Consider the following 55,010-nt stretch of genomic DNA (forward strand, 5'->3'; position numbering starts at 1 on the left):
CGCCCGTCCCCCTCAGAACCGTCTCGGGGCGGTGATGTGCTCGCCCCGCTCGTAGACCTCGCCCGCCGGGCCCACGATCAGCGGGTCCGGACCGTGAGCGCCGACGACCTCGTCGTCGCGGCCGTCGTACTCGTACAGGCTCAGCACGTGGCGCATCGCCTCGAGACGGGCGCGCTTCTTGTCGTTGCTCTTCACGACCGTCCAGGGAGCGTCGTCGGTGTCGGTCGCGGCGAGCATCGCCTCCTTCGCCGCGGTGTAGTCGTCCCACTTGTCGAGCGAGGCGAGGTCCATCGGCGAGAGCTTCCACTGGCGCACCGGATCGATCATGCGGATCGTGAAGCGCGTGCGCTGCTCCTCCGCCGACACCGAGAACCAGAGCTTGACCAGGTCGATGCCGTCGCCGGTGAGCATGCTCTCGAAGAGCGGCGTCTGGCGGATGAACTCGTCGTACTGGCCCGGGGTGCAGAACCCCATCACGCGCTCGACTCCCGCGCGGTTGTACCAGGACCGGTCGAACAGCACGATCTCGCCCGCGGCCGGCAGGTGCGAGACGTAGCGCTGGAAGTACCACTGCGACGCCTCGCGCTCGGTGGGCTTCTCCAGCGCGACCACGCGCGCGCCCCGGGGGTTCAGGTGCTCCGTGAAGCGCTTGATCGTGCCGCCCTTGCCTGCGGCGTCGCGTCCCTCGAAGACGACGACCAGGCGGCGCCCGTGCTTCTTGATCCAGTTCTGCAGCTTCAGCAGCTCGATCTGCAGGAGGCGCTTGCCCGCCTCGTACTCCTCGCGCGACATCCGCTCGTCGTAGGGGTAGCCCTCGCGCCAGGTGTCGATGCGCGTGCCGTCGCGGTGCAGGAGCACCGGGTCGTCGTCGTCCTCGTCGAGCACCACGAGATCGCGGGCGTCGTCGGGGGTCAGGGTGCGGAGGAGCTCGGGGTCGACGCGAGCGGTCTCGGAGGCGGCGGTCACGCGCCGACGGTAGACGGCTCGGGCGACGCGGGAGTGAACAGCCGGTGTCCTGGCGCGGGGCCCGTGCCGGACGTACCCTCGTCGCATGTGCCGGAACATCCACACGCTCCACAACTTCGAGCCCGCCGCCACCGACGACGAGGTCCAGGCCGCCGCGCTCCAGTACGTCCGCAAGATCAGCGGGACCACGAAGCCCTCGAAGGCCAATCAGGAGGCGTTCGACCACGCCGTCGCCGAGATCGCCCACATCACGGGGCACCTCCTCGAGGACCTCGTGTCGACCGCTCCGCCGAAGGACCGCGAGGTCGAGGCGGCGAAGGCGCGCGAGCGCTCGGCGAAGCGGTTCGCGACGGCCTGAGCGTCAGGCGCCGAACGCGGCGGGCGGCAGGTCCGTCTCTCCGGCGTCGAGCGCGTCCACGATCCGCTCCGCGACGGCGTGCGGAGCGAGTCCCGCGCCGAAGCGGGGCGCCTCGCCCGCCAGCGGATGCTGCGACAGCTCCGTCTCGGTGTGGCCGGGACGCGCATCGAGCAGCAGGACTCCCGCCTTCTTGTACTCGCGCGCGGAGGCCTTCACGAAGGAGTGCAGGGCGGCCTTGGAGGCCGAGTACGCGGCGAGACCGGCCGTCGGCGCCTCTGCGACGACTCCGCTGATCGTGACGGCGAACGGCTCGCGCCCCTCGGAGGCGGAGGCCGCCAGAGGGCCGAAGGCGGCGGTCAGCACGCGGATCGGCGCCAGTGCGTTCACCTCGACGAGCTCCTCCAGCACGGTCTCGTCCAGCTCGGCCGACGGCCCGAAGGCGACGACGCCCGCCGCGATCACGACGCCGTCGAGTCGCCCGTGGCGCTCGATCGCCTCGGCGATCAGCCGAGCGGGCGCGTCCTCCCCGCGGAGGTCGGCGACCAGCGGTCGCCCGCCCAGTGCGGCGGCGTCACGGCCGGACCGGACGGTGCGGGCTCCCCGGCTCTCGAGCTCGTCGGCGATCAGCCGGCCGAGCCCTCCGGAGGCGCCGAGGACGAGGACGACAGCGTCGTCGAATCTGCTCATGGCCGGAGCCTATCCGGGCACTCTGGCGCGGATCGCTACTTCCGCGTCGGCTCCCCCGCCCCTACCCTGGGCGCCATGCCGCGACCTGAGACACGTACCGTGCTGCGGAGCCTCGTCGACGTCCTCGAGGATCCCGCCCCGATCAACGCCGGCCACGCCCGTCACGTCGCGGAGCTGATCGAGGACGTCCTCGAGGAGTCCGTGCACACCGGCAGCACCCCCGTGGCTCTCGCCGCGATCGTCCTCGAGGACGAGTCCGCGGAGGACCCGGCGCTCTGAGCGCGGCGGTGCACCTGCACAGCTGAGGCTGCGAGCCGCGACCCACGGGCGAACTCCGCATTCTTGCCGCTGAGCCTTACTTCCCCGGGCCTCGCTCCACAGACCCGTGCCGGCGGGCCTCTCCATGCCCGGGCCCTCCTCACCCCGCCGGTAGACTCGTCGGGCTGAGACGAGGGGGGCTCCGGTGCAGCAGGACTCGACGGCTGCGGCCGGCTGGTATCCCGACGGTGTCGGCGCGGTGCGCTGGTGGGACGGCGAGCGCTGGACCGGGGACCGGAAGTCGGCGAGCGACCGCTCCCCCGCCCGGAGCGTCGACGGAGTGGCGCCCCACTACCGGCTCCCGAACGCCGACGGCACTCCCACTGTCGACGTCGTCGGCGAGTCGGACCGCCTGGAGGAGATCGCCGCGGTGCTCGGACGCGCCCTGAAGAAGGACGAGCGGCACGAGCAGCGGATCGACGTGCAGCTGGTGCCGGAGCCGGACCGCCCCGGAGACCCCACCGCCGTCTCCGTCCGCGCGCAGGGCCGTGTGATCGGCTACCTCCCCGACTCCGCGGCGTACCAGCCCGCTCTGGCCCGGATCACGGCGAGCGGCGTCGTGCCGACGACCGGCGCGCACCTCCGCGCGACGCGGACGACTCGCGGACTGCGCGCCTCCGTCCGCCTCACGCTGGTCGATCCGGAGCTGCTGACCCCCGTCAACGCCCTGCCGACCGGCCCGTACTCGCTCATCCCCTGGGGCCGCGGCCTGCAGGTGCTCCGCGAGGACGAGCACTTCGCCCGGCTCGTCGACGTCCTGCCCGGCGGTGGCCGCGGTCTCGTCGTCGTGACGCTGCATCCTCTCGACGACCGCATCGAGCTACGGCTCGACGGAGCCCGCGTCGGCGAGCTCTCCCCCGCCGTCTCGCAGCACTTCGCACCGACCGTGCGGCACCTGACGAGTCTGGGCCTGACCACGGCCGCGTACGCCGCGCTGCGCAGCTCCCCGCTGCAGGCAGAGCTGACCCTCCAGGCGGCTCGGGCCTCCGAGCTGCCGGAGCGCTGGGTCGACGGGCCTCCCGTGACCCTTCCACCGCTGCTGCCGCGCACCTCCGCCTACGACCTGCCCGCCGCGTACGTGAAGCCGCTGCGCCCGACCGCGCTGACCTCGGAGGAGGCCGCACGCGGGACCCGGAGGCTGGTCGCGTGGATCGTCGTCGGCACCTCGCTGCTGGTGGGCTTCTCGAGCTGGATCCTCGGCGATGTCCTGAACTGAGGCGATCTTCGGCCGCGCTCATCGACCCAGCAGGAAGCCGCTCCCCCGCCGTCATGTGGATGACCGGTAGGCCTCGCGGTTGTGGAGGGAGGACTGAGGTCGATGCGCTGCCGAGTCGAGCAGCCCGAGGTCCCGCACGAGTGAAACACCCAGGTCTTCCCGCGTCACCGCCGGGCCTTCGAGCCCGAGGCAGCGCGCTACTGCGCGAGCCGGTCGAGGAGCGCCGAATACTGCTTTCGCCCACGGGCTGATAGCTCGGCGATCTCCGTGCGCTGCACCAGCCGGTCGGCCGCTCCGACGCTCACCCGCACTGCCGCCTCCTGCTCGCCGATCCCTTGCGAATCGGCGAAGGCTGCACGAGCGCGCTCCTGCTCGTCAGTGAGACGGCGTCTCGTCATCATGTCCCGATGATGCCGAAGTGAGGGAGCACCGGCAGTATCCGGGCGCGAACAGTCGTCGCCCTGCGCCGCCGCTCCCGCTCGAGTCCGACGGTTCACCTCGAACCGTATGAGCCGACCTCGGCTCGTGAAAAAGGTCAGGCTCACCGGCATCCGGGGATCCTGCGAGCCGAAGTCGTTCTACACGTTGAAGCGGAACTCCACAATGCTGCAGTGCCATGCAATGCTTGACGCATGTCAGTGCGCGCCGCCATCTACCTCCGCATCTCCCTCGACGCTACGGGGGAAGGACTCGGGATCGAGCGCCACCGGGAGGACTGCCTAGCCATCGCCGCACAGCGCGGGTGGCAGGTCTCAGAGGTCTACATCGACAACTCGAAGTCAGCGTTCAAGCGCAACGTCAAGCGACCGGCGTACGACCGGATGACGGAGGACTTCGCCGCGGCTCGGTTCGACGCCATCGTTTGCTGGGACCTCGACAGGCTCACCCGCCAGCCGCGCCAGCTCGAAGACTGGATCGAGGCCGCAGAGGATCGGGGACTCCTCATCGTGACCGCCAACGGCGAGGCCGACCTCAGCACCGACAGCGGCCGGATGTTCGCTCGGATGAAGGCGGCAGTGGCTCGCCAGGAGATTGAGCGCACCAGCGCCCGCCAGACCCGCGCATCCCGCCAGCGCTCCGAGATGGGCAAGCTCCCCCGAGGCGTCCGGCTGACCGGCTACACCACGAAGGGTGAGGTGGTCGAGGATGAGGCCGCCGTCGTCCGCTCGATCTTCGAGAGCTTCGGAGCCGGGGACAGCCTGACCGGGATCCGGGACCGCCTCCAGGCCGAGGGCATCGCCCCGCGCCGCGGCTCCGCCTGGCACTCCTCCTCAGTCCGGACGATCTTGACCAACCCGGCGTACGCCGGACTCGTGGTCTACCGAGGAGAGCGCACCGGCCAGCGCGGGGCATGGACTCCACTGGTCACCGAGAGCGCATGGGAGGCCGTACAGCGCCGCCTGGAGGACCCTCGTCGGAAGTTGAATCGAGAGGGCACCGCGCGCAAGCATCTCGGCTCAGGCCTCTTCGAGTGCGGGGAGTGCGGCCGTCCCCTCCAGACCAACGGGCCCCGCTACTGGTGCAGGCTCGGAGGCCACCTCACGCGCTCCATGGTCCCCATCGATGCCCTCGTGCTCGACACCATCGCCGCCCGCCTCCGGGAGCCGGACGCTCGCGCCCTCTTCGCCTCGACGGACGACGACGCGGCGCGAGCCGCCGATGTCGAGGTGACCGCCCTCCGCGCCCGGCTGGCCTCCATCGAGGACGACTACGACTCCGGGGTCATCGACGGCCGACGCTTCGCCACCGCCACCGCGAAGGTGAGTGCACAGCTCCAGGACGCCGAGCGCCGACGCTCCTCCCTCATGGCGGACGCATCCCTCGTCGGCGTCATGGGATCCGCCGATCCGGCCGCGGCCTTCCTCTCGGCTCCCCTCGCGATCCAGCGGGCCGTGGTCGCCGCTCTCGTCATGGTTCGACTGCTCCCGGTCCCTCAGGGTCGGAGAGGCTTCGATCCCGCCTCCGTGCTGGTCCTGTGGCGTCACACCCTCTTCACCGACACCGAGGCCGGGACCCCCGTCGTGACCGTCGAGGCACAGGCCGCGCTCCGCGGGCGTATCGCTCAGCATGATTAGGAACGCACAGATCACCCCAGCCCACCGAGCCATCGCCGCCGCCTTCCGAGCCGCGTGCGAGGAGGACTTCGACTTCTGCCTCGACATCCTCGCTCCGCCCAAGCGGATCATGCCGAAGACGCGGTTGGTAGCGCCGCTACCTGCTGCACGTTAGCGGTGCTACACTAGACACGCTTCCCAGCACTGCACTCCCGGCTCGCACCGGTAGAGGGCACGGCCCCGGATCAGGAATTCAGGCACCTGATCGGGGGCCTTCTCTATTGTGAGCATTGCGATACTCACTAATGCCATGACAAGCGTCAAGCCATTCTGATTGAAAGCCTAGAGAATCGGGCCAATCTCTTGACTTCCCTCTTGACGCCGCTATGGTGGTACCAGTCCCGTGAAGATTCCTGAATCTGAGTGGGTAGTCGGTCCACAAGGATTCCGCACGGCGGGATCATTGTTAGCACCAGCGCTTCGCGCCGGGCTGGGACCGACTACCCACTACAGTCTTCGACTTTCGTCCGGGACTACACCGCACTTCGTGCGGATGCCTGATCAAGACCTGCCTGGGTCGTCTGCTGGGGAGCAGAGGGACGCCCGCTCACCTGAATGAGCGCGTGGGATCGGTGCCCTATCTAGGAGCATCATCATGCTGAAGAACTCAAATCTCGATCTGAATCGTCCGTCCTCTCAGGGCCAGTGGAATCTGATCGAGAAGCTGGCAGTGGAGTCGGGTCATCTCACTCCTCAGGAGGCCGCACAGAACCGCTCAGAGCTGGCAGGGCTGACCTTCGGGAAGGCCAATGAGCTGATCGGGAAGCTCAAAGCGATGAAGGCGGGACGAGGGAATCAGACCCCCGCATCGGAAGACCAGCTCGCCTATCTCAACCGACTGATCCTGATCACCAAGACGGAGGTCGGGACCGAGGGGCTCACGCATGCTGAGGCTGATCAGAAGATCAAGCGCCTCGCGACCATCCGAAAGAACCTCGATGCCGAGGTCCGAGCCAAGACCGACGCACACCTCGCACGAGTGGAGAAGCGGGAGGAGGAGCTGGCTCAGTACCCCGAGGCTCCCACTCCTGCCATCGTGATGGGAGCAATGGATCTGATCGAGGCAGATGAGGAGCTGGCTCGACTGCTCGCCTAATCTCCATTCTCGAATTGATAGGGCCTCGATTGCCGTTAGGCGTCGGGGCCCTATTCGTATACCATGGAGAGCGTACGGACAAAGACCATCAGGTCTGCTGGCACTCAGCCAGGGGCACTCTGCCAAGAGTGGTTCACAAGCTGGGGAGTGACCATGCGTAACCCGTTCCGATCCCGTGTGAAGACTCCCGCGGTAGATCCCGACATCATGATCACCGCTGAGCTGATCGCCTACTTCCATGACGAGATGGAGACCGAGCGGGATGCGGACCGTCATGGGTCCGAGGTCTACCAGGTGGCGCAGTCCTTCCGTGACGATGCCCTCGACTCCCTGAGCCTGCTGGTCGACCACAAGATCAAGAGCGGGGTCTACGCATGAGCGAGCCGACCCTCGTGCACCGACGCCACTACCACCCCCGGGCTGTCGACTACCCGGTGTCCTTCCTCAACTGGGAGCCAGAGGGAACGCCGTGCTCCACGTGTGAGCCCGGGACGATCCGCCCCTCTGCTCCTACCTGGCACGACACGACTCCGCGGTCCTTCGACCTGATCATCGACAGTCGGACCGACCTGATGCCCGAAGACCTGGCGAACCTCTGGCGAGAGGTGGTCCGCCTGCGCAACGACCGAACGCGTGGCTCACTCCTCACTCCGCCCGGTGTGCGCCTGGGATCGCACGAGCCCACCCGTGAGTAGCGCGCATCGGGCGGCAGGGTGGCACAACGTCAACCGGGACATCCGGAAGCTACTGGCTCCGTTGCTTCCGATGCCCTGCCGTCGGTGCGGCCGCATGATCACGAAGGACATGGCCTGGGATGCAGGCCACGGACCGGGTGGGATCAAGGCACAGCAGGGGAAGCGGGACCTCACTGGCCTCGCACCCGAGCACGCCTCGTGCAACCGATCAGCCGGTGCCAAGTCACAGCATGCGCTCAAGCAGCGCGACACCCGTCAAGCCAAACGCTTGCCTCCACTCAACTGGATATGACAAGCGACAAGCCAATCGGGCCCGCCGTCACCCTCTGACTTGACATTCGACAAGCATCGACTCTCGCTTCTTTGAGAGTCGTCGTCTCTACTCCAGCCTTGGCCTCGGCAGAAGTCCCCCCCGAGCCAGCCCCACCCCGACAGGACGCCATGACCGACGTAGACACGACACTGCTGGACCGGTGGGATTCCGTCCGATCCGAGGGGATCGAGCCCACATTCGCGACAGAGCTGTCCGATGATCCCGACCTTCGAACCGAATTCCTCCGAGGCGCTCAGATCATGGGCCTGGACTCCGAGCGCAAGCCTCTCCACCCGCAACAGCTCTACGTCGCCGACTGCCTGAATGGCGGTCGCACCTTCTATGGAGTCCTGCTCCCTCGACGCTCCAGCAAGACGACCACGATCTTCGCCTTCGCCCTGGGACGGTGCCTCTCACGGGATGACTACCTGGTCGGCTTCACCTGTGCGACCACGGGAATCAAGACGCGCACGCGCTTCATGGACGACATCGTGAAGCCACTCCAGCGGCTCTACCCCGATCCGAGCACGCGGCCGTTCAAGATCGCCCTCTCCAAGGGTGAGGAGCGCATCGAGTTCCCCAACGGCTCCCGCTTCGTCTGCCTGCCTCCCGATGGCGAGAAGTTCCGCGGTGACGCCTTCTCGATGATCATCGTGGACGAGTCGGGAGAGGCGGATCCCGAGACTACCGACGACCTGACCGAGGGCTTCCTCCCGACGACGGACACCGTGCCGGACGCGCTGGTCGTGATCACCGGGACCGCCGCTGAGTACCGCACCGGCAACCTCCTCTGGCAGGCGCTGGAGGACGGCATGAGCGAGGACGAGCCGGACTCCGGAGCCATCGCCTACATGGCCCCTCAGGACCTCATCGAGCAAGACCTGATCGGTCCCGAGGGTGAGCCGTCATGGGAGCTGGCCGAGCCCTACTTCCGCGCCTCGCACCCGGGTGTCGGGACCCTGACGACCATCGAGAAAATGCAGGTCAACTTCAGGAAGCTGAAGCTGGCACAGGTCCTCCGGGAGTACCTCTCCGTCTTCCCGAACCTGGGCGCGACCGCGGGCGCGATCCCCGCCGACGCCTGGGCGAAGATGGAGAACACGGACCCCGACCTGCCGACGCCGCCCGCCCGGTTCGCCCTCGCCTTCGGGATCACGCCCAACAGCTCGCACGCCGCCATCGTCGCCGCCTGGCGAGAGGGTGACCGAGCCCGCATCCTCGTGCTCGACCACCGGCCTGGGGTCAACTGGCTGGTCCCCACGGTGGCCGCCATCGGCAAGCGCGCCGGGGTCCCTATCGTCTTCGACCCGAAGCTCTCGGCAGTGAAGGTCCAGGCGGAGCGCCTGGCCCGCAAGCGGCCCAAGCCGAAGATGGCCGAGCAGACCTATCCGCAGGTCGCGGCGGCTCACGAGCTGTTCGCCAAGGAGATCTCGGAAGGCGTGATCGAGCACTTCAATCAGCCGCCGCTGTCCGAGGCTGCCCGGCTCGCTGGATGGCGGAAGGGCAAGGGCGACAATCGCATGTACGGCCGCGCGGAAGACGGCGACGACATCTGCGCACTGGAGGCCGGGATCCTCGCTCTCCGCGCCTATGACGACCTGCCCGCGGCCCGTCCCGACTATGCCTCTCTGACGGCGGTGGCATGATGCTTCTCTTCGCTATCGACTCGACTTCCCATTCCGCCGTCATCGTCTGCCGAGCTTGTGCGGGATGGGGTGAAGTCAGATCTACTTCTGAGGCTGCCTGGCATGCTGCAGTGGCTCACGAGGAAGATGTCCACCCGACATCGAAACAGGCTCGCACCGCACTTCGTGCAAGGAATCGAAGGGCCGCGGCCTAATGCGTACTCCCTGCATGCGGTAATAGATACGTGGGACTTTTCAGTGGACTTCGGGCGGCTCGCCCTGACTACCTGAGCGGCGCTATCGCCAGTCCCTGGAGCGACGGCCAGCTCTCCGAGATTGTCTTCTCCGACATCCTCACCGATGGTGTCGAGTTCCCGATGACTCGTGCCGAGGCGGAGGCTATTCCCGCCGTGGCCAAGGCGCTCAACCACATCACCGCCGCGCTCATCCAGTGCCCTCTCCGCGTGCACAACAGGGACGGAGAGATGCCGACTCAGCCCTCCTGGATCACTCGCACGGATGGCCTCTACGGGACCGCCTGGCGCGTGGCCAAGACTTTCGAGGACCTCGCTCTCGAAGGCGCTTCCCTCTGGCTTGTCACCCGCGGGACTGAGCGTCAGATCCTCACCGCCGAGCGGTGCGCTCCCGACCGCTGGAAGATCACCGAGGGCAACATCCTCGTGGACGAGAAGCCGATCCGCCCGGAGGAGTACCTCTACATCCCGAGCCTTCGCCCCTCTCTCCTGTCCAGCGCCGGACGCACTCTCCGTGGCGCGCGGGACATCGAGCAGTCCTGGGTGAACCGAGCGCGCATGCCCATCGCCGCGATGGAAATCAGCATCGAGGACAAGGACAACGCGCCGTCCCTCGAAGAGGCGAAGACGGTGGTCGACAGCTACAAGAAGCAACGCCGCTCCCCGGACGGTGCAGTCGTCGTCACCCCTCCCGGCGTCACGCTGAAGCCGCACGGCGACCTCCAGACAGACCTGTACGTCGAGGGCCGCAACGGCATCCGTACCGACATCGGCTCATTCTTCGGGATCCCCGCAGGCGAGATGGACGCTTCCCTCGCCACCTCCTCGCTGACCTACCAGACCGAGCAGGGCAACCGTTCGAAGTTCCTGACCTTCTGCCTCCCGCTCTGGATGGCCGCTATCCAGGACCGCCTGTCGCAGGACGACGTGGTTCCGGCCGGTCAGCGGGTCCGCTTCGACATGTCCGAGCTGCTCGCACTCACGCCGATTCCCACCGGCCGAACCGTAGAGGACTGACCACATGACGACGATCCAGCTCGACGCCGGGACGCTCACCGCGTCCGCCGACGACCGCACTCTCTCCGGCCTCCTGGTCCCGTACTCGGAGGAGGCGCGCTCGAACCTGGGCAAGTTCTCCGTCGACGCGGGTGTCTTCGAGATCCCGACCGACCTGAGCGGCATGAGCCTCAATGAAGAGCACGCCCGGGAGCAGGTGCTGGGCGGCTTCATCCGCGCCGAGGAGACGCCTCAGGGCATCACGGCCACCTTCTCCGTGGCACGCACCGCGGCCGGGGACCAGGCCCTCGCAGACGTGGCCAGCGGCAAGCGGAAGCACCTGTCGGCCGAGGTCGCGGGTGTCGTCATCAAGGCGGGCAAGGCCGTCGCCGGCCGTCTGTTCGCCGCCGCCCTCGTCGCCACTCCGGCCTTCCCGAGCGCGACCCTCCTGGCCGCCGCCGAGGACACCACGACCTCCGAGTACACCTCCACCTCGAAGGACCCCGATGGCTCCGAGTACGACTCGAAGACCACCGAGACCGTCGAGGAGACGGAGGAGGACGGCGTGAAGACCGTCACCCGCACCTCGATCACCACCACCACGATCAAGCCAGCTACCCCAGAAGAGGAGGCCCCCGTGGCCGAGTCCATCCCCGCCGACCTGCTCGCCGCGAAGGCGGGCTCCACCTCCACCGCCGCTCCCAAGGGCCTCAGCCTCCGCGAGGTCGGGGACCTGCTCTTCGCCTCAAAGAACGGCACCATCTCCGACGAGGACCTCGCGTCGGCGCTGAAGGGCCACAACGGCGAGACGCTGTTCGGCGCGCTCTCCGACATCAAGTTCGACGGGACCGGTGGCGTCGCCCCGGCCATGGGCCAGCCCGCCTGGATCGGTGAGGTGTGGAACGCGACCAACTACACCCAGCAGGTCCTCCCGCTGTTCTCGCACGAGAACCTCACGTCGCTCACCTTCAACGGCTTCAAGTGGGTGACCAAGCCCTCCGGTGGCGACTGGGCGGGCAACAAGGCCAACGTCCCGAGCAACACCATCTCGGTCGCGCCGGTCACCGGGAGCGCCTCGCGGTACGCCGTGGGCCACGACATCGCGCGCGAGTTCGTGGACTTCCCGGTCCCCGGATTCTTCGAGAGCTACGCCAAGTTCATCGGGGAGGACTACCAGAAGTGGGCCGACGCGAAGGTCCTCGCGGCCATCCTCGCCGGTGCCACCGCCCTCGCCGGGGATCCCCTCTCGACCCTCCCGGGTGGCACGAACAACATCGGTGCCGCGGCCTCCGCGATCATCGATGGCGCGGTCGCCGTCGCCCAGACCGGGACCCTCCCGAGCTTCGCGCTCGTCGCCCCGGGCCTCTACAAGAGCTTCGTGAAGAACCCGAGCACCAACGTGCTGGGCTACCTGAACGCGGCTCTGGGCCTCACGGAGGGCTCGCTCGGTGGCTTCACCATCCGCCCCTCCGCGTCGGTCCCCGCGGGCAAGGTCCTCGTCGGCGCGACGCAGGCCGTCACGGTCTACGAGCTTCCCGGCGTCCCGGTCCGCATCGACGCGCTCGACCTCGCGCGCGGTGGCGTGGACAAGGCGGCCTTCGGCTACCTGGCCACCAACGTCAACGACGCGACCGCGCTCCAGCTCGTCACGGCGGCCAGCGCCTCCTAAGCCATCGGGGCCGGGGTGACTCACCTCCTCCGGCCCCGTGGTCCACCTCATCCCGAAGGGAGGCGTCATGCGTCCGTACACCTGGCACACCATCGAGAGCGCACGCTCCGACTGGCTCGACGCTCCCGACGAGGACGACCAGCTTCAGGAACTCCTCGACGTTGCCCGGGAAGCGGTGGAGGCCTACGGCGGCTACGTCGCCCACGACATCCCCGCGGGGTGGCGCACGGCTCAGCTCATGCAGGCGCGCAACGTCTGGCTGGCCTCGACCGTCGACAGCAACGGCTCCATGGGAGAGGGCGAATTCGTGCTCTCTCCTCGACCTCTCGACTGGATGGTCAAGCAACTCATCCGTCCTCAGTCCGGAAAGGTCTGGATCCTGTGAGCCTCCGCACCTCCATTCTCGATCAGCTCGTGCCTATCGCTCCCGAGGGAGTGGAGGTTCACCGTGGCCTCACGCTGCCCGGGCGCATTCAGAAGATGACGCTAGCTGTCTCTCAGAACGGGATCAGTCGCAATGCGCAGTCTCCCGCAGTCGGTCTCGACTGTGAATTCGAGCTGTTCCTTCTCGCTCCGCATGAGGACCTCCTGAAGGCGGAGGACCTGCTGGACGACCATCTCACGGCTGTCCTCGACGCTCTCGATTCGACCTCCAATCTCAACTGGTCCTCGATCAATAGGGCCACCGTGGACGACCGATTCCCGGGATACGCCATCACCGTCTCCACCCTCGTCATTCGCTCTCAGAAGTAAGGACACTCCTCATGGCTCAGATCGCCGCCAACCCCTACGTCCTCCGCGATGTCTCGCTGAAGATCGCCGCCGACAACTACGAGAAGGCCGTCTCCGCCGTCGCCTTCACCCCGACCACCGCCTCGGTCTCGTGGCAGGGCGGCACCCCCGATGCATCGTTCACGATGGCGGGCGCGACGACCTGGGTGTGCACGATCACCTTCGCGCAGGACTGGGACACCGCGGGCTCCCTCTCGAACCTGCTCTTCGACTCGGACGGCCAGACCAAGGCCATCGAGTTCCGCCCCGTCGCAGGCGGTGTCGGGATGAAGGCCGACGTGATCCTCGTGCCCGGCGCGATGGGCGGGACCATCGGCGCGACCGGTGAGGCCTCCGTGACGCTGGGCGTCCGTGGCAAGCCGGTCCGCCTCACGAAGGTCACGGCGTAGCCACATGATCCGGATCGACGCGTTCGCGAGCAGAGAGATTCAGGCCATCATCCTGGGCCTCAACCGCGCGGACGCGACGATCCGGAAGCAGGTGCGCCAGGGACTGAAGCCGCTCGCTCAGACCGAGTGGCAGAAGTCAGTCCGGGAGCATTCGGAGACAAGGCTCGATCACCGAGTCCTGGGCGATACCGCTCGCGCATTCCCGTCCGACCGGAATGTCCGTCTCAGTGCAGCGGGAGTCGGCCGAAAGCTCCGCGGCGGGATCAAGCCTTCCGAGATCTATCCGGGCGTCGAGTTCGGAGCCGAAGATCGACAGACCACCTATGACGCGACAAGCGTCAAGGGAAAGCGATTCTCGGTCACGAGGAACACCACTGCTCAGCTCCCGCGCCGCATCGGCCGGGGACGAGTCTTCTATCCCGCGGCCAATCAGATGATCCCGCGCATTGCCTCTCTCTGGGCACAGACCGTTGTCCGCACATTCGCTGAAGCTCTCGAACGAAAGGGGTAGCTCATGGCTAAGGGTCTCAATCTCGATATCGCGATGAACACTCGCGAGGTGCTTCGCGGTGCCAAGGATTCCGCCGACGCATTCGAGAAGGTCGCGGACTCGCTGGATGACCTTGTCCGGTCGACTGACGGCAAGGGCGACGACATCGGGGAGTCCCTCGCTGACGGCGTGAAGTACGGCACCCGGGATGCCGAGAAGTCAGTGCACAAGCTGACGGATGCCATCGATGACAGCGCGAAGGACGCAGACCGCTCCGGCAAGAAGATCGGCGACGGCCTCTCCGATGGGGTGGAGCGCGGCTCCCGGGACGCCATCAAGGCCAACGACAAGACGGACCGGTCGTTCAAGGACCTCGCGGACAGCGTGAAGCGCGAGAGCAAGTCGGCCGGGGACGACCTGGGCGACAACCTGAAGCGGGGTGCGGACAAGGGATCCGACGCCGCGAGCGAGGCCACGGCTGAGTTCAAGGACGAGGCGAAGGCCAACCTCTCGGAGGTCGTGTCGAGCTTCGACGGATCCTTCGAGTCCATCGGTGACCTGGTGCAGGGAACCCTGGGTGGCATCGTCGGCTCGCTCGGTCCCCTGGGACTCGCCGCGGGCGCGGCCGGTGCGGTCGCTACCGGCCTCATCATCGCGGGCCTGGAGGCCGGTGGCGTCGAGTCCGAGAAGTTCCGCGAGAAGGTCTCCGAGCTGACGGCCGAGCTGATCGAGACCGGCACGGTCGGCGGTCCCTCCATCGACTACCTGGTGGACAAGCTGAAGGAGATGGCGACCACCACGGAGGAGGGGACGCAGACTCTCTCCGACCTCTACGACCTCCAGGACGCCGCCGCCTCCAGCTTCGACAAGATCGCCCAGGCCCACGCCGGGAACATCGAGGGCCTGGACGACCTGATCGAGAAGGAGAAGGCCCACCAGAAGAGCCTGGAGGACGAGGCCGAGGCCATCGATGTCACGAAGGACTCCTCCTACGGCGCGGCCATCTCCCGCGCTGAGGACTCCGCCAAGATCGTGGACGGCCTCGAGAAGGCTCGCACGGCCGCTCAGGAAGCTCAGCTCGCGGAGGACGCCTACATCGCCTCAGGAGCCGCTGAGCTGGAGGAGAAGGCAGAGCGCACCGCCGCCTACGCCGACTCGATCCAGGGGGAGCTGTCGGAGGTCGGGGAGTCCTGGGAGACCTACCAGGACGCCGAGACCGGGGCCATCGACCTCGCCGCGTACACGACCGCGCTCGAAGAGCGGGTCGCCGCCATGGCCAACTACCGCACCAACATGTCTTCCCTCCACGGCGAAATCTCGGACGACGCCTACAACTACCTGGTGCAGATGGGAGCCGACGCGGCCCCGCTCATCGCGGCCTACGTCGCCGCCCCGCTCGACCAGAAGCAGAAGACGGCCGAGGTCTGGGGAACGCTCGGTCGGACCGGTGGTCAGAACTACAACTCCGAGCTTCAGAAGGAGATCCCAGACACCGTGCCGGGACCCTCCGTCATCGTCACGCCGGACTCCTCGAAGGTGGACGACTACATCGCCGGGCTCCCGCGGAAGACGCTCCCGGGACCGACCATCCTCCTCAATCCAAAGATGAAAGAGAACTACTGATGCCCACCCTGACTCACTCAGGCGGGATGTCCTCAGTCGTCGCCCTGGTCGAGGTGTCCTCCGTCACCTTCAACACCAACACGCGCACCATCGTGCACGAGCTGATCGGGGACACCACCCCGTACGTGACCGTGCGCCCCGCCGCCGCGCGCACCGGCCGACTCACCCTGATCTTCGACTCCAAGACGGCGGCTGACTCAGCGGTCGCGATTCACACCTACCCCGGCCGGATCACGCTGGACGACGAGGCGATGACCCTCAACTACGTGGCGACCGGGACCATCGCGCTCACCCTCGATCCCGTGACTCGCAAGGCGTGGCTCCTCGTCGTGGATTTCCTGGAGACCTCGTGAACATCTCATCGCACAGCGCCTCCGTCGTCGTCCTCGATGACAGGGGTGTCTCCCGCGCCATCCTGCCGATCAAGTCGGGCGGCATCTCGCTGGACGAGAGGACCTCTCCGTTCGTCGGCGCGACGGTCGTGGTCCCGCTCCCGTCCCCGGTCGTCCGAGCGCGCCTCGACCCGCGCACCCTGACCCGCGTCATGATCACCCTCACCACGACCTTCCAGGGCCCGCTCCCCATCGCCGCCCTGTCCGGCCGGTACGCGGACAAGGCACTGCGCAAGGTCTCCGGGGACTACGCGGGACAGTACGTCGAGAGCATCTCCGACTCGCTGATCCAGGACTGGAACGGTCAGCCGATCCCGGACCGCTACCTCTCCATGGAGCTGTACCTCCAGGAGGCCGAGGCCGACTACGCCGCCGACGAGCTGACCCTGACGCTGACCAACGCGGAGCGACTCCTGGAGCAGGACGCCGCGAGCGGTGAGGCTCCCTACTACCCGGGAGCGGTCAGCCTCCGATCCATCGTCCAGCACGTGCTCCGGTCCATGGTCGCTCCGGACGCCATCCTCGCGCTGGGACCGGACGCCATAGTCGAGGCCGAGGCCTCCGAGTGGAAGCCCGGCGTGACGGGATGGGACTACCTCCAGCCCATGGTGGAGGCCGCAGGCCTTCGCCTCTGGTGCGACCTCGACAACCTCTGGAACCTGGAGGAGGCGACCCCGAGCAACTCCACCTTCTCCTTCAGCACCGCCAACACCATCGAGCTGAAGGAGACGGTCAGCCGGATGGAGCTGTGGGCGGACGCGGTGCTCGTGATCTACGAGTGGGACGACGCATCCGGCACCCGGCAGACGCGGACCGACTACGCGAAGGCCGTCCCCAATCCGACGAAGCTGAAGACGTACCGCAGGAACGCCCCGCTGAGCATCTCCGGGGCCGCGAAGACGCTCCTGAAGTACGTGAACACCCGGGGCCAGGAGATCGACCTCAGCGCCGTCTCCGACATCCGGGTGGCCCCAGGGGCGAAGGCCTCGATCACACTTCCGGGCGGGACGACGTTCGACAAGATCGTCGCCGCCGTCCGATTCGACCTGGCCACCGACCGGATGGCCGTCACCTGCCGAGACCGGCTCGCACGAGGAGAGGACTCCTGACATGCCGTACGGCCCCGATGGCGTATACGTCTACACCGAAAGCGACCTCGCCGCCCCGCAAGGCGCGTTCTCCGCACTCCTCAACCGCGGGATCCGCTCCGTGGCCGACCGCCAGAACGTCGGCGGCGGCGCGGCCGTCACGAAGGTCTACCTGACCCGCGCCGCCTATGACGCGCTCCCCGAGAAGGACCCCGCGGTCGAGTACAACATCGTCCGCAACGTGGCTCGGAGCAACGCCACGAAGGTCTTCTACCTCGACTACGGCTCCTACCTCTCGCTCCCGCAGAAGGACCCCGACGCCGAGTACAACATCCGATCGAGGAGCATCTGACATGGCCATCTACCAGCGCATCGCGCAGAGCCTCCCGACCAACGCCTCGGACCGAGTGTCCGTGGCCTTCGATCAGCCCAACCCGGTCGACAACACGCACACGCTCGTGGCGGTGCTGCAGTACGCGGGAACGGTCGCGCCCACGCAGACCTCCTGGCCGGTTTCGCACACCAGCACGACCAGCTCGAACACCCTCGCGATCTTCGTCACCCGAGGCGACGGCGCGAAGAACGGCTTCACCGCCATCTTCGGCGCATCCCAGGCTCAGGTGGCTGTCACCCTGTTCGCCTTCGAGGGCTTCTCGCTCCCGGCAATGGGACAGCCGACGACCGGCCTGGACAGCTTCGCGATCAGCACCACCTCCAGCGGCACCACCGCGACCGCGGGCCCTCTCGCGAGCCCGGGAACCATCGCGACCAACACCATCGCCATCGCGGCCGTGGCCCTCACGGGCGGCGGTGGAGGTACCGCGGTCGACGCCTGGGGTCAGTGGTCGGACGGCTTCGAGACCGTGCCGCTCTCGCAGTCCCGACTGCACATCGGACTGAAGGCGCTCACGAGCCCGGGGCAGACTCCTCAGAGCACGATCACGTGGACCAGCTCCCGCGTCTCGAAGGACGCCATGTACGTCATCCGTGGCGTCAAGGCGAAGGTGAACATCCCGCCGACTCTGACCCTGGACTCGGACCTCACCGTCCCGGCCGGGGAGGAGTTCCTGGTCGGCGCGCACGCGGAGGACCCGGACGGGACCATCTCCTCCTACCGCTGGACGGTCGAGTCGGCCGACACTGCGCCGATCCTCACCAACGCCGATCAGCGGGTGGTCACGGTCCAGACGACCGCGCCCTCGACCGTGATCCTCCGGTGCACCGTGACCGACTCCGGGAGCGCGCTGGCCTCCGCCACGATGACCGCCCACGTGACGGCCGTCGAGGACCTGAACGTCCGGAAGGGTGAGCAGGTCATCGGGCGGCGCTTCATCGGCTCCCAGGAGGTCCAGCAACGGATCTACCAGGGAGAGGTGCTCTTCGACCGATCCCTCGTGGCCGAGTGGAACTTCGAGGAGTCCGACACTGGCCCGTTCCGCGCGACCAACGGCGGGCTTCCCCTGGAGCAGGGGAGCATCTCCGGCGACGTGACGACCACCGCCAGCCCGTGGGGCCGAGCCGCCGTCTTCGATGGCCGGTACAGCTTCCTCCGGCTCCGCGCCGAGCACCAGGGCGTCCTCAACCTGGGCGCGACGAGCGATCAGGTGACTATCGCCGCGTGGGTGTGGCGCGAGGACGCCAACACGGGGTACGTGGCCGGGGCCTGGCAGGAGGACAACAACGATCCGCGCCGGTCCTACGGCCTGTTCTACGACCTGGGCATGTACGGCGGCGGCAACCGCTCGTGCTTCCACGTGAGCCTCACGGGTGGGCCGACGCCGGGCTACACCTACAGCCGCGACTACTCCGCCAGCGGCCAGCTCGTGCCGATCGGATCGTGGCACCTGCACGTGGGCACCTTCGATGGTGTCGAGGCGCGCTCCTACCTCGACGGGGCCTTCGAGGCGATCCCGAGCTTCAAGGACAACCAGGGCCAGACCTACTCGAAGAACCCGTACAGCTTCCCCTACGAGCTGAACTCGACCCCGTGCGAGTTCACGGTCGGCGCTGTCCGACTCACGACCGGACCGGGCAACTACATGCAGGGCCGACTGGCCAAGCTCCGCGTCTGGGACCGGGCGCTCAGCGCGACCGAGATCGCCGCAATCTACGCCGAGGAGGCGCTCTCCCTATGAACAAGACTGTGATGTTCGTCACCTTCGCCGCGCTCGCCGGGCTCGGTCTGGTCGGCGCGCTCGTGCTCTCGATCCACCGTCCCGACGCGACCGCCACCTTCACCGGCCTGATCGTCACGGTCCTGGGACTCGTCGCCACCGCGGCCGGTACCTTCTACGGCCTGGGCAAGGTGAACGAGAAGCTCGATGAGGTCAAGACGCAGACGAACGGCAACCTCTCTCGCCGGGACGACAAGATCGCCGAGCAGGAGGCCGAGCTGATCGAGCTTCGCGCCGCCGCGGCACGAGCCACAGGAGCGCACCGAGCATGACCCTCGTCACCTTCGACTTCCGGATCGGCGACTTCTCGACCGGCGCGGACGGCTCTGTCCTCCTCTCGCCCATCCGTCGAGTCATGACCGATTCGGCCATCGTGCTCCCCGAGCCCTTCGCCATCCCGATCAAGGGAGGCGTCGGCTCGGTGGAGCTGACCCCGAACGATCCCGCCGTCTGGGCGTGGGTCGCGAAGGAGCGGGTACCGCACGGAATCGAGCGCGTCTTCTCGGTCCCCGACTCCGGCCCCGTCGCGTACGGCGTCCTGCCCGACATCGACCCCGCGACGTTCGTCCCCAACGCGACCCCGCCTGCGGGCTGGTGGACCGAGCTGGCCACTGTCGACGCCATCGTGCGAGGAGCGCTCCAGCGGGAGACCGCGGACGGCGCTGACCAGACCGTCGCGACCCGCGTCAACTTCGCTGGAGGGCTCACCTCAGGCGGCTCGACCGTCGTGACCACGGGAGCCACTCAGACCCTCAGTGCGAAGACACTGACCCTGGGGACCCTGAGCGGGTGGCGTCAGACGACCGGCGTCATCAACGTCTCGACCACGCTCAGCAACACGGTCAGCGTCTTCCTCATCACGACGACGGCTCCCATCGTGCTGACCCTGCCCCCGGTCTCCGCGGGCCTCACGATCACCATCAAGGTGGCGGTCAGCGGGACCCCGAACGTCACCATCCAGCGCCAGGGAAGCTCAGCCATCGATGGCCAGCCGACCCTCTCGCTGACGACCGGCTACGCCCGGGTCCAGCTCACGGCGACCTCATCGAACTGGTTCATCACGGGCTAAGTCAGGTCCCCGGGGCGAGGGACTGTTGGTGTGAACGTCCAAGAGATGGCCCCGGGGAGCCACCATCATGGCACACCCCGAACAGGGGTCAGATCTACTTCTGACCAGAGGTTGCTTGGAAGCGGAACTCCACCACGTCGCCGTCCTGCATGACGTAGTCCTTGCCCTCGATGCGGGCCTTGCCCTTCGAGCGGGCCTCGGCGATCGAGCCGGTCTCGACCAGGTCGTCGAACGAGATGATCTCGGCCTTGATGAAGCCCTTCTGGAAGTCGGTGTGGATCACGCCGGCCGCCTGCGGAGCGGTCCAGCCCTTCCCGATCGTCCAGGCGCGGGTCTCCTTCGGGCCGGCCGTGAGGTAGGTCTGCAGGCCCAGCGTGTCGAAGCCGATGCGCGCGAGTTGGTTGAGGCCCGACTCCGTCTGGCCGGTCGACTCGAGCATCTCGGCGGCGTCGGCCTCGTCGAGGTCGATCAGCTCGGACTCGATCTTGGCGTCGAGGAAGATCGCCTGAGCGGGAGCGACGAGTGCCGAGAGCTCGGCCTTGCGGGCGTCGTCGGTCAGCACGGCCTCGTCGACGTTGAAGACGTAGATGAAGGGCTTGGCGGTCAGGAGCCCGAGCTCGCGGATCGGCTCGAGGTCGATCGTGGTCGCCGAGAGCGGCTTGCCGGAGTCGAGGAACTCGCGCGCCTTCTTCGCGGTCTCGAGCACGATCGGCTCGATCTTGCGGCCCTTGAGCTCCTTCTCGTACCGCGCCTCGGCCTTCTCGAGGGTCTGCAGGTCGGCGAGGATCAGCTCGGTGTTGATCGTCTCCATGTCGCTCGCGGCGTCGACCTTGCCGTCGACGTGCACGACGTCCGAGTCCTCGAAACCGCGGATGACCTGGGCGATCGCGTCGGCCTCGCGGATGTTGGCGAGGAACTTGTTGCCGAGACCCTCCCCCTCGGACGCGCCGCGGACGATGCCGGCGATGTCGACGAACGAGACGGGCGCGGGCAGGATGCGCTCCGAGCCGAAGATGCCGGCGAGCACCTCGAGGCGCGGGTCGGGCAGGTTCACGACTCCGACGTTCGGCTCGATCGTCGCGAACGGGTAGTTCGCCGCGAGCACCGTGTTCTTGGTCAGCGCGTTGAAGAGCGTCGACTTGCCGACGTTGGGGAGACCGACGATTGCGATAGTGAGAGCCACGGGCATCCATCCTACGGCGTGGCGGACTGGGACCCGCGTGCCGCTCGCGGGCGGCGTCGGAGGTGCGTGAGAGGGTGAAGAGGTGCCCATCGACTTCACCGCCATCGACTTCGAGACCGCCAACTCGCACGGAGCGTCCGCCTGCTCGGTCGGGCTCGTGAAGGTCCGCGACGGCCGCGTCGTCGACCGGGCGGGCTGGCTCATCCGCCCGCCGCTCGGCTACGACGACTTCCTCGAGTGGAACACCCGGATCCACGGCATCCGCAAGGCGGACGTGCGCGCCGCCCTCGGCTGGAGCGACCAGTTCGCCGATCTCGCCGCCTTCGCCGACGGCGACGTCTTCGTCGCGCACAACGCCGGCTTCGACATGGGCGTCATCCGCGCCGCCTGCGCCGCGACGGCGCTCGAGCACGCCGAGTACGACTACCTCTGCTCGCTGCAGCTCGCTCGCAGGACGTACGAGCTCGAGTCCTACCGCCTGCCGTTCGTCGCGCGGGCCGCCGGCTTCGACGACTTCCGCCACCACGACGCGTCCGCCGATGCCGAGGCGTGCGCCGCCATCGTCGTGCACGCCGCCCGGCGCCACGGCGCGGGCAGCATGGCCGAGCTCGGCGAGCTGGCCGGAGTCGCGCTCAAGCGACTGCGCCCTGCGGCTCCCGTCGCCGCCTGACCGGGGTCAGGCCCCGGCGCGCGGGTCGCCGAACCAGTTGCTGAACAGGCGCCAGAAGTTGCGGTTGCCGTACGCCGAGCACGCATCGCCCTCGCCGTACAGGTTCTCGAGCGCCGCCTCGTTCGGCTGGTAGGGCGTGTAGTAGTAGAGACCCGCCGTCGCCGCGTTCTCGATCAGCACCGGCGCGGTGCCGCACGAGGCGTCCGGCGAGTACTGCACCTCGCTGGTCTCGCCCACGGGGTACCAGTCGAAGCTGCTGTCCGGATTCGCGTAGCGCTGGAACTGCCACGCCGCTCCGTAGACCTGCCCGAAGAACCCGAAGTAGTCGCTGTCGCAGTCGGCCGTGTCGGGGCAGCCGTAGCCCGTGGCGCTGCGGAACTGCCTCTCGCTCGGGGCTCTGTCCGTCACCAGCGACTGCTCCTTCTGCAGGAGCACCAGGAGCACTGCCGGGCTCACGTCGCACGCGGCGGCGACACCGCCGATGATCTCGGCGGCCGACTGCGCCTCGCCGCCCGCGTAGGCGGCGCACTGCTCGTCGGCGGCGACATCGCCCGTGTCCTCCGCGTAGTCGCGCAGGCACGGCACTCCCTCGCCCTCGCAGTCGAGGACCCGCGCGTCGAGGAACGCCTGGATTGCGGTCGGAGCCAGCGCGTCGCCGTCGAAGAAGACGGCGTCCGAGACGATGTCGCCGGGAGCGAAGCCGGAGCCGTCGACGCCGCCCGAGAAGTCCGTCCACATGCGGATGCTCGCGCCGGCGGCGGGCGCCGCAGCATTCGCGGCGAGATCGCTCGAACCCGCGAGCAGCACCGCCGCGACGAGCGCTGCGAGCCCTGCCGCCCCTCCCCGCCGACGCCGCACGTCGCGCGGGGAGGGATCGGCCGAGCTCATCCCTCCACGGTAGCGGGCACCCCCGACGCGATCAGCCGCAGGAGACGAGGCGCGCCACGGACTCCGAGAGCGTGCCGGGCCCGCCGAGCAGGACGATCCTCTTGGTTGCGAAACGGTTCACGTAGTCGAGCACGGGCTGCGGCACGCAGTCCTTCCGCACCGCGAACAGAGGGCTCGAAGTGTATCCGGCGGCAGTGGCCCCCGAGAGGGCGTCCGGGTAGTTCTCGCCGGTCGCGAAGTAGACCGTGCTCGCACCCCGGGGGAACCCGGCGCTGTTGAGCTTCTCGGAGGTCTCGTAGCGGCTCGAGCCGCCGATCCGCGTCGACGCAACGGGGAGCGAGTTCTTGATGCCCTCGCTGACGGACTGCGCGCTTCCCGCGATCGTCAGCGTCTTCACACCGAGCCTCGTGAGCAGGCTCTTCGTCGTCTCATCGGCGGTCGGCTGCCCGCCGCGGACCAGGATCACGGGGGCGTCGACGGAGCCCGCCACCGCACCGGCGCTGAGCGCGTCGGGGAACTTCTCGCCGGTCGCCATCCACGCCTGCGAGGAGCCCTGCGGGAAGGCGTACTCGATGATCTTCTTCGACGTGTCGTAGCGGTCGCTGCCGCCGATGCGCTGGATCGAGCCGGCGTAGCGCGCGAGGTCGTTCTTGAGCGCCTCGCTCACGCTCAGGGCCGAGCCGACGACGACGATCTTCGCGGGCTTGAGGCGCGACAACTCGTCGCGGACCGGCTGCGTCATCGAATCGCGGTCGACAAGGAGGAGGGGTCCGCCCTGCTTCGCGGCGGCCGGTCCTGCGCTCAGTGCGTCGGCGAAGCCGGTGCCCGTCGCGACGTACACCACGGGGACACCTGCCTTGAAGGTCGACTGCGAGACCTTCACCGCGGTCTCCTGACGGTCCGTGCCCGCGAGGCGGTCGACCGCGATCGCGCCCTGGCTGCTCACCGTGGAGCAGCCGAGGTCCTTCGAGCCGGGGCCGCGGGAGTCGCCCGTGCCCACCCAGCGGTTCCACTCGACCGAGGCCGCGCTGACGCAGACCGTGTAGGTGCCGACGGCCGACGCCGGTGCGCTGACGGTGAAGCCGTGGTTCGGACCGGCGGCGGGGTACTCGCCCGGGATGTCGCTGCGGGCACCGTTCGCCGTCGCCGTGCGGACCGTCTTCGACCCGTCGGGGGCGGTGATGGTGACGGTCGTCGTGAGGGCGGCGCGCTGGGTCGTCGGGTCGACGGTCCAGCCGGCGGCCGTGAGCGTGCCGCCCGAGATGCGGGGCGTGTCGACGCGACCGGCGGGCGCGACTCCGGCGTTCGCGAGGGAGCCGTTCCAGTCGCTGAAGATGTACCAGAAGTTGATGTTGCCGTAGGTGGCGCAGGCCTGGTTGCCGGTGTTCGTCAGCGCGTAGTCGTTGGGCTGGTACGGCGTGTAGTAGTAGAGGTTCGCCGTCGCCTGGTTGCGGATGGCGACCTGCGTCGAGCCGCACGAGCGGTCGGGGTTGAACAGGATGCTCGGCGGGGTCCCCGCCGCGTAGGCGGTGAAGTTCTGGTCGGATCCGGGCGGGTTCGCGTACTTCTTGAACTGGCGCGCCGCTCCGTAGACCTGGGTGAAGAACCCGGCGGAGCCGTTGTTGCACCCGGTCTCGTCCGGGCAGTTGAAGCCGGTGGCGCGGTTGTAGAGGCGCTCCGTGGGGCTCGTGGTCGAGACGAGGCTCGTCTCCTTCTGCACGAGCACCGTGAGGACCAGCGGATTGATGCCGCAGGCCTCGCCGACGCGGACGAAGATCGTCGCCGCCGACTCGCGAGCGCTGCCGCGGTACTCCTTGCACATCGGGTCGGCGGCCTTCGTCGGCGTCGCCTGGCTGAACGCCTTCAGGCACGGGACCCCGTTGGGCGTGCCGGAGCAGTTGCGCCCCTTGTCGTCCAGCGTCGCCTGGATCTGAGCGACGGTCTTCGCGTCGCTGTCGAAGAAGTTCGCGTCGCTGAAGATGAAGCCCGCGCGGAAGCTCTTCGTGCTCTCGGCCGCGTACTGCACCTTCACGTCGCCCGGCTCCTCGTCGGCGACCGACACGGAGGCGTCGGAGGTTCCGGGATCGACGAGCACCGAGGCGGGAGGCAGGACGTCCTCCGCCGCGGAGGCCGCGGTGACCGGGACGAGAGCGGTGCCGAGCCCGACGGCGACGGCGAGGACGGCGGTGAGCAGGCGCGATGGACGGCGGTGATTCCCCATGATGGGGAAGCCTATTGGCACCGGGAGGCCCCCTTTGGCCCTCGTCCGGGCGCCGCGCCGCTGACGTCCCGCTCGGATGTCGGACGTCCGTGGTGTCATCGCCGCATGGACACCTCCTTCCTCGTCGGGCTCGTCATCGGCGCCCTGCTGGCCGGTCTCGCCGTCGCCCTGTGGGCCCGCTCCCGCACGCCCGATCGGGCGATCGCCCTCGAGCTCGCCACCGCGAGTGCTCGGGCCGACGGCCTGGAGGATCGCCACGAGGCCGTGGTGGAGCAGTACCGCGAGCAGCTGGGCGGCGCCCGCGACCAGGTGCGCGAGCTCCAGGAGCAGCTGCGCGCGGTCGCCGAGCGCGAGCGCCACGACGCCCGCATCCTGCAGACCCTCTCCCCCGTCGCCGAGAGCCTGCGCGGCATGCAGGAGGCGGTCCGCCGGCTCGAGAGCGAGCGGGCCGAGCAGTTCGGAGCGATCACCGAGCAGCTCGAGGGCCAGCGGGCGGCGGGCGAGCGGCTGCGCTCCACGACCGAGACCCTCGCGTCGGCCCTGCGCTCGAACTCCAGCCGGGGCGCCTGGGGCGAGACGCAGCTCCGCAACGTCGTCGAAGCGGCCGGCCTCGTGCAGCGGGTCGACTTCGACGTGCAGTTCGGCCTCGAGGGCGAGGCGGGCCGCGGCCGGGCCGACATGGTGGTGAGGCTCCCCGGGGGCAAGGCGATCGCCGTCGATGCGAAGGTCCCGTTCGACGCCTACCTCGAGGCGAGCGCGATCCCGGCGGGGGCCGGCACCGAGGAGGAGGCGCGCCGGGCCGCCCTCCTCCGGGCGCACGTGCGTGCGCTCCGGGGCCACGTCGACGCCCTCTCCGCGCGGTCCTACTGGTCGGGCCTGCCCGCCAGTCCCGAGTTCGTCATCGCCTTCGTGCCGAGCGAGCCCCTGCTCGCGAGCGCGCTCGACGCCGATCCGACCCTGCTCGAGTACGCGTTCCGCAAGCGGGTCGCCCTCGCCTCCCCCGTCACGCTCTGGTCGGTGCTCAAGACCGTCGCGTACACGTGGCAGCAGGACGTCCTGACGGACGACGCGAAGCGTCTGCTCGATCTCGGCAAGACGCTGTACTCGCGGCTGAGCACGCTCGCCGATCACGCGGAGGGACTGCGCCGCTCGATCGAGAAGACGGTCGACTCCTACAACGCCTTCGCCGGCTCCCTCGAGTCGCGCGTGCTCGTCACAGCCCGGCAGTTCGACTCCCTCGACGAGACGCGCGTGATCGCTCCCGCCCAAGGCGTGAGCTCCTCGCCCAGGCGCCTCACGGCCGTCGAGCTCGTCGAGTCGGAGAGAATCTCCGACGAGCGCACCGCCTGAGGCTCGCACCGCGGACGACGGAGGGGCCCGGCGCCGCAGCGCCGAGCCCCTCCGCACGGATCTCCCGGGAGTCCTAGATCCACTTCTCCGCGAGGTGCTGCGCGGTGACGCGGCGGATGGTGCCCGAGCGCGAGCGCAGGACGATCGACTCCGTCGTGATGACGTGGCCCTCCTTGCGCACGCCCTTCACGAGCCCGCCGTTCGTCACGCCCGTCGCCACGAAGTAGGTGTTGTCGCTGCGGACGAGGTCGTTGGCGTGGAGGACGCGGTCGAGGTCGTGTCCGGCGTCGAGTGCGCGCTGGCGCTCGTCGTCGTCCTTCGGCCGAAGGATGCCCTGGATCACGCCGCCGAGAGCACGGATGGCGCAGGCGGTGATGATGCCCTCCGGCGTCCCTCCGATGCCGACGCACATGTCCAGTCGCGAGTCGTGCCGGGCCGCATTGATGCCGCCCGCGACGTCGCCGTCGAGCAACAGCCGCGTCCCCGCGCCCGCGGCGCGGATGTCCTCGATCAGCTTGGCGTGGCGCGGACGATCGAGCACCGCGATGCGCATCTCGTCGACCGGCTTCCGCTTGGCGCGAGCCAGCGCCCGGATGTTCTCGCCGATCGGGCGCTCGATGTCGATGATCCCGACGCCCTCGGGCCCGGTGACGATCTTCTCCATGTAGAAGACGGCCGACGGATCGAACATGGCGCCGCGATCGGCGACGGCGATCATCGAGAGCGCGTTCTGACGGCCGGCCGCGGTGAGCGACGTGCCGTCGATCGGGTCGACGGCGATGTCGGCCGCCGGTCCCGAGCCGTTGCCCACGTGCTCGCCGTTGTAGAGCATGGGCGCGTTGTCCTTCTCGCCCTCGCCGATCACGACGACCCCGTCGAAGTTGACGGTTCCGAGGAAGGTGCGCATGGCGTCGACGGCGGCGCCGTCGGCGGCGTTCTTGTCGCCCTTGCCGATGAACGGCACGGCGCGGATGGCCGCGGCCTCGGTGGCCCGGACGAGCTCCATGCCGAGGTTGCGATCAGGGTGGAGGTAGAGCGAGTCGTTGTCGGTATCGGTCACAGCGCGGAGTCCTTCGCGTTCGATGTTCGTGCAGACGGCGTCGTCGCAGGACCCGCGAGAGCGGGTCCCCATCCCGCTCGAAGCCTAGCGGAGGCACCGCTCGTCGCCCCGGGGGAAGGCCCGCACCCGCCTCGCTAGACTCGACCGCGACGCGGGCCTCGCCCGACCCCCTCCCGTTCATCCGTCAAAGGAGATGCCATGCCCGTCGCTACCCCGGACCAGTACGCAGAGATGCTCGACAAGGCGAAGGCCGGCGGTTTCGCCTACCCCGCCTTCAACGTGTCGTCGTCGCAGACGATCAACTCGGTCCTGCAGGGCCTCACCGAGGCGGGCTCGGACGGCATCATCCAGGTGACCACGGGAGGTGCCGACTACTTCGCCGGCCACACCGTGAAGAACCGCGCGGCCGGAGCGATCGCCTTCGCGAAGTTCGCCACCGAGGTCGCCAAGAACTACCCGGTCACGGTGGCGCTGCACACCGACCACTGCCCGCAGAACGCGCTCGAGGGCTTCGTCTACCCGCTGATCGCCGCCTCCGAGGAGGAGGTCAAGGCCGGTCGCGAGCCCCTGTTCCAGTCGCACATGTGGGACGGCTCGGCCGTGCCCCTCGACGAGAACCTGGCCATCGCCAAGGAGATCCTCCCCCGCGTCAAGAACATCAACGCGATCCTCGAGGTCGAGATCGGCGTCGTCGGCGGCGAGGAGGACGGCGTCTCCCACGACATCAACGAGCACCTGTACACCACGCTCGACGACGCGATCGCGACCGTCGAGGCTCTCGGCTTCGGCGAGCAGGGCCGCTACATGGCCGCGCTCACCTTCGGCAACGTGCACGGCGTCTACAAGCCCGGCAACGTGCGTCTGCGCCCCGAGCTCCTCCGCGAGATCCAGGACGGCCTGCAGGCGAAGTACGGCACCGCGGCCCTGCCGCTCGACCTCGTCTTCCACGGCGGGTCGGGCTCGACCGACGAGGAGATCGCCGAGGCGGTCCGCAACGGCGTCGTGAAGATGAACATCGACACCGACACCCAGTACGCCTTCAGCCGCTCGATCGCCGACACCGTGCTGAAGAACTACGACGGCTTCCTCAAGGTCGACGGCGAGGTGGGCAACAAGAAGATCTACGACCCGCGCGCCTGGGGCAAGATCGCCGAGACCGCCATGGCCGCCCGCGTCGCCGAGGCGACCCGTCAGCTCGGCTCCGCCGGCAACTCCGGGAAGTAGGGCTCCGCTCCGTGACGAACGCACACGACCAGCCGGGCGGCTCCGAGCGCCCGAAGCCGCAGTACGGCGAGTACGCGCCTCCCGGCTGGTCGTGGAACCCTCCGGCCGACACGGTGGTCCCGGATCCCCGCGGCTCCGAGACCGAGCCCCGCCCCGCGGCGGCTCCGTCCAAGCCCACGGCCGCGCACCCGGTCGACCGGCTGCTCACGATCGTCCTGCTGGCGCTCGGCGTCTTCTTCGCCGTGCCGACGCTGCTCGATCCGTCGAGCTTCGCCACGACGCTCGAGGACCTCTACACGAGTCAAGGCATCGGCACGTACGCGTCCCCGGACCTGGCGCGCACGCTCGGAGTGGCGATCGCGCTCGCGCAGTCGCTCGTCGTGGCCTTCGCCGTCTGGATCTCGATCCGCCGTCTCCGAGCGGGCAAGCGCGCCGTGCTCGTCCCGATCCTCGGGATCGTGGCCACGGTCGTCCTCTCGATGATCGTCGCCGCCATCGCGATCCTGGGCGACCCGACGTTCGCCGACTACGTCTCGCGCATGTCGAGCCAGGGCGCCGCCGGGCTCGACGACTGAGTCGCGCACCGCGCACGGAAGAGGCCGCCCTCCCCTCGGGGAAGGCGGCCTCTCGTGCGTGAGGGAGCGGTCAGCCGCGGACCGGCGCCGTGGTGCGGCCGCCGATCGCACGGGCGTCGCGCTTGCCTGCGACGTCCTTCCGGAGCTCCTTGGGCAGCGAGAACATGAGGTCCTCCTCCGCCGTCTTGACCTCCTCGACGTCGCCGTAGCCCGCGGCCGCGAGGTCGTCGAGGACCTCGCGCACGAGGACCTCGGGCACGGAGGCGCCACTGGTGACGCCGACGGTGCGGATGCCCTCGAGCCACTCCTGCTTGATCTCGCTCGCGTAGTCGACGCGGTACGCGGCTTTGGCGCCGTACTCGAGGGCGACCTCGACGAGGCGCACGGAATTGGAGGAGTTGGCGGATCCGACGACGATCACGAGCTCGGCGTCGGCGGCGACCTTCTTGATCGCGACCTGGCGGTTCTGCGTGGCGTAGCAGATGTCGTCGCTCGGCGGGTCCTGCAGGTTCGGGAAGCGCTCGCGGAGGCGGCGGACCGTCTCCATCGTCTCGTCGACCGAGAGCGTGGTCTGCGAGAGCCAGACGACCTTGTCCGGGTCCTTCACGACGATGGTGTCGACCTCGTCGGGGCTGCCGACCAGGGTCACGTGATCGGGGGCCTCTCCGGCGGTGCCCTCGACCTCCTCGTGGCCCTCGTGGCCGATCAGGAGGATCTCGAAGTCGTCGCGGGCGAAGCGGACGGCCTCGCGGTGCACCTTGGTGACGAGCGGGCAGGTGGCGTCGATCGCCTGCAGACCGCGGTCGGCCGCTCCCTGCACGACGGCGGGCGACACCCCGTGCGCGCTGAAGACGATGTGGGAGCCCTCGGGGACCTCGTCGACCTCGTCGACGAAGATCGCCCCCTGGCTCTCGAGCGTCGAGACGACGTGCACGTTGTGCACGATCTGCTTGCGCACGTAGACCGGGGCGCCGTAGTGCTCGATGGCCTTCTCGACGGCGACGACCGCGCGGTCGACTCCGGCGCAGTAGCCGCGCGGAGCGGCGAGGAGCACGCGCTTCGCGCCGTCGACGGGGACGTCGCGGAGGCGCCCGGTGGCGCGGGGCATGCGCGGCATGGGCAGGCTGATCGAGACTTGACTCACCCCCTGATTCTATGCGCTCGCAGCTGAGCAGGGGCCGATGCGCTGTCGGAGGCATCCCGTACGGTGGTCGACGCGGGATCGCCCCCGCTCTCCACCGCCCGCCGAGCGAAGGCACCGATGACAGACGCCCCTCCCACCGCAGAGAACCCCTGGCCGGTCGGCCTGCTCGCGAGCAAGCTCAAGGGCTGGATCGAGCGCCTGGGCACGGCGTGGGTCGAGGGCGAGATCACCCAGTGGGGCGTCTCGGGCGGAAACGTCTACGGCAAGCTGAAGGACGTCTCGGGCGACGCCACGGTCGGCTTCACGATCTGGTCCTCCGTCCGCTCGCGCATCCCGGCCGATCTCGCGCAGGGTGCGCGCGTGATCGCGCTCGTCAAGCCGAACTACTGGCTCAAGGGCGGCACGCTCACCATGCAGGTGTTCGAGATGCGCCACGTCGGCCTCGGCGACCTGCTCGAGAAGCTCGAGCGCCTGCGCCGGCAGCTCGCCTCCGAGGGGCTGTTCGAGCCGGGGCGCAAGAAGCGGCTCCCCTTCCTCCCCCACGGCGTGGGCCTCATCACGGGCAAGGACTCGGACGCCGAGAAGGACGTGCTGCGGAACGCCCAGCTGCGCTGGCCCGCCGTCCGCTTCCGCGTCGTGCACGCGGCGGTGCAGGGCGAGCGCACCGTGGCCGAGGTCACCGCCGCCCTGCGCGTGCTCGACGCCGACGAGGGGATCGACGTCATCGTGATCGCCCGCGGCGGCGGTGATTTCCAGAACCTCCTCGGCTTCAGCGACGAGTCGCTCGTGCGGGCCGTCGCCGCCTGCGCGACCCCCGTCGTCAGCGCGATCGGGCACGAGGCGGACCGTCCGCTGCTGGACGACGTCGCCGACCTGCGGGCCTCCACGCCGACCGACGCGGCCAAGCGCGTGGTCCCGGACGTCTCCGACGAGCTCCTCCGGGTTCAGCAGGCGCGACTGCGGATGACCACGCGGGTGAGCGGTCTCGTCTCGCACGAGGTCGACCGGCTCTCGCAGCTGCGCTCCCGGCCCGTCCTCGCGAATCCCCGGGTCCTCGTCGACCAGCGCTCCGAGGAGCTCACCCGCTGGGTCGCCCGCGGGGCCGAGCTCGTGGAGCGGCGGATCGAGCGAGCCCACCTCGAGGTCGAGCGCCTGCACGGGCACCTGCGCGCCCTGTCGCCGCAGCACACGCTCGACCGCGGCTACGCGATCGTGCAGAACGCAGCGGGCCACGTCGTCCGGTCGCCCGGCGACGCCGACGCGGGCGAGGGGCTCGTCCTGACCCTCGCCGAGGGAGCCGTCGCCGCCCGCTCGGAGGGCCCAGCGGACGATCCCGCCGGTCGCGGCTGACCCCTCGCCGACCTCCTGCACCGCGACTCCCCCGCATGCCCCGATCGATAGGATCAACACCATGGCCGACGCCCGCACCGACTCCCCCGCTCCTGAGGGACTCGACTCCGACGTCTCCGAGTTCAGCTACGAGCAGGCCCGCGACGAGCTCGTGCGCGTGGTGTCCGAGCTCGAGCAGGGCAGCTCCACCCTCGAGCGCTCCCTGGCGCTCTGGGAGCGCGGCGAGGCTCTCGCGGCGCGGTGCGAGGAGTGGCTGATCGGCGCACGCGCCCGCCTCGAGGCCGCCCGCTCCGGATCGAGCGCCGGATGAGCCGCCGCAAGGAGCCGCGCGTCGTCGCGGAGCTCGGCCGTCCCGAGACGCCCGCCGAGATCGCCGCCCGCAAGGCCGAGAACTCCCGGCTCTACCGCCAGCGCAAGACGGTGAACAACCTCGTCTTCTCGCTCCTCGCCACCGTCGGCGTCGTCGCGCTGATCGTCCTGATCGTCCCGCGCGGTGACGGCACGGACCGTCCGGCCATCGACGTCCCGCTCGTCGCCTCGCAGCTCCAGCTCGGCGAGACCGAGACGCTCGCCGTGCCCGACATGCCGGAGGGCTGGTCGGCCAACGCCGCCGAGCTCCGCACCGACGGCGGCATCGACTACTGGTACGTCGGCCTGCTGACCCCCGCTCCCGACTCCGGCTACATCGGCCTCAGCCAGGGCTTCGACGCCGACGAGGCGTGGGTCGCCCGTCAGCTCGACCGCGCCGGAGCGACCGGGGTCGAGCAGATCGACGGCCGGGAGTGGACGGTCTACGACCGCCGCGACTCCGGACAGGACACCGGCAACACCCCGTACGCGCTCGAGACGACCGAGGGCGCCAGCACGTACCTCGTCTACGGCACGGCACCCGTGGAGCGCATCCGCGAGGTCGTCGACGCCGTCTCGCCCCAGATCGGCCAGGAGGAACAGTGACGAACCACGACGACAGCCTCGAGAGCGGCGCTCCGCAGACCATCCCGGTGCCGCGCGAGTCGCGCCCGCCCGCCTGGGTGTGGAAGGAGATGCTGCGCGGCAATCAGCGCTTCGTCGCCGGCGAGCCCCGTCACCCCCGCCAGGACGTCGAGCGCCGTGCCGAGCTCGCCTCCGAGCAGCGCCCGCTGGCCGCTCTCTTCGGCTGCAGCGACTCCCGCCTCGCGGCGGAGATCATCTTCGACCTCGGTCTCGGCGACCTCTTCGTCGTCCGCAACGCCGGCCAGGTCATCGCCGACTCGATCCTCGGCTCCCTCGAGTACGCGGTCGCTGTGCTCGGAGTGAAGCTGATCCTCGTCCTCGGGCACGACGAGTGCGGAGCGGTGAAGGCCGCGATCGAGTCGCAGGCACCGGGCGCCCAGCGCCTCCCGCCGCACATCGAGCACCTCATCGAGCCGATCATCCCCGCGGTGCGCCGCGTCGTCGGGCCGCAGCCCGACGGTCGCGTGCTCGTCGACCCCTCGGCCACCGACACCCTCGTGGTCGGCCGCGAGCACCTGCGCGACACGGTCGCCGAGATGCTGCAGCGCTCCCCCCTCATCGCCGATGCGGTCGCCACGGGCGCCCTCGCCGTGGTCGGAGCGAACTACCGGCTGTCGGACGGCACCGTCGTCTCGGACGTCGTGCTCGGCATCGACCCGCCGCAGCTGAGCCCCTACCTCTCGGAGCAGGAGCGCACGCTCAGCCCCCTCCAGTCCGCCGCGTCCTCCGACGCGGCGGTGCCCGGCGCCGAATGACCGGCTCCGGCGAACCGCACCGACGATCAGACAAGGACGAACACAGCGTGGTGGATCACCTCCCGACCGACTCCGGCGACTTCCGCATCGAGCACGACACAATGGGCGAGGTGCGCGTCCCGCGCGATGCCCTCTACGCCGCGCAGACCCAGCGCGCCGTCGAGAACTTCCCGATCTCGGGCGCCGGACTCGAGCCCGCCCAGATCAAGGCGCTCGCGCGGATCAAGAAGGCGGCGGCGCTCGCCAACGCCGAGCTGGGCGTGCTCGACGCCGACATCGCCCGGGCGATCGCCGACGCGGCCGACCTGATCGTGGCCGGCGGCTACGACGAGCACTTCCCGATCGACGTCTACCAGACCGGCTCGGGCACGTCCTCGAACATGAACATGAACGAGGTGCTGAGCAGCCTCGCAACGACGGCGCTCGGCCGCCAGGTCCACCCGAACGACCACGTGAACGCCTCGCAGTCCTCGAACGACGTCTTCCCGACCTCGGTGCACGTCGCCGTCACCGGCGCGCTGATCGAGAGCCTCATCCCCTCGCTCGAGCACCTCGCCGAGTCGCTCGAGGCCAAGGCCGAGCTCTGGAGCGAGGCCGTCAAGTCCGGACGCACGCACCTGATGGACGCCACGCCCGTCACCCTCGGCCAGGAGTTCGGCGGCTACGCCGCGCAGATCCGCCTCGGCATCGAGCGGGTGCAGTCGGCACTCCCCCGCGTCGCGGAGGTCCCGCTCGGCGGCACCGCCGTCGGCACCGGCATCAACACGCCGGCCGGATTCCCGCAGAAGGTCATCGCGCGCCTCGCGGAGGAGACCGGGCTGCCCGTCACCGAGGCCCGCAACCACTTCGAGGCCCAGGGCGCCCGCGACTCGCTCGTCGAGGCGTCCGGCGCGCTGCGCGTGCTCGCCGTCAGCCTCACCAAGATCAACAACGACCTGCGCTGGATGGGCTCCGGACCCAACACCGGTCTCGGCGAGCTGCACATCCCCGACCTCCAGCCCGGCTCCTCGATCATGCCCGGCAAGGTGAACCCGGTGATCCCCGAGGCGGTCCTCATGGTCTGCGCCCGGGTCATCGGCAACGATGCCACCATCGCGTGGGCGGGCGCTTCGGGCGCCTTCGAGCTCAACGTCGCCATCCCCGTCATGGGCACGGCACTCCTGGAGTCGATCCGCCTGCTCTCCACGTCGTCCGTCCTGCTCGCGGACAAGACGGTCGAAGGGCTCGAGGCGAACCTCGAGCGCGCTCGCGCCCTGGCCGAGTCCTCGCCGTCGATCGTCACCCCGCTGAACAAGGTGATCGGCTACGAGGCCGCCGCCAAGGTCGCGAAGAACTCCGTCGCCAAGGGCATCACGGTCCGCGAGTCCGTCGTCGACCTCGGCTTCGTCGAGCGCGGCGAGGTCACCGAGGAGCAGCTGGATGCGCTGCTGAACGTGATGAGCATGACCCACCCCGGCTGAGTTGTTTGGTCGGTCCTGCGCTCTGCGCAGGACCGACCGCGGTCGGCTTTCCGAGGTGGGCGCGTTCCGTAGAGCGTCCTCCGTTCGGCTAGCGCGAAACGCTGGCACGCGTTTCGCACGTTCGCCTCGCGGACCGTCGGCTGGTCGTCCGCTGTCGGTCGATTTGTGCGGGATATCAGTGGAGGGCGAGGACGAGCCAGAAGGCGGTGAGCTGGAAGGGGCCGAAAGGGATCCGGGAGGAGTCGCCTCGGAGCAGGAACGGCAGGGTCCAGGTGCCGGCCAGGAGGAACGGAAGCAGCAGACCCGTCAGCGCGGCCTCCGGGGAGAGGGTGGAGAGGGGCAACGCGAGCGCTGAACCGAGCTTCAAATCGCCCATGCCCAGACCGCCCGCGAGGTGCAGGACCCCGAGCACGACGGACGCCATCAGTGCGGCGAGTACCGGCCGATCCCCGCGCCCCGACAGCACGTCCCCGACCACCGAGGCGGCACCCGCCGCGAGCAGCGGCAGCGTCAGCGCGTTCGGCAGGCGGTGCTCTCGGACATCACCCAGGACGAGCGGGACCGAGACCGCCGCGATGAGCATCGCGACGGCGAGCGACCCCACGGGCAGCGGCGAGGTCACCGCGACCGCGATCAGCGCAGTCGCTCCGAGGGCTGTCGCGACGAGATCGCGCAGGGAAAGGGTTGCCGACAGCATCCGCAGACCGTAGCCGCCCGTGGGCCGGTCCCGTCGGCACTCTCCACAGGTGCGGGCGTCACTCCGGCGCGGGCACCGGTCCGAGCAAGGCGTTCGCGAAGGTCGAGTGGGCGGACTCGTCGTCGGACGGGTGGAACAGCCCGGCGAGCACGTCCCGGTAGAGGCGCGACAGCTCCGAGCTCCGCGAGTAGGCCGAGCCGCCGGCGACCCGCACGGCGCTCTCCACGATCCGCAGCGCCGCCTCCGTCGTGCGGATCTTCACGCCGACGAGAGAGGGGAACCACGCGGCACCGCGGTCGACGAGGGCGTCGACGTCGGCCGCGGCCGAGCGCAGCGGAGCATCCAGGCCGTCGAGCAGGATCGCCGCGTCCGCGACGCGCCAGCGGATGTCCGGGTCGTGCGCGAGGGCGCGTCCGCCCGCTTTCAGCGACGTGCGGCGGTGGGCCGCCTCGACGGCCAGGGCGAGCGCGCGCTGCGCGATGCCGAGGTAGACCGAGGCGATCAGCAGCTCGAACGCCGAGAAGATCGCGAACACCAGCGGATCCGCGTTCGGTCCGACGGGCAGCGAGCGCACCATCCGCGACGCCGGGATGCGCACCCCGTCCAGCACCGTCGTTCGGCTCTGGGTGGCCCGCATGCCGAGCGTGTCCCAGTCGTCGCGCACGCTCAGACCGGCGACGGGGTCCGTCGGAGCGTCCCGGTCGATGAAGCCGTGCACGAGCCGGGGCTCGGCTCCGCTGTCGTCCCTGCCGAAGACCCCGAGTCGCGTCCACGCCGGCGAGAGGGAGGTGAAGATCTTGGTGCCGGTGAAGCGGTACCCGCCGTCGGGCTGCCGATCCGCGCGGACGAGGGAGTCGAAGAGGACGAGGTCGTTGCCCGGCTCGCTGTTGCCGAAGGCGAAGACGTGCCCCGCGGCGGCGTCCGCGAGCACGTGCTCGAGGGAGGCGTCGCCCCGATCGCGGAGGGCCTTCGCGACCCCGGTCCAGACGAGGTGCATGTTCACGGCGAGCGCTGTCGCCGGAGCGGCCGTCGCGAGCCGGGTCTGCTCAGTCGCCGCCTGCTCGAGCCCGAGGCCGCGTCCGCCCAGCTCCTCCGGCACGAGCAGCGCCAGGTAGCCGATCGCGCGGAGCTCCTCGAGATCCTCGGCGAAGAACGCGTTGCGCTCGTCGTAGTCGGCGGCTCGGAGGCGGAAGCGCTCGAGGAGCGCGTCATCGAGGATGCTCACCCGGGCCACGCTACGCCCGTCTGCCGGCGCTCCCCTCCTCGGGTCGTCCTCAGCAAGCAGAACCGCGTCCGGCGCGCAGGGATCCGGGGATCCTGGGCGCCGGACGCGGCGGAGAGATCGGCTCCTACGCCAGCTCGTTGGACTCCAGCATCTCGGTCACCAGTGCCGCGATCGCCGAGCGCTCGGAGCGCGTGAGCGTGACGTGCGCGAACAGCGGATGCCCCTTCAGCGTCTCGATCACCGACGCGACTCCGTCGTGCCGGCCGACCCGCAGGTTGTCGCGCTGGGCGACGTCGTGGGTCAGCACGACCCTCGAGTTCTGCCCGACGCGCGAGAGCACCGTCAGCAGCACGTTCCGCTCGAGCGACTGCGCCTCGTCCACGATCACGAACGCGTCGTGCAGCGAACGACCGCGGATGTGCGTGAGCGGCAGCACCTCGAGCATCCCGCGCTCGATCACCTCGTCGAGCACGTTCTGCGAGACCAGCGCGCCGAGCGTGTCGAAGACCGCCTGAGCCCACGGGTTCATCTTCTCGGCGGCGTCTCCGGGCAGGAAGCCGAGGTCCTGGCCGCCGACCGCGTAGAGCGGACGGAAGACCATGATCTTCTTGTGCTGGCGCTTCTCGAGCACCGCTTCCAGCCCGGCGCAGAGCGCGAGCGCCGACTTGCCGGTGCCGGCGCGGCCGCCGAGCGAGACGATCCCCACCTCCTGGTCGAGGAGCAGGTCGATCGCGAGCCGCTGCTCGGCCGAGCGGCCGTGCAGCCCGAAGACGTCGCGGTCCCCGCGCACCAGCGTGATCTGCCGCTTGCCGGTCACACGGGCGAGGGCGGAGCCCCGGTCCGAGTGGACGACCAGTCCCGTGTTGATGGGGATGCCCTCGACCGCGTCCGTGAAGAGGCGCTCCCGGTCGTAGAACTCGCTCATCGCGCCGCCCTCGAGCGTGATGTCGTCCATCCCGGTCCAGCCCGACTCCGGAGCGAGCTCGGCGAGGTACTCCTCCGCGGCGAGTCCGATCGAGGCTGCCTTCACCCGCATCGGCATGTCCTTGGACACGACGGTGACCGTCGAGCCCTCGTTCGCCAGATTCATCGCGACGGCGAGGATCCGGGCGTCGTTGTCGCCCAGCTGCAGCCCGCTGGGCAGGACCGACATGTTGGAGTGATTGAGCTCGACGCGCAGCGTCCCGCCGTTTCCGACGGCGATCGGGAAGTCGAGGCGCTCGTGCTTGATGCGCAGCTCATCGAGGTGCCGCAGCGCCTGACGGGCGAAGTACCCGATCTCGGGATCGTGGCGCTTGCCCTCGAGCTCGCCGATCACGACGATCGGCAGGACGACCGCGTGCTCCGCGAAGCGGAACATGGCCATCGGGTCCGACAGCAGCACCGACGTGTCGAGCACGTACGTGCGCAGGAGCTGATCGGAGGAGCCGGCGGACCCGTGCTGCGCTCGGCGGTGGATGCCGCCCTGCGCTCCGGCCTGCTGGTCCATACCCTGGGGAACTGTCACGACGACTCTCCACACCCCGGGGGCTTCGACACCCCCGGCTCACTGTGCGAGCCGGCCATCGGTGCGTTCCCGCACCGCGCAGTTCCCTTCACTGGTCTGCGCGATATCGAGCCGTACTTGTGTGGCCGTCTCGACCAGGCGCTTCACCTGATGTCTCGAACATAACCCCGCGAATGACATCCGTGTGCTTCCCACCGCTACGAATGTGTAACCAGTGTGTGAACGCGCGGCTCCGCTCAGAACGCGGCGCCCGTGCCCGCCGAGACGAGAGCGGCCCGCAGTGCCGCGAGCGTCTCGTCGGTGGTGCCGGCGTGAGCGCTGAAGCGCACGGTCCCGGGGCGCAGGCGCGCCGTCACTCCGTGGACGTCGAGGGACGCGCTCAGGGGCGCGAGCTCCTCGGGTGCCGGCTCGACGACGACGATGCCCGCGCGCTCCCTCTCGTCTCGAGAGCTGACGAGGGCGAGCCCGAACTCGTCGGCGAGGTCGACGATCGCGCTGACCCGCTCGGCGATCCGCGCGGCGATGGCGGTCACTCCCACTGCGGCGATGTCCTCGAGCGCGCCGGCGAAGCGCGCCTGGGCGATCGGATCGGGGTTGGTCACGCTGAACGCACCCGCACCGGATCGGGGCGGTGCCACCTCGTCCCACGGCTCGACGGCGTCCGCGCCGGTCCATCCGGAGAGCACCGGCGAGAGCCGTTCGAGCGCGCGCTCGCTGAGCGCGAGGAAGCCCGTGCCCCAGCCCGCCCGCACCCACTTCTGCCCGCCGGACACGATGACGTCGGCCGCGGCCCAGGGCGCGTCGACGACACCGAACCCCTGGATCGCGTCGACGATCAGGAGGCGATCCCCGATGACGTCGCGCAGGCCCTCGAGGTCTGCGAGATGACCTGTGCGGGAGTCGACGAGGCTGACCGCGACCGCCGTCACCTCCGGGGTGAGGTGCTCGCGCACCGCGTCGGGAGTCACCCGGCCCGGCCTGCCCGGCAGCCACACCGGCGTCACGGCCCCCAGCGCCTGCTGGGCGCGCACCGCGGCGAAAGGCAGGCTCGGGAACTCCCCCGCCGACAGCAGCACTCCCCCGGTGGCGCCGAACATCGTGTGCAGGAGGCCCGTCGAGGTGTTCGGCTGGAAGACGATCTGCTCGGCCGGGAGGCCGACGAGTGCCGACACGGCGGAGCGGACGCGCGCGTCCTGTGCCGCCAGCTGGTCGAGCGCCCGCCCCGCCTGCAGCAGCCGGGTCGCGGCCTCCTGCTCGGCGACGGCGGTCGCCGAGATCGGACCGATGCGGGCGAAGTCGAGGTATCCCGTCTGCTCCGAGAAGGTGCCGAGGAGGTCGTCGATGCCCAGGGTGCTCGTCGTGCTCATGCCGGCCCTTCCGATGGGTGGTGCAGCGGTGATCAGCTGCCGAAGCGGCGGTGCCGCCCCGCGTAGTCGCGCAGAGCGCGCAGGAAGTCGACCTCGCGGATGTCGGGGCCGAGCGCCTCCATGAAGTAGAACTCGCTGTGCGCGCTCTGCCAGAGCATGAAGTCCGAGAGGCGCTGCTCCCCGGAGGTCCGGATCACGAGGTCCGGATCGGGCTGGCCGCTCGTGTAGAGGTGCTCGCCGATCAGCTCGGGGGTGAGCAGCTCGGCGACGTCCTCGATGGAGGACCCGCGCTTGCCGTGCTCGTCGAGGATGCTGCGCACGGCCTGGGCGATCTCGTGGCGCCCGCCGTAGCCGACCGCGAGGTTCACGTGCAGGCCGGTGTGCCGCGCCGTCCGCTCCTCGGCCGTGTCGAGCGCGGTGATCAGCGACTCCGGCAGTCCGTCGTCGGAGCCGACGTGCTGCACCCGCCAGTCGGGCTGCTGCGAGACCTCCTCGGCGAGATCGGCGATGATCGCGATCAGCTCGGTGAGCTCGGAGCTCTCGCGGCCGACGAGGTTGTCCTGCGAGAGCAGGTAGAGGGTGACGTGCCGGATGCCGAGCTCGTCGCACCACTGCAGGAACTCGTGCACCTTCGCGGCTCCCGCGCGGTGCCCGTGCGCGGCGGTCTCGAGCGCCCGCTGCCGCGCCCACCGGCGGTTGCCGTCGATGATCATCGCGACGTGGTTCGGCAGTGTCCCGGGGACGAGGCTCGATCGCAGACGCTTCTTGTAGACGCCGTAGAGGAGGTCCCTCCCCACAGGCAGTCTCGGCTTCGGCACATCGCTACGGTAGTCGATGCCCGGGGCGCCGAAGGGTCACCGCGTGCCGAGCGGCGCTCGGCGGGGTCACCGGAGCGGGCCGTATCCTGGGCCGTATGAGCCACCGGCCGACGCCCCCCGCCCCCGATCCGGCTCGCCGGTCCTCGCCCGCTGGGGACGACGCGGTGGCGCGGGACGACGCCTCAGGACCGGATCTCCCCAACGTCCCGCTCGTCGACGACGAGATCGAGAACGGCGCGGTCCTCGACGCGAAGCCCACCTGGCGCGGCTGGATCCACGCGGGACTGTTCCCGCTCGCGATCGTCGCGGGCGCCGTCCTCGTCGGGGTGGCCGAGGGTGCCGCGGCGAAGTGGGCCGCGGTGGTCTTCGCGACCTCGTCGCTGCTGCTCTTCGGGAACTCGGCGCTGTACCACCGTTTCGACTGGCAGCCGAGGACGAAGATGATCCTGAAGCGGATCGATCACGCCAACATCTTCCTGCTCATCGCGGGCACCTACACGCCGCTCGCCGTGCTCGCCCTGCCGCCCGAGCAGGGCACGCTGCTCCTCGTGCTCGTCTGGTCGGGCGCGCTGCTGGGGATCGGCTTCCGGGTCTTCTGGATCTCGGCGCCGCGCTGGCTCTACGTGCCGCTCTACCTCCTCCTGGGCTGGGCGGCCGTGATGTACCTCGGACCCCTCCTCGAGGCGAGCGCGACGATGATGGTCCTCGTCATCGTCGGCGGGCTCTGCTACACGGTCGGAGCCGTCGTCTACGGGATCAAGCGGCCCAACCCCGTTCCCGGCGTCTTCGGCTTCCACGAGATCTTCCACGCTCTCACCGCGGTGGCGTTCCTGTGCCACTGGACCGCGGCGCTGCTGATCTCGATCGACCCCGCGTACAACGGGGGTTGAGTCCGCGTCAGCGGTCGGCGGAAGGGCCCTCGGGTCGCTCCCGGGCCGCTGCGGCGTCGCGCTCGCGCTCCTCGGCATCGAGCCGCTCCGCCACCTGCTCGCGGTAGGTTGTCCGGCGCACGCGGCGCACCATGTCCAGGGCGAGGAGCACCGCGGCCACGGCGATCACGAGCATCGTGATGAAGCCGAAGAGACCGGGCGTCACCGTGTCCTCGTTGAAGTCCGGAGCCGGCGACGGGGTCGCGGCGGCGACGCGGACCAGCGCGAGACCGGCCGCGTCGACGACGGTGGAGACGGCGGCGGGGATCATGCGGGTCCCTCCTTCTGCTCATCGACGGGGTAGGCCACGTCGACTCCGGCGAAGAGATCGGTCTCCGGGGTCGGCGCGTCCACGCGCGACTGCACGAGCTGGAAGTCGTCGGTGGGCCATGCGGCGTCGATCGCCTCGTGCGGGAGGAAGAAGAACGCGTTGTCGGGAGCGACCTGGCTGGCGTGGGCGCGCAGCGCGGCGTCCCTCCGGTCGTGGAACCCCGAGATCAGCACCTGGGTCGTCGCGAGGTAGGGCGCGTCGTCCGTCCAGCGCTTCATCTCCTCGAAGGTCGCCAGGCGCGGGTCCTCGGGGTCGAGGGAGCGCAGGTGCTCGGCGATCGCCCGCAGCTTCTGACCGCTGAAGACGCGGTCGTAGTAGAGCTTCGCCACCGACCACGGATCGCCGAGCCCCGGGTACTCGTCGGGCTCTCCGGCGGCGCGGAACGCCTCCATCGCGACCTGGTGCGCCCGGATGTGGTCCGGGTGCGGGTAGCCGCCGTTCTCGTCGTAGCTGATGATCACGTGCGGCTTGAAGCGGCGGACGAGTCGCACGAGCGGAGCGGACGCCGTCTCGAGCGGGAGCGCCGCGAAGCTCGACGGCGGCACGGAGCCGTCCTCCTCCATGCCGGAGTCGACGAAGCCGAGCCAGGTGTGCTGGACGCCGAGGATCCGCTGAGCCTCGGCCATCTCGAGGCGGCGCAGGCCGCCCATGTCGCGCTCGGCGTGCGCGCGGGCGGCGAGCGCCTCGTTGAGCACGGAGCCGGCCTCGCCCCCGGTGCAGGAGACGACCATCACCTCGGCGCCCCGGTCGGCGTAGGCCGCGAGGGTCGCGGCGCCCTTGCTCGACTCGTCGTCGGGGTGTGCGTGCACGGCGAGGAGGCGCGGGACCTCCCGCACCTCCGAATCGACGGAGACCTCGGCGGCCTGGGACACGATCGCTCGATTCCTCGGGGTTTAATGGGGTCGACGCGGCGGCTCTTCGAGCGCGCGTCGTCCGTCAAGAGTAGACGCAACATCCAGGGAGTTCCGTGGTCGCCCGCACGTCCGACAGCTCCGAGCGGAGCGACGAGATCGCGGAGGGCGCCGACGGCACCGCTCTCGAGCCGGACGGGTTCCGCGAGGCCGGTCCCCTCGCCTCGCGCTACGGACGCACGCCGCGCACCCGCCGCGGCAACCGCTGGCTGTTCGGCGCCGTCGCTCTCGCCTTCGTCGCCGTCTTCGCCGCCTGGGTGGTCTGGGCGGGCCTGGACAGCGGACGCGACGGAGTCGACGTCCAGGACACGGCGCACCAGGTCGTCGACGACCGCACCGTGACCGTCTCCTTCGACCTCACCGCGCCGGTCGGCACGGAGGTGGCGTGCGCCGTCCAGGCGCTCAACGAGCAGTCCGCCGTGGTGGGCTGGCTCGTCGTCGAGTACCCCGCCTCGGACGACCGCTTCCGCTCCTTCACCGAGACCGTGCGCACCACCGAGCTCGCGAACACAGGTTTGATCTCGTCCTGCTGGCTCCCGTAGGGTTGCCGGGTGCCCTGACGGACTCGTCGGGGCCTTGTCTTTTTCCCGCCGCCGCCGGGCGCCGGGCGGAACGGACGACGGGGTGCGAGCTCCTCGGCCCGCCGCTCGGACGCGCTGCACGCGGCAGTCACGTGAGGAGCCCACCATGGCCGACCAGCCTCAGGTCACCTGGATGACCCAGGAGTCGTACGACCGCCTCCAGGCGGAGCTGAACGAGCTGTCCACCGCCGGACGCGAGGAGATCGCGAAGCGGATCGAGGTCGCTCGCGAGGAGGGCGATCTCAAGGAGAACGGCGGCTACCACGCCGCCAAGGACGAGCAGGGCAAGATCGAGGCGCGCATCCGGCAGCTGACCTCGCTGCTGCGCGAGGCCGAGATCGGCACGCCCCCCGAGAGCCACGGAGTGGTCGAGGCCGGCACGATCATCACCGCCGAGATCGCGGGCGACGAGTCGCGCTTCCTGCTCGGCAACCGCGAGATGGCGGGCGAGAGCGACCTCGACGTCTACAGCCCCCAGAGCCCGCTCGGCTCGGCGATCATGGGCCTGAAGCTCGACGACTCGACCAGCTTCGAGGCTCCCAACGGCCGGACCATCACGGTCCGCATCGTGAACGTCGAGACCTGGAACGGCCACTGATCGTCCTCCGGTCGCCCGTCCGCGGCGTTGTCGTCGGTGGCCGCACCTGACGGTACGACTCCTTCCTCCGCTTTATGGACGGACGACCGGAGAACGATCCGCCGACCGAGACGCCACCTGAGGGGCCCTGGAGGGGCCCGGCGGGTGGCGTCTTCCGGTGGCGCAGGTCAGTTCTGGGAGACGCGCGGCTCGTAGCCGGCGTCGCGGAGGACCTGGAGGACGCGCTCGGCGTGCTCGGGTCCGCGGGTCTCGACGCTGATCTCGAGCTCGACCTCGCTGATCTGCAGGCCCCGCCCGTGCCGGGTGTGCAGCACCTCGACGACGTTCGCGTTCGCCTCCGAGATCAGCTCCGAGATGCGGGCGAGCTGGCCCGGGCGGTCCGGCAGCCCGATGCTCATCTTGAGGTAGCGCTCCGACGCGGCGAGTCCGCGGCTGATCACGCGCTCCATCATGAGCGGGTCGATGTTGCCGCCCGAGAGGATCACGGCGGTCGGTCCCGCATCGCGGATCTTCCCGGTGAGGATCGCGGCGATGCCGACCGCGCCGGCGGGCTCGACGACGAGCTTCGCGCGCTCGAGCAGGACCAGCAGGGCGCGGGCGATGTCGTCGTCCTCGACCGTGACGACCTCGTCGACGACGTCGCGGATGATCTCGAAGTTGAGCGTCCCGGGCATCGCCACCGCGATGCCGTCCGCGATCGTCGGAGTGATCGTGATGAGCGTCGGCTCGCCGCTTGCGAGAGACAGCGGGTACGGGGCCGCGTTCGCCGCCTGCACCCCGATGACGCGCAGGGTGCGCCCCTCGCGGGCCGCCTTCTGCTTGGCGGCCGAGGCGACGCCCGCGATCAGACCGCCGCCTCCGATCGGCACGACGATCGTCTCGACGCCCGGAGCCTGCTCGAGGATCTCGAGGCCGATGGTCCCCTGCCCCGTGACGACGTCGGGGTGGTCGAACGGCGGGATGAAGACCGCTCCGGTGCGCTCGGCGAACTCGATCGCGGCCGCGAGGGCCTCGTTGAAGATGTGGCCGCTCAGCACGACGTCCGCGCCGTAGTCGCGGGTCGCAGCCAGCTTGGGCAGGGCGACTCCGATGGGCATGAAGATGGTGGCGTCGATGCCGAGCTCGCGGGCGGCGTAGGCCACCCCCTGCGCGTGATTGCCGGCCGAGGCCGCCACGACGCCGCGTGCGCGCTCCTCGGGCGAGAGGCGCGACATCCGGAACACCGCTCCGCGGATCTTGTAGGAGCCCGTGCGCTGCAGGTTCTCGCACTTGAGGAAGACGGGCGAGCCCAGCACCTGGGCGAGGAAGGTGCTCGTCTCCATGGGGGTGTTCGCGATCACGGGGGCGATCACGCTGCGGGCCTCCTCGAACTCGAGGAGGGACGGTCCGACGACGCGGCTAGTCTGCATGCTCTGCGGCAACTTTCTCGGGGGTTCGGGTGGGCGAGCGCCAGGCACCGCTCGCGACGTAGTTGACCATGACGTTGAGGGTCGCGACGAAGGGCACCGCGAAGAAGGCACCGGCGATGCCCGCGACGATGGAGCCGCCGGCGACCGCGAGGACGACCGCCAGGGGGTGGATCTTGATCGCCGATCCCATCACGAGCGGCTGGAGGATGTGCCCCTCCAGCTGCTGCACGCCGAGGACGACGATCAGCAGGATCAGGGCGATGAGCGGACCGTTGTAGACGAGGGCGATGAAGACCGCGAGAGCTCCGGTCGCCACCGCGCCGATCACGGGCACGAAGGAGCCCAGGAACACGAGGACGCCGATCGGGATGGCCAGCGGCACCCCGAGGAGTGCGGCGCCGACGCCGATGCCGACGGCGTCGATGAACGCGACGAAGATCTGCACCTTCACGAAGTTGGTGAGGGTCACCCAGCCGGCGCGTCCCGCGCCGTCGACGGCGGGGCGCGCGCGGTGCGGGAAGAGGCGCACGACCCAGCGCCAGATGTTCGGGCCGTCGATGAGGATGAACAGGGTCGAGAAGAGGGTCAGCAGCACGCCGGTGAGCACGTGGCCGATCGTCGATCCGACGCTGAGGGCCCCGCTGACGAGCATCCCCGAGTCCTGCTGCAGAGCGGTGAGCGCCTGCTGCGCGTACTGGTTGATCTCGCCCTCGGTGAGGTGCAGCGGCGACTCGAGGAGCCAGGCCTTGAGGTCGTCGTAGGACTCGACCGTCTGGCGGCTGAGGTCGTCGAAGCCCTGGTACACCTGCGTGACCACCAGGAAGAGCAGCCCGCCGATGATCACGATGATGCCGAGCTCGGCGACCGTGATCGCGAGCCACTTGGGCCACCGGTGCCGCTGGAGGAAGCCCGAGAACGGCACGAGGAGTGCGGCGATGACGATCGCGACCAGAAGCGGGATGACGATGAGACGCAGCTCGATGATCAGGAGCGCCAGCACCGCGAGCGCGGCGACGACCACGAGGACGCGCCACGCCCAGGCCCCGGCGATGCGCATCCCGTCGCTCACGAAGGCCGAGTCGGGACCCGGACGGGACGTACCCGGCACGCGCTGAACGGGCGGCGCCGCGGTGTCGACGACGCGGGGGCCGGAGGAGCGGCGGGACCTGCCGAGTCTCATCTGCCCAGACTAGGCCCCGGTGCATTCCGGAGGCGGTATCGACTGCGAGGACTCAGGAGGCGGCCCTCACGGCCACCGGGCGGGACGAGAGCGCGAGTCCGACGCGCTGCCCGGGCTCCAGTCTCCCGCTCGCCGCGTGCTGCACGACGAGCTCCGTCCCCTGCTCGGTGCGCAGCGTCGAGCGCCGCACCGGGCCGAGGAAGCTCGACGAGACGACGACCGCATCCAGGGCCCCCTCGGCGCCGGCTGCGACCACCTGGATGTCCTCGGGGCGGAGGAACGCCTCGACGGCGCCCTCGGGCGACGTCTCGTCCACCAGGGGCAGCCGGACGCCGAGGACGTCGACCGCTCCGCGCGACACCGTGCCGGGGAGCACGTTCGAGAGGCCGACGAAGTGCGCGACGAACGCGGTGCGCGGCCGGGTGTACAGATCCTCCGGGGCGCCGAGCTGCTCGATGCGGCCCGCGCTCATCACGGCGACCCGGTCGGCGACGGCGAGCGCCTCCTCCTGGTCGTGCGTCACGAAGAACGTGGTGATGCCCACCTCGGTCTGGATGCGCCGGATCTCGTCGCGCAGCTGCACGCGGACCTTGGCGTCGAGCGCCGAGAGGGGCTCGTCGAGCAGGAGCACCCGGGGGCGGGTGACGAGCGCCCGCGCCAGTGCCACGCGCTGCTGCTGCCCGCCGGAGAGCTGGTGCGCGTAGCGGTCGCCCAGTGCGCCGAGCCCGACGAGGTCGAGCGCATCCTCGGCTCGGGCACGACGCTCCGCGGCAGCGACACCGCGGGTGCGCAGGCCGAACTCGACGTTCTCGCGGGCGCGCAGGTGCGGGAAGAGCGAGTACGACTGGAACACCATGCCCATGTCGCGGCGGGCGACCGGGGTGCCCGACACGTCGTCGCCGTCGACGAGGATCCGTCCCGAGTCGATCCGCTCGAGACCGCTCAGAGCGCGCAGGGCCGTGGTCTTCCCGCAGCCGGAGGGCCCGAGCAGGGCCACGAACTCGCCCGGCGCGACGTCGAACGAGACGCCGTCGAGCGCGCGCGCGGATCCGTACTGCTTGACGACGTCGACGAACGACACCCGGGCGCCCGGGGTGGTCGGGGACTGCGCGCTCATGCGGCGCCTTTCGAGGAGGGTGCCGCGCCGAGCGGGAGGCCGATCCGTGCAAGACGGCCGATCCCGAGCAGCAGCGCGAACGCGAAGAGGAGGGAGAGGAGAGAGAAGACGACGGCCGTGAAGGCGTCCGAGCGCGAGACCTGCACGAGACCGGTCTGCAGCGTCGTGCGGCTGAGGAGCGACGCGACCGTGTACTCGCCGAGGACCACCGCCACGGTGATGAGAGCGGCGGCCACGAGCCCGCGCCGGAGGTTGGGCAGCAGCACCCGCACCAGCACGGTCCACCATCCGGCGCCGAGCGAGCGCGCCGCCTCCGAGAGGGTGACGGCGTCGAGCCCCGAGAGGTCGGCGGCGACGGCGCGGTACGCGTACGGCAGCACCAGGACCCCGTAGGCGAGCGCGAGAGTCCACGGGGCGGACCCGGCGACGCGGGTGACGACGGAGTAGACCGGAGCGAGCCCCACGACGAGCACGATGGCCGGGACGGTCAGCGGGAGCAGGCAGACGAGCTCGAGCGGACGCCGCAGCCGCGGAACGCGGATCTCGACGAGCAGCATCGTCGGCACCAGGAGCACCAGCACGAGCAGCGCGGTCACGACCGCCAGCAGCAGCGAGTTGCCGATGCCCTGGAACAGGGAGCGGTAGCCGCGCTCGTTGGCCGGATCGACGATCGCCGCCCAGTGGGAGAGGTCGTAGCCTCCTGCACCGCGGAGCGTGAACTCGGCCATCGCGATCAACGGCACGGCGAAGACGATCCCCGTGACGATCAGCACCAGCCGGGCGAGAGGGCGGGTCATCGCTGCCACCGCCGCGCACGGCGCTGCAGCAGCGAGTAGCCCGTCATCAGCACCACCATGACCACGAGCATGCCGAGCGCCAGCGCCCCTGCCATGTTCTCGCGGCCCAGGACGGTCTCGGAGACGAGGGCGGCGCGGATCTGCAGCGGCACGATCTGCGCGCCCTGGCTGATCAGCGCAGCCGCCGTGGCGAAGGACGAGAAGGCGTTCGCGAAGAGCAGCAGCACCGAGCCGAGGAAGGACGGGGCGAGCACCGGCACGGCCACCCGCCACCAGTACGTCGCCCGTCCGCCGCCGAGCACCGCACTCGCCTCCGCCCATTCCGGGCGCAGTCCTTCGAGGGCGGGCAGGAAGGTCAGGACCATGAGCGGCACCTGGAAGTAGAGGTACGGGAGCACGAGGCCGACCACCTGGTAGAGCCAGACCCCGTCGGCGTAGAGGTCGACACCGATCCCGGCGAGGAGGGTGGTGACGAGCCCCTGCACGCCGATCGTCGCGATGAACGCGAAGGCGAGCATGACGCCGCCGAACTGGGCGAGCACGCCGGCGGCCGCGTCCACGACCGAGCGGAGCGGACCGCGCGGGTCCGAGCCGACGAGGGCGAGGCAGACGATCGCGCCGAGCACGGCGCCGACGACCGCGGTGAACGCGGAGAGGCCGAGTGAGGCCCCGAAGGCCGAGAGGACGACCGGATCGCCCAGTGCGAGCAGGTTGGCGGCGGTGGGCCGCCCCTCCCCGTCGACGAAGCCGGTGGCGACCGCGAGCACGGTCGGCACGGCGAGGAACAGCAGGACGTAGACCGCGAACGGCGCGACGCCCAGGACCTGGGGGACGCCGCGCCGCGCCCGGGACGCGCGGGTCCCGGGCGCGGCGCGGACGGCGGCGGTCGTCACTGGATCGCCGACGGCCACTTCTCGGCGAGCAGCGCGGAGGCGGCTCCCGTCTGCTCCTCGGTGAACTGCACCAGGTCGCTCGGGGCCTCGCCCACGGCGTCGAGCGCCTCCTGGTCGACCGTTCCCGCCTCGACCATCGCCGCGAGGCGGACGGGGTAGGCGCCGGCCGCGAGGTAGAGGTTCTGAGCGGCGTCGGAGTAGAGGTACTCCTGCCACAGGCGGGCGGCCGCCGGGTGCGGGGCGTCGGCGTTCACGGCCTGGTTGTAGTAGCTGCCCACGGCGGCGTCGGGCAGGACGGTGGTCTCCCACTCGCGGGTGCCCTCGTTCGCCGTGCCCGCCGCGAGGTTGTTGTAGCTCCAGTCGAAGACGACGGGAGTCTCGCCCGAGGCGATGGTGGCCTCGGTGGGGTCGAGCGGGAGGAAGTTGCCGGCGTCGTTGAGCTTCTCGAAGAAGTCGATGCCGGGCTGGATGTCGTCGGCCGAGCCGCCCGACTGCAGCGCCGCGAGCTGGACCGCTGCTGCGGCGGCTCCGGCCTGGGTCGGGTCGCCGTTGATCGCGACGGAGCCGCGGTACTCCGCGCCGAGGAGGTCCTCGAGCGACTCGGGCTCGGGGACGGCCTCGGGGTCGTAGCCGATCGACATGAGCCCGGTGTAGTCGTTCACCCAGAGACCGGTGGCCTCCTTGTTCCCGTCCGGGATGTCGTCCCAGGTCTCGACCTTGTAGGGGGCGAAGACGTCGGTGCTCGCGAGGGCGACGGCGGGGCCGAGGTCGAACACATCGGGAGCGGTGTCCTGACCGGCGAGGTTCTCGGCGGTGCTGATCTCCTCGGCCGAGGAGATGTCGGGATCGGCGGAGTTCACGGTGATGCCGTACTCCTCCTCGAAGCCCGCGATGAGCTCGCCGTAGTTGGCCCAGTTGTCGGGCAGGGCGATGACGTTGAGCTCGCCCTCGGCCTTCGCCGCCTCGATCAGGGCGTCGAGACCACCCAGATCGGCGGCGGAGGTGGCGGTCGACGCGTCGACGCCGCCCTCCGAGGAGGCGGTGGCGTCTCCGGAGCACGCGGAGAGGGTCAGGGCGAGGGCGGTGGTCGTTGCGGCCACCAGGCCGATGCGCGAGTGGCGCTGGGTCTTCACGGGTCCTCCAGAGATCGGGTCGGCGCACCCGGCGGGTTCGCCTCGGGCACCGTAGGAGCGGACGGCGACGACCGGGGGAAGGCCGGGTGAACCGGCGGGGAACGACGGGCGGCGGCTTCCGCGACGACGATGTCGGAGGCCTTCGCTAGCGTGGTCGGACCATGACCGAGCAGCTCTCCCCCGCCCTCGCGCGCCGCATCGCCCTCGCCGCGCAGGGCTTCGGAGCGCCGCGGCCGCCGCGCGTCGGCACTCGGCAGATCGTCCAGGCCGTCGACCGCATCCGGCCTCTGCAGCTCGACTCGGTCAACGTCTTCGAGCGGAGCCACTACCTGCCGCTGCTCGCGCGCCTGGGACCGTACGACCGGGCGCTGCTCGACGCCGTCGCCTTCACGCCGAAGGGGCACTACCTCGAGTACTGGGCGCACGAGGCGGCGCTGATCCGCCGGGCCGACGTCCCGCTCTACCGCTGGCGGATGGAGCACTACCGCCGCACCGCGCTCCCCGAGCACGAGGGGTGGGCCGCCGAGAACAGGTCCACGCTCGACTGGCTGAGGGCGGCTCTGGCCGACGGGCCCCTGCGCGCCTCCGAGATCGAGCACGAGTCGAACACCCGCACGGGCCCGTGGTGGGGCTGGTCCGACATCAAGCGCGGCCTCGAGGTGCTCTTCCGCTGGGGCGAGGTGGTGAGCGCCGGCCGCACCCGGTTCGAGCGCTCCTACGCCCTCGCCGAGCGGATGCTGCCGCGCGAGGTCCTCGAGACCGAGGTCTCCGAGCAGGACGCCGTCCGCGAGCTCGTGCGCCGCTCGGCCGTCGCCCACGGCATCGGCACGCTCGGCGACCTCGCCGACTACCACCGTCTGCGGCAGGCACCGGCGCTCGCCGCGGTCCGCGACCTCGTCGACTCCGGCGAGCTCGTCCCCGTGGAGGTGCGCGGGTGGGAGCGATCCGGTCGCCCGATCGCCCTCTGGCGCCACACCGCCGCCCGACGACCGCGCACGCTGCGCGCCGACGCGCTGCTCTCGCCCTTCGATCCCGTCGTCTGGCATCGCCCGAGAGCCGAGCTGCTCTTCGGCTTCCACTACCGGATCGAGATCTACACGCCCGCCGAGAAGCGCGTGCACGGGTACTACGTCCTCCCGGTGCTGCTCGACGACGTCCTCGCCGCCCGGGTCGACCTCAAGAGCGACCGGCAGAGGGGGGTGCTGCGGGTGCAGGCCGCGTGGCTCGAGCCCGGCGCCCCCGCCGACACGGCCGAGCGGCTCGCCGTGCTCCTCGTCGAGGCCGCGGCCTGGCAGGGGCTCGAGGCCGTCGAGATCGTCGAGCGAGGCACGCTCGCACCGGCGCTGCTCGCCGCGCTCCGCACCGGGCACGCGGATGTCCTAGCGTGAGCGGCATGGTGGACGAACGCTCCGGATCGATCGCGCTCGCCCTCTCCGAGAAGTGCGTGGGGCTCCTCCTCGAGCGCGGCACGGTGAAGGGCGTCAGCTCGATCGACCTCGCGCACGCCGCCGGCATCTCGCTCCGGACCTTCCACCGCTACCTCGGCGGCAAGGAGGACTGCGTGCGGCCCGTGCTCTACGCGGCCATCGCGGCGATGGGTCGTGAACTCCTCGCACGCCCCGCCGACGAGCCGCTGAACCGCGCCCTCGGCGCCGCCTTCGCCGCCGCCGCCTCCGGGCCGCAGCTCGATCGCACGCTCCGGCTGATCCCGCTGCTCACCGAGACCCCCGCCATGCGCGCGGTCTGGGCGCAGTCCCTCCACGACGGCGAGGCGGCCCTCACCCCGTCGATCGCCGAGCGGATGGGGATGGAGCCCGAGGAGACCCCCCGGGCGGCGGTCCTCGCCACGGTCGTGATGGCGCTGGTGCGCCGAGCGCTCGTCGACGCCGTCGCCACCGGAGTCGATCCCGCGCCCGTGTTCGACGAGTACCTGACGACGCTGGGCGGCGGACCGCTCGCCGCGCCGACCGGGCGCTAGGGCCGCCGGACGGCCGCTCCCCCGCTCAGACGATGGTCACCGGCCTCCGCACGGGGAGCTCAGAACTGGACGCGCGGCGGCTCCGAGATCGCGGCGAGGGTGTCCACCTCGAAGAAGTCCCGCTCGGAGAAGCCGAGCCGCCGCGAGAAGAGCGTGTTGGGGAACACCTTCACCTTGGTGTTCATCTCGCGCACCCCGCCGTTGTAGAACCGGCGGGCCGACTGGATCTTGTCCTCGGAATCGACGAGCTCGCCCTGGAGCTGGAGGAAGTTCTGGCTCGCCTGCAGCTGCGGGTACGCCTCCGCCACGGCGAAGATCGACTTGAGCGCCTTCTGCATGTGGTCCTCGGCGACGGACGCCTCCGCCGGCCCCTGCGCGGACAGCGTCTCGGCCCGGGCGCGCGTCACCTGCTCGAAGACCTGGCGCTCGTGGGAGGCGTAGCCCTTCACCGAGTCGATGACGTTCGGGATCAGGTCCGCGCGCCGCTTCAGCTGCACGGTGATGTCGCTCCACGCCTCGTCGACCCGGACATTGAGGGTGACCAGGGAGTTGTAGGTCGCCCAGAGGTAGATCCCGAGGATCACCACGAGGGCCACGACGACGATGAGCGGGACCAGCCATTCCATGCCGACAAGTGTAGGGAACACGGGTCGGCCGCTCTCACGGGCACGGCGCTTTCGCAGTGTCCGCGAGGACGTCTACTTCAGCGTCTTCTGCAGCAGCACCGTGCTGAGCCAGCGGTTGAACTTGAAGCCGACCCGGCCCATCCGCCCCACCTCGACGAAGCCGTACTGCGCGTGCATCGCCAGCGACGCCTCCGCCCCCTTGTCGGCGATCACGGCCATGATCTGACGGATGCCCACTGCCTTCGCCCGCTCCAGCAGCTCGGTCATCAGCGCCTTGCCCAGGCCTTTGCCGGTGGAGGCTGCGCGGAGGTAGATCGAGTTCTCGACCGTGAAGCGGTACGCGCGCTTCGAGGACCAGGGCGAGACCATCGCGTAGCCGAGGATCTGGCCCGACGGCGACACCGCGACGATGAAGGGCAGCCCGAGCTTCTGGTTCCTGCTGAACTTCGAGCGCCACTCCTTGATCGTGGAGTCGTCCTCGTCGAACGTCACGACGGTGTTGCGCACGTAGTGGTTGTAGATCTCGCGGATGTCGGGGAGGTCCTCCTCGCGCGCCTCCCGGATCTCGTACGAGAAGTCGGGCTCGGGCGGAGGCGTCCTCCGCAGGTGCGGCGGCAGGACGCGTCGCTGCTCGTACTCTTCCTCAAGCATGGGGGTCCCCTCCGTCGATCCGGTCCGATCGCGCGGACAGCGTCCAGCGTATCGGCGCACCGCCCGGCCCTGCGGCGCGGCCGCTCACTCCGCCAGGCTCCAGTCGACCGGCTCGGCGCCGCGCTCGACGAGCAGCGCGTTCGCCCGGCTGAAGGGGCGCGAGCCGAAGAAGCCCCGCGAGGCCGACAGGGGGCTCGGATGGGCGCTCTCGACGATCCCCGCGTCGCCGAGGAGCGGGCGGAGGTTCGCCGCGTCCCTCCCCCAGAGGATCGCGACGAGGGGAGCGTCCCGTGCCGCGAGCGTCCGGATCGCGTGCTCGGTGACCGCCTCCCAGCCCTTCCCGCGGTGCGAGGCGGGAGCGCCGGGAGCGACGGTCAGGACGCGGTTGAGCAGCATCACGCCGCTGCTGGTCCAGGCGCCGAGGTCGCCGTGCTCGGGAGGAGCGACGCCGAGGTCGTCGCGCAGCTCGCGGTAGATGTTCTGGAGGCTCCGCGGCACCGGGCGGACGTGCCGCTCGACCGCGAAGGAGAGCCCGATCGGGTGCCCCGGCGTCGGGTACGGGTCCTGGCCGACGATGAGCACGCGCACGTCGGCGAGCGGAGCGCGGAAGGCCCGGAGCACGTCCGCGCCCGCGGGCAGGTAGTGCCGGCCTGCGGCCACCTCGGCGCGCAGGAAGTCGCCCATCGCGGCGATGTCGGGGCCCACCGGTGCCAGCGCCGACGCCCAGCCCGCGTCGATCAGGCCGGCGCCCGACAGCTCCTGCAGATCCACGGGTCAGCTCGCGGCGAGCGTGGCCACGAGCACCCCGGTCTCGCCGGCGCTCGCGCGCCAGACGGACCCGGCACCTGAGACGCGCAGCGCTCCTGTGCCGACCGTCAGAGCGGTCGACTCGTCGATCGCGACCCCGCCGTCGACGAGTCCTGCCTCGACCGCGGCCACGAGGCGGCCGAGGGTGCCCCACTGCGCGGCGTGCACGTCGATGGAGACGTCGACCAGGCCGATGCCCTCGAGCACCGTCACCTCGTCGAGCTCCTCCGCGGCGTCCTCGGGCGCCACGACGACGCC

General features: G+C 70.1%; 59 protein-coding genes (1 of these 59 running past the window's edge). 34 read left to right on the plus strand and 25 right to left on the minus strand.

All coding sequences use genetic code 11. The features are described 5' to 3' along the window. Nucleotides 1-12 precede the first annotated feature (12 nt). Nucleotides 13-966, minus strand: coding sequence for a polyphosphate kinase 2 (ppk2, locus tag IOC53_RS08680; RefSeq protein WP_374070531.1), 954 nt, complete (start codon nt 964-966; stop codon nt 13-15). 85 nt (nt 967-1,051) lie between these two features. On the opposite strand from ppk2, the gene IOC53_RS08685 reads away from it, so the two are divergent. After that, nucleotides 1,052-1,324: a DUF2277 domain-containing protein gene (locus IOC53_RS08685; protein ID WP_207404778.1), complete on the plus strand. Its 273-nt coding sequence runs from the start codon at nt 1,052-1,054 to the stop codon at nt 1,322-1,324. Between the two features lie 3 nt (nt 1,325-1,327). Here the strand turns inward: IOC53_RS08685 and IOC53_RS08690 are convergent, their stop codons facing one another. Continuing rightward, on the minus strand, nt 1,328-2,011 hold the full coding sequence (locus tag IOC53_RS08690) for an SDR family oxidoreductase (RefSeq protein WP_207404780.1): 684 nt from the start codon (nt 2,009-2,011) through the stop codon (nt 1,328-1,330). A gap of 75 nt (nt 2,012-2,086) precedes the next feature. Between IOC53_RS08690 and IOC53_RS08695 the strand changes: the two genes are divergently transcribed. Both IOC53_RS08695 and IOC53_RS08700 read left to right on the plus strand, forming a co-directional pair. After that, nucleotides 2,087-2,290, plus strand: coding sequence for a hypothetical protein (locus IOC53_RS08695; RefSeq protein ID WP_207404782.1), 204 nt, complete (start codon nt 2,087-2,089; stop codon nt 2,288-2,290). Between the two features lie 184 nt (nt 2,291-2,474). Next, nucleotides 2,475-3,545, plus strand: a complete 1,071-nt coding sequence (locus IOC53_RS08700; protein ID WP_207404784.1) for a DUF2510 domain-containing protein — start codon at nt 2,475-2,477, stop codon at nt 3,543-3,545. A 197-nt stretch (nt 3,546-3,742) separates the two neighbouring features. Here IOC53_RS08700 and IOC53_RS08705 read toward each other — a convergent pair whose 3' ends face one another. After that, a complete protein-coding gene (locus tag IOC53_RS08705; protein WP_207404786.1) occupies nt 3,743-3,946 on the minus strand; it encodes a CopG family transcriptional regulator in 204 nt (67 codons plus the stop codon). 231 nt (nt 3,947-4,177) lie between these two features. Between IOC53_RS08705 and IOC53_RS08710 the strand changes: the two genes are divergently transcribed. From IOC53_RS08710 to IOC53_RS08790, 17 genes are all read left to right on the plus strand, one after another. After that, nucleotides 4,178-5,620 carry a recombinase family protein gene (locus tag IOC53_RS08710; protein ID WP_207404788.1) on the plus strand — a complete coding sequence of 481 codons (1,443 nt, stop codon included), beginning with the start codon at nt 4,178-4,180 and terminating at the stop codon, nt 5,618-5,620. Nucleotides 5,621-6,254: 634 nt separating this feature from the next. Next, nucleotides 6,255-6,755: a hypothetical protein gene (locus IOC53_RS08715; RefSeq protein WP_207404790.1), complete on the plus strand. Its 501-nt coding sequence runs from the start codon at nt 6,255-6,257 to the stop codon at nt 6,753-6,755. A gap of 207 nt (nt 6,756-6,962) precedes the next feature. Beyond that, entirely contained in the window at nt 6,963-7,133 is a 171-nt protein-coding gene (locus IOC53_RS08720) for a hypothetical protein (protein ID WP_207404792.1), read from the plus strand. Between the two features lie 707 nt (nt 7,134-7,840). Further along, complete coding sequence (locus tag IOC53_RS08725) at nt 7,841-9,409, plus strand: hypothetical protein (protein WP_207404794.1); 1,569 nt, start codon at nt 7,841-7,843, stop codon at nt 9,407-9,409. A 224-nt stretch (nt 9,410-9,633) separates the two neighbouring features. Further along, entirely contained in the window at nt 9,634-10,659 is a 1,026-nt protein-coding gene (locus IOC53_RS08730) for a phage portal protein (RefSeq protein WP_207404796.1), read from the plus strand. A 4-nt stretch (nt 10,660-10,663) separates the two neighbouring features. Next, nucleotides 10,664-12,307, plus strand: a complete 1,644-nt coding sequence (locus IOC53_RS08735) for a hypothetical protein (protein WP_207404798.1) — start codon at nt 10,664-10,666, stop codon at nt 12,305-12,307. Between the two features lie 67 nt (nt 12,308-12,374). Next, nucleotides 12,375-12,692 carry a phage gp6-like head-tail connector protein gene (locus IOC53_RS08740; RefSeq protein ID WP_207404800.1) on the plus strand — a complete coding sequence of 106 codons (318 nt, stop codon included), beginning with the start codon at nt 12,375-12,377 and terminating at the stop codon, nt 12,690-12,692. Then, a complete protein-coding gene (locus IOC53_RS08745; protein ID WP_207404802.1) occupies nt 12,689-13,060 on the plus strand; it encodes a hypothetical protein in 372 nt (123 codons plus the stop codon). Before IOC53_RS08740 ends, IOC53_RS08745 begins: the two co-directional genes overlap by 4 nt. Before the next feature lie 11 nt (nt 13,061-13,071). Then, nucleotides 13,072-13,488 (plus strand): hypothetical protein, encoded by a 417-nt coding sequence (locus tag IOC53_RS08750; protein WP_207404804.1) that lies wholly within the window; start codon nt 13,072-13,074, stop codon nt 13,486-13,488. A 4-nt stretch (nt 13,489-13,492) separates the two neighbouring features. Continuing rightward, nucleotides 13,493-13,999: a hypothetical protein gene (locus IOC53_RS08755; RefSeq protein WP_207404806.1), complete on the plus strand. Its 507-nt coding sequence runs from the start codon at nt 13,493-13,495 to the stop codon at nt 13,997-13,999. Nucleotides 14,000-14,002: 3 nt separating this feature from the next. After that, nucleotides 14,003-15,601 carry a hypothetical protein gene (locus IOC53_RS08760; protein WP_207404808.1) on the plus strand — a complete coding sequence of 533 codons (1,599 nt, stop codon included), beginning with the start codon at nt 14,003-14,005 and terminating at the stop codon, nt 15,599-15,601. A 26-nt stretch (nt 15,602-15,627) separates the two neighbouring features. Beyond that, complete coding sequence (locus IOC53_RS08765) at nt 15,628-15,954, plus strand: hypothetical protein (RefSeq protein WP_207404810.1); 327 nt, start codon at nt 15,628-15,630, stop codon at nt 15,952-15,954. Next, nucleotides 15,951-17,102, plus strand: a complete 1,152-nt coding sequence (locus tag IOC53_RS08770; RefSeq protein WP_207404812.1) for a hypothetical protein — start codon at nt 15,951-15,953, stop codon at nt 17,100-17,102. The genes IOC53_RS08765 and IOC53_RS08770 overlap by 4 nt, the downstream gene beginning before the upstream one ends. A 1-nt stretch (nt 17,103) precedes the next feature. After that, nucleotides 17,104-17,433 (plus strand): hypothetical protein, encoded by a 330-nt coding sequence (locus IOC53_RS08775; RefSeq protein WP_207404814.1) that lies wholly within the window; start codon nt 17,104-17,106, stop codon nt 17,431-17,433. 1 nt (nt 17,434) lies between these two features. After that, nucleotides 17,435-19,216 (plus strand): LamG domain-containing protein, encoded by a 1,782-nt coding sequence (locus IOC53_RS08780; protein ID WP_207404816.1) that lies wholly within the window; start codon nt 17,435-17,437, stop codon nt 19,214-19,216. Further along, nucleotides 19,213-19,527, plus strand: coding sequence for a hypothetical protein (locus tag IOC53_RS08785; RefSeq protein ID WP_207404818.1), 315 nt, complete (start codon nt 19,213-19,215; stop codon nt 19,525-19,527). The genes IOC53_RS08780 and IOC53_RS08785 overlap by 4 nt, the downstream gene beginning before the upstream one ends. Further along, on the plus strand, nt 19,524-20,324 hold the full coding sequence (locus IOC53_RS08790) for a hypothetical protein (protein ID WP_207404820.1): 801 nt from the start codon (nt 19,524-19,526) through the stop codon (nt 20,322-20,324). Before IOC53_RS08785 ends, IOC53_RS08790 begins: the two co-directional genes overlap by 4 nt. A gap of 94 nt (nt 20,325-20,418) precedes the next feature. Here IOC53_RS08790 and ychF read toward each other — a convergent pair whose 3' ends face one another. Continuing rightward, nucleotides 20,419-21,507 carry a redox-regulated ATPase YchF gene (ychF, locus tag IOC53_RS08795; RefSeq protein WP_207404822.1) on the minus strand — a complete coding sequence of 363 codons (1,089 nt, stop codon included), beginning with the start codon at nt 21,505-21,507 and terminating at the stop codon, nt 20,419-20,421. Between the two features lie 82 nt (nt 21,508-21,589). Between ychF and IOC53_RS08800 the strand changes: the two genes are divergently transcribed. Next, nucleotides 21,590-22,177, plus strand: a complete 588-nt coding sequence (locus IOC53_RS08800; RefSeq protein ID WP_207404824.1) for an exonuclease domain-containing protein — start codon at nt 21,590-21,592, stop codon at nt 22,175-22,177. 6 nt (nt 22,178-22,183) lie between these two features. Here the strand turns inward: IOC53_RS08800 and IOC53_RS08805 are convergent, their stop codons facing one another. Then, nucleotides 22,184-23,065, minus strand: coding sequence for a hypothetical protein (locus IOC53_RS08805; RefSeq protein WP_207404826.1), 882 nt, complete (start codon nt 23,063-23,065; stop codon nt 22,184-22,186). Nucleotides 23,066-23,096: 31 nt separating this feature from the next. Further along, entirely contained in the window at nt 23,097-25,286 is a 2,190-nt protein-coding gene (locus IOC53_RS08810; protein WP_207404828.1) for a cell wall-binding repeat-containing protein, read from the minus strand. Between the two features lie 105 nt (nt 25,287-25,391). Here IOC53_RS08810 and IOC53_RS08815 point away from each other — a divergent pair, with 105 nt between their 5' ends. Then, nucleotides 25,392-26,636, plus strand: coding sequence for a DNA recombination protein RmuC (locus IOC53_RS08815; RefSeq protein ID WP_207404830.1), 1,245 nt, complete (start codon nt 25,392-25,394; stop codon nt 26,634-26,636). A 73-nt stretch (nt 26,637-26,709) separates the two neighbouring features. Here IOC53_RS08815 and glpX read toward each other — a convergent pair whose 3' ends face one another. Beyond that, nucleotides 26,710-27,642 (minus strand): class II fructose-bisphosphatase, encoded by a 933-nt coding sequence (gene glpX, locus IOC53_RS08820; protein WP_242683115.1) that lies wholly within the window; start codon nt 27,640-27,642, stop codon nt 26,710-26,712. Nucleotides 27,643-27,894: 252 nt separating this feature from the next. Between glpX and fbaA the strand changes: the two genes are divergently transcribed. Continuing rightward, entirely contained in the window at nt 27,895-28,920 is a 1,026-nt protein-coding gene (gene fbaA, locus IOC53_RS08825) for a class II fructose-bisphosphate aldolase (RefSeq protein WP_207404834.1), read from the plus strand. 11 nt (nt 28,921-28,931) lie between these two features. Continuing rightward, a complete protein-coding gene (locus IOC53_RS08830; RefSeq protein WP_207404836.1) occupies nt 28,932-29,495 on the plus strand; it encodes a DUF6264 family protein in 564 nt (187 codons plus the stop codon). A 70-nt stretch (nt 29,496-29,565) separates the two neighbouring features. Here the strand turns inward: IOC53_RS08830 and IOC53_RS08835 are convergent, their stop codons facing one another. Beyond that, nucleotides 29,566-30,612 carry a 4-hydroxy-3-methylbut-2-enyl diphosphate reductase gene (locus tag IOC53_RS08835; protein WP_207404909.1) on the minus strand — a complete coding sequence of 349 codons (1,047 nt, stop codon included), beginning with the start codon at nt 30,610-30,612 and terminating at the stop codon, nt 29,566-29,568. A gap of 144 nt (nt 30,613-30,756) precedes the next feature. Between IOC53_RS08835 and xseA the strand changes: the two genes are divergently transcribed. The 5 genes from xseA to IOC53_RS08860 all read left to right on the plus strand — a co-directional run bounded on the left by xseA (nt 30,757) and on the right by IOC53_RS08860 (nt 35,197). Further along, nucleotides 30,757-31,989 (plus strand): exodeoxyribonuclease VII large subunit, encoded by a 1,233-nt coding sequence (gene xseA / locus IOC53_RS08840; RefSeq protein ID WP_207404839.1) that lies wholly within the window; start codon nt 30,757-30,759, stop codon nt 31,987-31,989. A gap of 61 nt (nt 31,990-32,050) precedes the next feature. Then, nucleotides 32,051-32,299, plus strand: a complete 249-nt coding sequence (locus tag IOC53_RS08845) for an exodeoxyribonuclease VII small subunit (protein ID WP_207404841.1) — start codon at nt 32,051-32,053, stop codon at nt 32,297-32,299. Next, the gene (locus IOC53_RS08850) at nt 32,296-32,943 is read left to right on the plus strand and encodes a DUF4245 domain-containing protein (protein ID WP_207404843.1); all 648 of its coding nucleotides are present in this window, start codon (nt 32,296-32,298) and stop codon (nt 32,941-32,943) included. The genes IOC53_RS08845 and IOC53_RS08850 overlap by 4 nt, the downstream gene beginning before the upstream one ends. Before the next feature lie 89 nt (nt 32,944-33,032). After that, entirely contained in the window at nt 33,033-33,737 is a 705-nt protein-coding gene (locus tag IOC53_RS08855; protein ID WP_207404911.1) for a carbonic anhydrase, read from the plus strand. 47 nt (nt 33,738-33,784) lie between these two features. After that, nucleotides 33,785-35,197 carry a class II fumarate hydratase gene (locus IOC53_RS08860; RefSeq protein ID WP_307786125.1) on the plus strand — a complete coding sequence of 471 codons (1,413 nt, stop codon included), beginning with the start codon at nt 33,785-33,787 and terminating at the stop codon, nt 35,195-35,197. 175 nt (nt 35,198-35,372) lie between these two features. Here the strand turns inward: IOC53_RS08860 and IOC53_RS08865 are convergent, their stop codons facing one another. The 5 genes from IOC53_RS08865 to IOC53_RS08885 form a co-directional block, all read right to left on the minus strand. After that, entirely contained in the window at nt 35,373-35,894 is a 522-nt protein-coding gene (locus tag IOC53_RS08865; protein WP_207404847.1) for a prepilin peptidase, read from the minus strand. A gap of 58 nt (nt 35,895-35,952) precedes the next feature. Then, entirely contained in the window at nt 35,953-37,128 is a 1,176-nt protein-coding gene (locus IOC53_RS08870; RefSeq protein WP_207404849.1) for an acyl-CoA dehydrogenase family protein, read from the minus strand. A gap of 115 nt (nt 37,129-37,243) precedes the next feature. Continuing rightward, nucleotides 37,244-38,608, minus strand: a complete 1,365-nt coding sequence (locus tag IOC53_RS08875; protein ID WP_207404913.1) for a PhoH family protein — start codon at nt 38,606-38,608, stop codon at nt 37,244-37,246. Nucleotides 38,609-38,862: 254 nt separating this feature from the next. Next, nucleotides 38,863-39,993: an aminotransferase class V-fold PLP-dependent enzyme gene (locus tag IOC53_RS08880; protein ID WP_207404851.1), complete on the minus strand. Its 1,131-nt coding sequence runs from the start codon at nt 39,991-39,993 to the stop codon at nt 38,863-38,865. A gap of 32 nt (nt 39,994-40,025) precedes the next feature. Beyond that, nucleotides 40,026-40,790 (minus strand): isoprenyl transferase, encoded by a 765-nt coding sequence (locus IOC53_RS08885; RefSeq protein WP_307786127.1) that lies wholly within the window; start codon nt 40,788-40,790, stop codon nt 40,026-40,028. 116 nt (nt 40,791-40,906) lie between these two features. Between IOC53_RS08885 and IOC53_RS08890 the strand changes: the two genes are divergently transcribed. Next, the gene (locus tag IOC53_RS08890) at nt 40,907-41,701 is read left to right on the plus strand and encodes a hemolysin III family protein (RefSeq protein WP_207404855.1); all 795 of its coding nucleotides are present in this window, start codon (nt 40,907-40,909) and stop codon (nt 41,699-41,701) included. A gap of 7 nt (nt 41,702-41,708) precedes the next feature. On the opposite strand, the gene IOC53_RS08895 is transcribed toward IOC53_RS08890, so the two are convergent. Both IOC53_RS08895 and mca read right to left on the minus strand, forming a co-directional pair. Continuing rightward, entirely contained in the window at nt 41,709-42,011 is a 303-nt protein-coding gene (locus IOC53_RS08895; RefSeq protein ID WP_207404857.1) for a hypothetical protein, read from the minus strand. Then, complete coding sequence (gene mca / locus IOC53_RS08900) at nt 42,008-42,943, minus strand: mycothiol conjugate amidase Mca (protein ID WP_307786128.1); 936 nt, start codon at nt 42,941-42,943, stop codon at nt 42,008-42,010. The genes IOC53_RS08895 and mca overlap by 4 nt, the downstream gene beginning before the upstream one ends. Nucleotides 42,944-43,038: 95 nt before the next feature. On the opposite strand from mca, the gene IOC53_RS08905 reads away from it, so the two are divergent. Beyond that, the gene (locus IOC53_RS08905; protein WP_307786129.1) at nt 43,039-43,524 is read left to right on the plus strand and encodes a DUF4307 domain-containing protein; all 486 of its coding nucleotides are present in this window, start codon (nt 43,039-43,041) and stop codon (nt 43,522-43,524) included. A gap of 145 nt (nt 43,525-43,669) precedes the next feature. Next, a complete protein-coding gene (greA, locus tag IOC53_RS08910; protein ID WP_207404859.1) occupies nt 43,670-44,161 on the plus strand; it encodes a transcription elongation factor GreA in 492 nt (163 codons plus the stop codon). A 167-nt stretch (nt 44,162-44,328) separates the two neighbouring features. Here the strand turns inward: greA and ilvA are convergent, their stop codons facing one another. Genes ilvA through IOC53_RS08940 form a run of 6 tightly spaced genes read right to left on the minus strand, consistent with a single transcriptional unit; the run spans nt 44,329 to nt 50,690 of the window. After that, on the minus strand, nt 44,329-45,570 hold the full coding sequence (gene ilvA, locus IOC53_RS08915) for a threonine ammonia-lyase (protein ID WP_207404861.1): 1,242 nt from the start codon (nt 45,568-45,570) through the stop codon (nt 44,329-44,331). Next, the gene (locus IOC53_RS08920; protein WP_207404863.1) at nt 45,560-46,750 is read right to left on the minus strand and encodes an AI-2E family transporter; all 1,191 of its coding nucleotides are present in this window, start codon (nt 46,748-46,750) and stop codon (nt 45,560-45,562) included. Before IOC53_RS08920 ends, ilvA begins: the two co-directional genes overlap by 11 nt. A gap of 52 nt (nt 46,751-46,802) precedes the next feature. Then, on the minus strand, nt 46,803-47,867 hold the full coding sequence (locus IOC53_RS08925) for an ABC transporter ATP-binding protein (RefSeq protein WP_207404865.1): 1,065 nt from the start codon (nt 47,865-47,867) through the stop codon (nt 46,803-46,805). Next, the gene (locus IOC53_RS08930) at nt 47,864-48,664 is read right to left on the minus strand and encodes an ABC transporter permease (protein ID WP_207404867.1); all 801 of its coding nucleotides are present in this window, start codon (nt 48,662-48,664) and stop codon (nt 47,864-47,866) included. The genes IOC53_RS08925 and IOC53_RS08930 overlap by 4 nt, the downstream gene beginning before the upstream one ends. Next, nucleotides 48,661-49,557, minus strand: coding sequence for an ABC transporter permease subunit (locus IOC53_RS08935; RefSeq protein WP_207404870.1), 897 nt, complete (start codon nt 49,555-49,557; stop codon nt 48,661-48,663). The genes IOC53_RS08930 and IOC53_RS08935 overlap by 4 nt, the downstream gene beginning before the upstream one ends. Further along, nucleotides 49,554-50,690 (minus strand): ABC transporter substrate-binding protein, encoded by a 1,137-nt coding sequence (locus IOC53_RS08940; protein ID WP_207404872.1) that lies wholly within the window; start codon nt 50,688-50,690, stop codon nt 49,554-49,556. Before IOC53_RS08940 ends, IOC53_RS08935 begins: the two co-directional genes overlap by 4 nt. A 161-nt stretch (nt 50,691-50,851) precedes the next feature. Between IOC53_RS08940 and IOC53_RS08945 the strand changes: the two genes are divergently transcribed. Both IOC53_RS08945 and IOC53_RS08950 read left to right on the plus strand, forming a co-directional pair. After that, nucleotides 50,852-52,078 (plus strand): winged helix-turn-helix domain-containing protein, encoded by a 1,227-nt coding sequence (locus IOC53_RS08945; RefSeq protein WP_207404874.1) that lies wholly within the window; start codon nt 50,852-50,854, stop codon nt 52,076-52,078. A gap of 5 nt (nt 52,079-52,083) precedes the next feature. Next, a complete protein-coding gene (locus IOC53_RS08950; protein WP_207404876.1) occupies nt 52,084-52,668 on the plus strand; it encodes a TetR/AcrR family transcriptional regulator in 585 nt (194 codons plus the stop codon). A gap of 59 nt (nt 52,669-52,727) precedes the next feature. On the opposite strand, the gene IOC53_RS08955 is transcribed toward IOC53_RS08950, so the two are convergent. The 4 genes from IOC53_RS08955 to IOC53_RS08970 all read right to left on the minus strand — a co-directional run. Continuing rightward, entirely contained in the window at nt 52,728-53,294 is a 567-nt protein-coding gene (locus IOC53_RS08955; protein ID WP_207404878.1) for a LemA family protein, read from the minus strand. Between the two features lie 72 nt (nt 53,295-53,366). Continuing rightward, nucleotides 53,367-53,945: a GNAT family N-acetyltransferase gene (locus IOC53_RS08960; protein WP_207404880.1), complete on the minus strand. Its 579-nt coding sequence runs from the start codon at nt 53,943-53,945 to the stop codon at nt 53,367-53,369. Between the two features lie 84 nt (nt 53,946-54,029). Beyond that, nucleotides 54,030-54,716 (minus strand): uracil-DNA glycosylase, encoded by a 687-nt coding sequence (locus IOC53_RS08965; protein WP_207404882.1) that lies wholly within the window; start codon nt 54,714-54,716, stop codon nt 54,030-54,032. Nucleotides 54,717-54,719: 3 nt separating this feature from the next. Then, on the minus strand, nt 54,720-55,010 hold the final stretch of the coding sequence (locus IOC53_RS08970) for a Type 1 glutamine amidotransferase-like domain-containing protein (RefSeq protein ID WP_207404884.1). It continues 435 nt past the right edge of the window; only the last 291 of its 726 coding nucleotides appear in the window; its start codon lies beyond the right edge, outside the window; it ends in the stop codon at nt 54,720-54,722.

Source organism: Rathayibacter sp. SD072 (genome assembly GCF_017355185.1).
In the GTDB taxonomy this organism is placed as follows: Bacteria; Actinomycetota; Actinomycetes; order Actinomycetales; family Microbacteriaceae; genus Rathayibacter.

Excerpts from the sequence above, each read along its gene's own strand:
- greA (WP_207404859.1), top strand. The coding sequence starts at position 43,670 with ATGGCCGACCAGCCTCAGGTCACCTGGATGACCCAGGAGTCGTACGAC.
- IOC53_RS08755 (WP_207404806.1), top strand. The coding sequence starts at position 13,493 with ATGATCCGGATCGACGCGTTCGCGAGCAGAGAGATTCAGGCCATCATC.
- IOC53_RS08740 (WP_207404800.1), top strand. The coding sequence starts at position 12,375 with ATGCGTCCGTACACCTGGCACACCATCGAGAGCGCACGCTCCGACTGG.
- IOC53_RS08780 (WP_207404816.1), top strand. The coding sequence starts at position 17,435 with ATGGCCATCTACCAGCGCATCGCGCAGAGCCTCCCGACCAACGCCTCG.
- IOC53_RS08695 (WP_207404782.1), top strand. The coding sequence starts at position 2,087 with ATGCCGCGACCTGAGACACGTACCGTGCTGCGGAGCCTCGTCGACGTC.
- IOC53_RS08925 (WP_207404865.1), bottom strand. The coding sequence starts at position 47,867 with ATGAGCGCGCAGTCCCCGACCACCCCGGGCGCCCGGGTGTCGTTCGTC.
- IOC53_RS08875 (WP_207404913.1), bottom strand. The coding sequence starts at position 38,608 with ATGGACCAGCAGGCCGGAGCGCAGGGCGGCATCCACCGCCGAGCGCAG.
- ilvA (WP_207404861.1), bottom strand. The coding sequence starts at position 45,570 with ATGCAGACTAGCCGCGTCGTCGGACCGTCCCTCCTCGAGTTCGAGGAG.
- IOC53_RS08690 (WP_207404780.1), bottom strand. The coding sequence starts at position 2,011 with ATGAGCAGATTCGACGACGCTGTCGTCCTCGTCCTCGGCGCCTCCGGA.
- glpX (WP_242683115.1), bottom strand. The coding sequence starts at position 27,642 with ATGGAGCTCGTCCGGGCCACCGAGGCCGCGGCCATCCGCGCCGTGCCG.
- IOC53_RS08895 (WP_207404857.1), bottom strand. The coding sequence starts at position 42,011 with ATGATCCCCGCCGCCGTCTCCACCGTCGTCGACGCGGCCGGTCTCGCG.
- IOC53_RS08815 (WP_207404830.1), top strand. The coding sequence starts at position 25,392 with ATGGACACCTCCTTCCTCGTCGGGCTCGTCATCGGCGCCCTGCTGGCC.
- IOC53_RS08785 (WP_207404818.1), top strand. The coding sequence starts at position 19,213 with ATGAACAAGACTGTGATGTTCGTCACCTTCGCCGCGCTCGCCGGGCTC.
- IOC53_RS08890 (WP_207404855.1), top strand. The coding sequence starts at position 40,907 with ATGAGCCACCGGCCGACGCCCCCCGCCCCCGATCCGGCTCGCCGGTCC.
- IOC53_RS08805 (WP_207404826.1), bottom strand. The coding sequence starts at position 23,065 with ATGAGCTCGGCCGATCCCTCCCCGCGCGACGTGCGGCGTCGGCGGGGA.
- IOC53_RS08750 (WP_207404804.1), top strand. The coding sequence starts at position 13,072 with ATGGCTCAGATCGCCGCCAACCCCTACGTCCTCCGCGATGTCTCGCTG.
- IOC53_RS08835 (WP_207404909.1), bottom strand. The coding sequence starts at position 30,612 with ATGCCGCGCATGCCCCGCGCCACCGGGCGCCTCCGCGACGTCCCCGTC.
- IOC53_RS08760 (WP_207404808.1), top strand. The coding sequence starts at position 14,003 with ATGGCTAAGGGTCTCAATCTCGATATCGCGATGAACACTCGCGAGGTG.
- IOC53_RS08865 (WP_207404847.1), bottom strand. The coding sequence starts at position 35,894 with ATGCTGTCGGCAACCCTTTCCCTGCGCGATCTCGTCGCGACAGCCCTC.
- IOC53_RS08955 (WP_207404878.1), bottom strand. The coding sequence starts at position 53,294 with ATGGAATGGCTGGTCCCGCTCATCGTCGTCGTGGCCCTCGTGGTGATC.
- IOC53_RS08960 (WP_207404880.1), bottom strand. The coding sequence starts at position 53,945 with ATGCTTGAGGAAGAGTACGAGCAGCGACGCGTCCTGCCGCCGCACCTG.
- xseA (WP_207404839.1), top strand. The coding sequence starts at position 30,757 with ATGACAGACGCCCCTCCCACCGCAGAGAACCCCTGGCCGGTCGGCCTG.
- IOC53_RS08685 (WP_207404778.1), top strand. The coding sequence starts at position 1,052 with ATGTGCCGGAACATCCACACGCTCCACAACTTCGAGCCCGCCGCCACC.
- IOC53_RS08720 (WP_207404792.1), top strand. The coding sequence starts at position 6,963 with ATGATCACCGCTGAGCTGATCGCCTACTTCCATGACGAGATGGAGACC.
- IOC53_RS08945 (WP_207404874.1), top strand. The coding sequence starts at position 50,852 with ATGACCGAGCAGCTCTCCCCCGCCCTCGCGCGCCGCATCGCCCTCGCC.
- IOC53_RS08790 (WP_207404820.1), top strand. The coding sequence starts at position 19,524 with ATGACCCTCGTCACCTTCGACTTCCGGATCGGCGACTTCTCGACCGGC.
- IOC53_RS08775 (WP_207404814.1), top strand. The coding sequence starts at position 17,104 with ATGCCGTACGGCCCCGATGGCGTATACGTCTACACCGAAAGCGACCTC.
- IOC53_RS08920 (WP_207404863.1), bottom strand. The coding sequence starts at position 46,750 with ATGAGACTCGGCAGGTCCCGCCGCTCCTCCGGCCCCCGCGTCGTCGAC.
- IOC53_RS08850 (WP_207404843.1), top strand. The coding sequence starts at position 32,296 with ATGAGCCGCCGCAAGGAGCCGCGCGTCGTCGCGGAGCTCGGCCGTCCC.
- IOC53_RS08930 (WP_207404867.1), bottom strand. The coding sequence starts at position 48,664 with ATGACCCGCCCTCTCGCCCGGCTGGTGCTGATCGTCACGGGGATCGTC.
- IOC53_RS08855 (WP_207404911.1), top strand. The coding sequence starts at position 33,033 with ATGCTGCGCGGCAATCAGCGCTTCGTCGCCGGCGAGCCCCGTCACCCC.
- IOC53_RS08735 (WP_207404798.1), top strand. The coding sequence starts at position 10,664 with ATGACGACGATCCAGCTCGACGCCGGGACGCTCACCGCGTCCGCCGAC.
- IOC53_RS08705 (WP_207404786.1), bottom strand. The coding sequence starts at position 3,946 with ATGATGACGAGACGCCGTCTCACTGACGAGCAGGAGCGCGCTCGTGCA.
- IOC53_RS08715 (WP_207404790.1), top strand. The coding sequence starts at position 6,255 with ATGCTGAAGAACTCAAATCTCGATCTGAATCGTCCGTCCTCTCAGGGC.
- IOC53_RS08845 (WP_207404841.1), top strand. The coding sequence starts at position 32,051 with ATGGCCGACGCCCGCACCGACTCCCCCGCTCCTGAGGGACTCGACTCC.
- fbaA (WP_207404834.1), top strand. The coding sequence starts at position 27,895 with ATGCCCGTCGCTACCCCGGACCAGTACGCAGAGATGCTCGACAAGGCG.
- IOC53_RS08710 (WP_207404788.1), top strand. The coding sequence starts at position 4,178 with ATGTCAGTGCGCGCCGCCATCTACCTCCGCATCTCCCTCGACGCTACG.
- IOC53_RS08880 (WP_207404851.1), bottom strand. The coding sequence starts at position 39,993 with ATGAGCACGACGAGCACCCTGGGCATCGACGACCTCCTCGGCACCTTC.
- IOC53_RS08950 (WP_207404876.1), top strand. The coding sequence starts at position 52,084 with ATGGTGGACGAACGCTCCGGATCGATCGCGCTCGCCCTCTCCGAGAAG.
- IOC53_RS08765 (WP_207404810.1), top strand. The coding sequence starts at position 15,628 with ATGTCCTCAGTCGTCGCCCTGGTCGAGGTGTCCTCCGTCACCTTCAAC.
- IOC53_RS08810 (WP_207404828.1), bottom strand. The coding sequence starts at position 25,286 with ATGGGGAATCACCGCCGTCCATCGCGCCTGCTCACCGCCGTCCTCGCC.